Source organism: Halorientalis sp. LT38 (genome assembly GCF_037031225.1).
GTDB lineage: Archaea > Halobacteriota > Halobacteria > Halobacteriales > Haloarculaceae > Halorientalis > Halorientalis halophila.
In genome coordinates this window covers 2,826,951-2,880,770 of the sequence record NZ_JAYEZN010000001.1, presented here as the reverse complement: position 1 = coordinate 2,880,770, position 53,820 = coordinate 2,826,951, and the positions used below count along the sequence as shown (strand labels likewise).

62 protein-coding genes and 1 tRNA gene (2 of these 63 running past the window's edge) are annotated in these 53,820 nt (G+C 68.5%); 35 read left to right on the top strand and 28 right to left on the bottom strand.

The window, feature by feature from the left end:
• The 3 genes in view from U5918_RS14855 to U5918_RS14845 are tightly spaced (at most 24 nt apart) and all read right to left on the bottom strand, a layout consistent with a single transcriptional unit that may run on beyond the window.
• On the bottom strand, positions 1 to 466 hold the 5' portion of the coding sequence (locus tag U5918_RS14855) for a double winged helix-containing putative transcriptional regulator (protein WP_336002282.1). Its footprint begins 17 nt before the window's first position; the window shows 466 of its 483 coding nt (coding positions 1–466); it begins with the start codon at positions 464 to 466; the stop codon falls past the left edge of the window.
• Positions 466 to 1,398, bottom strand: a complete 933-nt coding sequence (gene mch, locus U5918_RS14850) for a methenyltetrahydromethanopterin cyclohydrolase (protein WP_336002281.1) — start codon at positions 1,396 to 1,398, stop codon at positions 466 to 468. The genes U5918_RS14855 and mch overlap by 1 nt, the downstream gene beginning before the upstream one ends.
• Before the next feature lie 24 nt (positions 1,399 to 1,422).
• Positions 1,423 to 1,743, bottom strand: coding sequence for a thiamine-binding protein (locus U5918_RS14845; RefSeq protein WP_336002280.1), 321 nt, complete (start codon positions 1,741 to 1,743; stop codon positions 1,423 to 1,425).
• A 101-nt stretch (positions 1,744 to 1,844) separates the two neighbouring features.
• Here U5918_RS14845 and U5918_RS14840 point away from each other — a divergent pair, with 101 nt between their 5' ends.
• Positions 1,845 to 2,762, top strand: coding sequence for a hypothetical protein (locus U5918_RS14840; RefSeq protein WP_336002279.1), 918 nt, complete (start codon positions 1,845 to 1,847; stop codon positions 2,760 to 2,762).
• Positions 2,763 to 2,890: 128 nt separating this feature from the next.
• A complete protein-coding gene (locus U5918_RS14835; RefSeq protein WP_336002278.1) occupies positions 2,891 to 3,766 on the top strand; it encodes a homoserine kinase in 876 nt (291 codons plus the stop codon).
• Between the two features lie 8 nt (positions 3,767 to 3,774).
• On the opposite strand, the gene U5918_RS14830 is transcribed toward U5918_RS14835, so the two are convergent.
• Together U5918_RS14830 and pdxS are read right to left on the bottom strand one after the other, a co-directional pair.
• Positions 3,775 to 5,769, bottom strand: coding sequence for a DUF6114 domain-containing protein (locus tag U5918_RS14830; RefSeq protein WP_336002277.1), 1,995 nt, complete (start codon positions 5,767 to 5,769; stop codon positions 3,775 to 3,777).
• 198 nt (positions 5,770 to 5,967) lie between these two features.
• Positions 5,968 to 6,876, bottom strand: coding sequence for a pyridoxal 5'-phosphate synthase lyase subunit PdxS (gene pdxS / locus U5918_RS14825; RefSeq protein WP_336002276.1), 909 nt, complete (start codon positions 6,874 to 6,876; stop codon positions 5,968 to 5,970).
• A gap of 107 nt (positions 6,877 to 6,983) precedes the next feature.
• Here pdxS and U5918_RS14820 point away from each other — a divergent pair, with 107 nt between their 5' ends.
• On the top strand, positions 6,984 to 7,748 hold the full coding sequence (locus U5918_RS14820; RefSeq protein WP_336002274.1) for a DUF1405 domain-containing protein: 765 nt from the start codon (positions 6,984 to 6,986) through the stop codon (positions 7,746 to 7,748).
• A gap of 74 nt (positions 7,749 to 7,822) precedes the next feature.
• Here U5918_RS14820 and U5918_RS14815 read toward each other — a convergent pair whose 3' ends face one another.
• Positions 7,823 to 8,764, bottom strand: coding sequence for an HFX_2341 family transcriptional regulator (locus U5918_RS14815; RefSeq protein WP_336002272.1), 942 nt, complete (start codon positions 8,762 to 8,764; stop codon positions 7,823 to 7,825).
• 168 nt (positions 8,765 to 8,932) lie between these two features.
• On the opposite strand from U5918_RS14815, the gene U5918_RS14810 reads away from it, so the two are divergent.
• Genes U5918_RS14810 through U5918_RS14800 form a run of 3 tightly spaced genes read left to right on the top strand, consistent with a single transcriptional unit; the run spans position 8,933 to position 13,518 of the window.
• Positions 8,933 to 11,686 carry a S8 family serine peptidase gene (locus U5918_RS14810; RefSeq protein WP_336002270.1) on the top strand — a complete coding sequence of 918 codons (2,754 nt, stop codon included), beginning with the start codon at positions 8,933 to 8,935 and terminating at the stop codon, positions 11,684 to 11,686.
• Between the two features lie 4 nt (positions 11,687 to 11,690).
• Positions 11,691 to 12,608 (top strand): ABC transporter ATP-binding protein, encoded by a 918-nt coding sequence (locus tag U5918_RS14805; RefSeq protein ID WP_336002268.1) that lies wholly within the window; start codon positions 11,691 to 11,693, stop codon positions 12,606 to 12,608.
• A 1-nt stretch (position 12,609) separates the two neighbouring features.
• Positions 12,610 to 13,518, top strand: coding sequence for an ABC transporter permease (locus U5918_RS14800; protein ID WP_336002266.1), 909 nt, complete (start codon positions 12,610 to 12,612; stop codon positions 13,516 to 13,518).
• Positions 13,519 to 13,555: 37 nt separating this feature from the next.
• On the opposite strand, the gene U5918_RS14795 is transcribed toward U5918_RS14800, so the two are convergent.
• Positions 13,556 to 13,861 carry a hypothetical protein gene (locus tag U5918_RS14795; RefSeq protein ID WP_336002265.1) on the bottom strand — a complete coding sequence of 102 codons (306 nt, stop codon included), beginning with the start codon at positions 13,859 to 13,861 and terminating at the stop codon, positions 13,556 to 13,558.
• Between the two features lie 317 nt (positions 13,862 to 14,178).
• The gene (locus U5918_RS14790; RefSeq protein ID WP_336002263.1) at positions 14,179 to 14,526 is read right to left on the bottom strand and encodes a tRNA-binding protein; all 348 of its coding nucleotides are present in this window, start codon (positions 14,524 to 14,526) and stop codon (positions 14,179 to 14,181) included.
• 188 nt (positions 14,527 to 14,714) lie between these two features.
• Here U5918_RS14790 and dnaG point away from each other — a divergent pair, with 188 nt between their 5' ends.
• The gene (dnaG, locus tag U5918_RS14785; RefSeq protein ID WP_336002261.1) at positions 14,715 to 16,040 is read left to right on the top strand and encodes a DNA primase DnaG; all 1,326 of its coding nucleotides are present in this window, start codon (positions 14,715 to 14,717) and stop codon (positions 16,038 to 16,040) included.
• Here dnaG and U5918_RS14780 read toward each other — a convergent pair.
• On the bottom strand, positions 16,037 to 16,462 hold the full coding sequence (locus U5918_RS14780) for a GNAT family N-acetyltransferase (protein ID WP_336002260.1): 426 nt from the start codon (positions 16,460 to 16,462) through the stop codon (positions 16,037 to 16,039). The genes dnaG and U5918_RS14780 overlap by 4 nt on opposite strands.
• The gene (locus U5918_RS14775) at positions 16,459 to 17,796 is read right to left on the bottom strand and encodes a DUF92 domain-containing protein (RefSeq protein WP_336002259.1); all 1,338 of its coding nucleotides are present in this window, start codon (positions 17,794 to 17,796) and stop codon (positions 16,459 to 16,461) included. Before U5918_RS14775 ends, U5918_RS14780 begins: the two co-directional genes overlap by 4 nt.
• 312 nt (positions 17,797 to 18,108) lie before the next feature.
• Between U5918_RS14775 and U5918_RS14770 the strand changes: the two genes are divergently transcribed.
• On the top strand, positions 18,109 to 18,717 hold the full coding sequence (locus tag U5918_RS14770; protein WP_336002257.1) for an undecaprenyl diphosphate synthase family protein: 609 nt from the start codon (positions 18,109 to 18,111) through the stop codon (positions 18,715 to 18,717).
• Positions 18,718 to 18,751: 34 nt separating this feature from the next.
• Here the strand turns inward: U5918_RS14770 and uppS are convergent, their stop codons facing one another.
• Complete coding sequence (gene uppS, locus U5918_RS14765) at positions 18,752 to 19,684, bottom strand: polyprenyl diphosphate synthase (protein WP_336002256.1); 933 nt, start codon at positions 19,682 to 19,684, stop codon at positions 18,752 to 18,754.
• 102 nt (positions 19,685 to 19,786) lie between these two features.
• On the opposite strand from uppS, the gene U5918_RS14760 reads away from it, so the two are divergent.
• The 6 genes from U5918_RS14760 to hemA all read left to right on the top strand — a co-directional run bounded on the left by U5918_RS14760 (position 19,787) and on the right by hemA (position 23,946).
• Positions 19,787 to 19,981 carry a cold-shock protein gene (locus U5918_RS14760; protein WP_092691914.1) on the top strand — a complete coding sequence of 65 codons (195 nt, stop codon included), beginning with the start codon at positions 19,787 to 19,789 and terminating at the stop codon, positions 19,979 to 19,981.
• A gap of 2 nt (positions 19,982 to 19,983) precedes the next feature.
• Entirely contained in the window at positions 19,984 to 20,178 is a 195-nt protein-coding gene (locus tag U5918_RS14755) for a cold-shock protein (RefSeq protein WP_336002253.1), read from the top strand.
• A 120-nt stretch (positions 20,179 to 20,298) separates the two neighbouring features.
• The gene (locus U5918_RS14750) at positions 20,299 to 20,712 is read left to right on the top strand and encodes a DUF5778 family protein (protein WP_336002252.1); all 414 of its coding nucleotides are present in this window, start codon (positions 20,299 to 20,301) and stop codon (positions 20,710 to 20,712) included.
• A 51-nt stretch (positions 20,713 to 20,763) separates the two neighbouring features.
• Positions 20,764 to 21,837 carry a siroheme decarboxylase subunit beta gene (ahbB, locus tag U5918_RS14745; protein ID WP_336002250.1) on the top strand — a complete coding sequence of 358 codons (1,074 nt, stop codon included), beginning with the start codon at positions 20,764 to 20,766 and terminating at the stop codon, positions 21,835 to 21,837.
• A gap of 133 nt (positions 21,838 to 21,970) precedes the next feature.
• On the top strand, positions 21,971 to 22,618 hold the full coding sequence (locus U5918_RS14740) for a precorrin-2 dehydrogenase/sirohydrochlorin ferrochelatase family protein (protein WP_336002249.1): 648 nt from the start codon (positions 21,971 to 21,973) through the stop codon (positions 22,616 to 22,618).
• Positions 22,618 to 23,946: a glutamyl-tRNA reductase gene (gene hemA, locus U5918_RS14735; RefSeq protein WP_418771370.1), complete on the top strand. Its 1,329-nt coding sequence runs from the start codon at positions 22,618 to 22,620 to the stop codon at positions 23,944 to 23,946. The genes U5918_RS14740 and hemA overlap by 1 nt, the downstream gene beginning before the upstream one ends.
• Positions 23,947 to 23,955: 9 nt before the next feature.
• Here the strand turns inward: hemA and U5918_RS14730 are convergent, their stop codons facing one another.
• On the bottom strand, positions 23,956 to 25,149 hold the full coding sequence (locus U5918_RS14730; RefSeq protein ID WP_336002247.1) for an MFS transporter: 1,194 nt from the start codon (positions 25,147 to 25,149) through the stop codon (positions 23,956 to 23,958).
• 85 nt (positions 25,150 to 25,234) lie between these two features.
• Between U5918_RS14730 and U5918_RS14725 the strand changes: the two genes are divergently transcribed.
• The 12 genes from U5918_RS14725 to U5918_RS14670 all read left to right on the top strand — a co-directional run bounded on the left by U5918_RS14725 (position 25,235) and on the right by U5918_RS14670 (position 33,130).
• Positions 25,235 to 25,513: a 4a-hydroxytetrahydrobiopterin dehydratase gene (locus U5918_RS14725; RefSeq protein ID WP_336002245.1), complete on the top strand. Its 279-nt coding sequence runs from the start codon at positions 25,235 to 25,237 to the stop codon at positions 25,511 to 25,513.
• The gene (gene lwrS / locus U5918_RS14720; protein WP_336002243.1) at positions 25,510 to 25,941 is read left to right on the top strand and encodes an LWR-salt protein; all 432 of its coding nucleotides are present in this window, start codon (positions 25,510 to 25,512) and stop codon (positions 25,939 to 25,941) included. Before U5918_RS14725 ends, lwrS begins: the two co-directional genes overlap by 4 nt.
• A 52-nt stretch (positions 25,942 to 25,993) precedes the next feature.
• A complete protein-coding gene (locus U5918_RS14715; protein WP_336002242.1) occupies positions 25,994 to 26,245 on the top strand; it encodes a ribbon-helix-helix domain-containing protein in 252 nt (83 codons plus the stop codon).
• Positions 26,246 to 26,420: 175 nt separating this feature from the next.
• Complete coding sequence (locus tag U5918_RS14710; protein ID WP_336002241.1) at positions 26,421 to 27,176, top strand: acetoacetate decarboxylase family protein; 756 nt, start codon at positions 26,421 to 26,423, stop codon at positions 27,174 to 27,176.
• A gap of 73 nt (positions 27,177 to 27,249) precedes the next feature.
• Positions 27,250 to 27,639, top strand: coding sequence for a cupin domain-containing protein (locus U5918_RS14705; RefSeq protein WP_336002240.1), 390 nt, complete (start codon positions 27,250 to 27,252; stop codon positions 27,637 to 27,639).
• A 108-nt stretch (positions 27,640 to 27,747) separates the two neighbouring features.
• Complete coding sequence (locus U5918_RS14700) at positions 27,748 to 28,320, top strand: NUDIX hydrolase (protein ID WP_336002238.1); 573 nt, start codon at positions 27,748 to 27,750, stop codon at positions 28,318 to 28,320.
• 60 nt (positions 28,321 to 28,380) lie between these two features.
• Entirely contained in the window at positions 28,381 to 29,895 is a 1,515-nt protein-coding gene (tgtA, locus tag U5918_RS14695; protein WP_336002237.1) for a tRNA guanosine(15) transglycosylase TgtA, read from the top strand.
• 66 nt (positions 29,896 to 29,961) lie between these two features.
• Entirely contained in the window at positions 29,962 to 31,713 is a 1,752-nt protein-coding gene (gene arcS / locus U5918_RS14690; protein ID WP_336002235.1) for an archaeosine synthase subunit alpha, read from the top strand.
• Between the two features lie 67 nt (positions 31,714 to 31,780).
• A complete protein-coding gene (locus tag U5918_RS14685; protein ID WP_336002234.1) occupies positions 31,781 to 32,164 on the top strand; it encodes a DUF7971 family protein in 384 nt (127 codons plus the stop codon).
• A 41-nt stretch (positions 32,165 to 32,205) separates the two neighbouring features.
• Entirely contained in the window at positions 32,206 to 32,502 is a 297-nt protein-coding gene (locus tag U5918_RS14680) for a ubiquitin-like small modifier protein 1 (protein ID WP_336002232.1), read from the top strand.
• Complete coding sequence (locus tag U5918_RS14675) at positions 32,502 to 32,777, top strand: MoaD-like domain-containing protein (protein ID WP_336002230.1); 276 nt, start codon at positions 32,502 to 32,504, stop codon at positions 32,775 to 32,777. Before U5918_RS14680 ends, U5918_RS14675 begins: the two co-directional genes overlap by 1 nt.
• Positions 32,777 to 33,130, top strand: coding sequence for a DUF8048 family protein (locus tag U5918_RS14670; protein ID WP_336002228.1), 354 nt, complete (start codon positions 32,777 to 32,779; stop codon positions 33,128 to 33,130). Before U5918_RS14675 ends, U5918_RS14670 begins: the two co-directional genes overlap by 1 nt.
• On the opposite strand, the gene U5918_RS14665 is transcribed toward U5918_RS14670, so the two are convergent.
• Entirely contained in the window at positions 33,127 to 34,047 is a 921-nt protein-coding gene (locus U5918_RS14665) for an alpha/beta fold hydrolase (RefSeq protein ID WP_336002227.1), read from the bottom strand. The genes U5918_RS14670 and U5918_RS14665 overlap by 4 nt on opposite strands.
• Before the next feature lie 120 nt (positions 34,048 to 34,167).
• On the opposite strand from U5918_RS14665, the gene U5918_RS14660 reads away from it, so the two are divergent.
• Positions 34,168 to 34,737, top strand: a complete 570-nt coding sequence (locus U5918_RS14660) for a DoxX family membrane protein (protein ID WP_336002226.1) — start codon at positions 34,168 to 34,170, stop codon at positions 34,735 to 34,737.
• 137 nt (positions 34,738 to 34,874) lie between these two features.
• Here U5918_RS14660 and U5918_RS14655 read toward each other — a convergent pair whose 3' ends face one another.
• Positions 34,875 to 36,821, bottom strand: a complete 1,947-nt coding sequence (locus tag U5918_RS14655; protein WP_336002224.1) for an aldehyde ferredoxin oxidoreductase family protein — start codon at positions 36,819 to 36,821, stop codon at positions 34,875 to 34,877.
• Positions 36,822 to 36,987: 166 nt separating this feature from the next.
• On the opposite strand from U5918_RS14655, the gene U5918_RS14650 reads away from it, so the two are divergent.
• Both U5918_RS14650 and U5918_RS14645 read left to right on the top strand, forming a co-directional pair.
• Entirely contained in the window at positions 36,988 to 37,422 is a 435-nt protein-coding gene (locus tag U5918_RS14650; protein ID WP_336002223.1) for a VanZ family protein, read from the top strand.
• Between the two features lie 37 nt (positions 37,423 to 37,459).
• Positions 37,460 to 38,536, top strand: coding sequence for an archaeosine biosynthesis radical SAM protein RaSEA (locus U5918_RS14645; RefSeq protein ID WP_336002222.1), 1,077 nt, complete (start codon positions 37,460 to 37,462; stop codon positions 38,534 to 38,536).
• A 1-nt stretch (position 38,537) separates the two neighbouring features.
• On the opposite strand, the gene U5918_RS14640 is transcribed toward U5918_RS14645, so the two are convergent.
• The 4 genes from U5918_RS14640 to purS form a co-directional block, all read right to left on the bottom strand.
• Positions 38,538 to 39,176 (bottom strand): hypothetical protein, encoded by a 639-nt coding sequence (locus U5918_RS14640; protein ID WP_336002220.1) that lies wholly within the window; start codon positions 39,174 to 39,176, stop codon positions 38,538 to 38,540.
• Between the two features lie 269 nt (positions 39,177 to 39,445).
• Entirely contained in the window at positions 39,446 to 39,748 is a 303-nt protein-coding gene (locus U5918_RS14635) for a DUF7967 family protein (protein WP_336002218.1), read from the bottom strand.
• Positions 39,749 to 39,838: 90 nt separating this feature from the next.
• Entirely contained in the window at positions 39,839 to 40,516 is a 678-nt protein-coding gene (gene purQ, locus U5918_RS14630; RefSeq protein ID WP_336002217.1) for a phosphoribosylformylglycinamidine synthase I, read from the bottom strand.
• Complete coding sequence (gene purS, locus U5918_RS14625; RefSeq protein ID WP_336002215.1) at positions 40,513 to 40,770, bottom strand: phosphoribosylformylglycinamidine synthase subunit PurS; 258 nt, start codon at positions 40,768 to 40,770, stop codon at positions 40,513 to 40,515. Before purS ends, purQ begins: the two co-directional genes overlap by 4 nt.
• A 157-nt stretch (positions 40,771 to 40,927) precedes the next feature.
• On the opposite strand from purS, the gene U5918_RS14620 reads away from it, so the two are divergent.
• Entirely contained in the window at positions 40,928 to 41,881 is a 954-nt protein-coding gene (locus tag U5918_RS14620; protein ID WP_336002214.1) for a ferritin family protein, read from the top strand.
• Here the strand turns inward: U5918_RS14620 and U5918_RS14615 are convergent.
• Both U5918_RS14615 and U5918_RS14610 read right to left on the bottom strand, forming a co-directional pair.
• Positions 41,878 to 42,543, bottom strand: a complete 666-nt coding sequence (locus tag U5918_RS14615; RefSeq protein WP_336002213.1) for a DUF7504 family protein — start codon at positions 42,541 to 42,543, stop codon at positions 41,878 to 41,880. The two genes, U5918_RS14620 and U5918_RS14615, sit on opposite strands and share 4 nt — an antisense overlap.
• Entirely contained in the window at positions 42,540 to 43,427 is an 888-nt protein-coding gene (locus U5918_RS14610; RefSeq protein WP_336002211.1) for a GAF domain-containing protein, read from the bottom strand. The genes U5918_RS14615 and U5918_RS14610 overlap by 4 nt, the downstream gene beginning before the upstream one ends.
• Before the next feature lie 179 nt (positions 43,428 to 43,606).
• Here U5918_RS14610 and U5918_RS14605 point away from each other — a divergent pair, with 179 nt between their 5' ends.
• Positions 43,607 to 44,590 (top strand): formyltetrahydrofolate deformylase, encoded by a 984-nt coding sequence (locus tag U5918_RS14605; RefSeq protein WP_336002209.1) that lies wholly within the window; start codon positions 43,607 to 43,609, stop codon positions 44,588 to 44,590.
• A gap of 185 nt (positions 44,591 to 44,775) precedes the next feature.
• Positions 44,776 to 45,117, top strand: a complete 342-nt coding sequence (locus U5918_RS14600) for a hypothetical protein (protein WP_336002208.1) — start codon at positions 44,776 to 44,778, stop codon at positions 45,115 to 45,117.
• On the opposite strand, the gene U5918_RS14595 is transcribed toward U5918_RS14600, so the two are convergent.
• Positions 45,114 to 46,136 carry a phosphoribosylaminoimidazolesuccinocarboxamide synthase gene (locus U5918_RS14595; RefSeq protein WP_336002206.1) on the bottom strand — a complete coding sequence of 341 codons (1,023 nt, stop codon included), beginning with the start codon at positions 46,134 to 46,136 and terminating at the stop codon, positions 45,114 to 45,116. The two genes, U5918_RS14600 and U5918_RS14595, sit on opposite strands and share 4 nt — an antisense overlap.
• A 161-nt stretch (positions 46,137 to 46,297) precedes the next feature.
• Between U5918_RS14595 and U5918_RS14590 the strand changes: the two genes are divergently transcribed.
• The gene (locus U5918_RS14590; protein WP_336002204.1) at positions 46,298 to 48,097 is read left to right on the top strand and encodes a sensor histidine kinase; all 1,800 of its coding nucleotides are present in this window, start codon (positions 46,298 to 46,300) and stop codon (positions 48,095 to 48,097) included.
• Positions 48,098 to 48,116: 19 nt separating this feature from the next.
• Here the strand turns inward: U5918_RS14590 and U5918_RS14585 are convergent, their stop codons facing one another.
• From U5918_RS14585 to U5918_RS14575, 3 genes are all read right to left on the bottom strand, one after another.
• A complete protein-coding gene (locus U5918_RS14585) occupies positions 48,117 to 48,638 on the bottom strand; it encodes a DUF5813 family protein (protein ID WP_336002202.1) in 522 nt (173 codons plus the stop codon).
• Positions 48,639 to 48,678: 40 nt separating this feature from the next.
• Positions 48,679 to 50,517 (bottom strand): ArnT family glycosyltransferase, encoded by a 1,839-nt coding sequence (locus U5918_RS14580; RefSeq protein WP_336002201.1) that lies wholly within the window; start codon positions 50,515 to 50,517, stop codon positions 48,679 to 48,681.
• Between the two features lie 212 nt (positions 50,518 to 50,729).
• Positions 50,730 to 50,813 (bottom strand) — tRNA-Leu (locus U5918_RS14575).
• A gap of 157 nt (positions 50,814 to 50,970) precedes the next feature.
• Here U5918_RS14575 and U5918_RS14570 point away from each other — a divergent pair.
• Positions 50,971 to 51,585 carry a hypothetical protein gene (locus tag U5918_RS14570; protein ID WP_336002199.1) on the top strand — a complete coding sequence of 205 codons (615 nt, stop codon included), beginning with the start codon at positions 50,971 to 50,973 and terminating at the stop codon, positions 51,583 to 51,585.
• Between the two features lie 3 nt (positions 51,586 to 51,588).
• Here U5918_RS14570 and U5918_RS14565 read toward each other — a convergent pair whose 3' ends face one another.
• From U5918_RS14565 to U5918_RS14555, 3 genes are all read right to left on the bottom strand, one after another.
• On the bottom strand, positions 51,589 to 51,930 hold the full coding sequence (locus U5918_RS14565) for a ferredoxin (RefSeq protein WP_336002197.1): 342 nt from the start codon (positions 51,928 to 51,930) through the stop codon (positions 51,589 to 51,591).
• A gap of 85 nt (positions 51,931 to 52,015) precedes the next feature.
• Entirely contained in the window at positions 52,016 to 52,561 is a 546-nt protein-coding gene (locus U5918_RS14560; protein WP_336002196.1) for a peptidylprolyl isomerase, read from the bottom strand.
• Positions 52,562 to 52,598: 37 nt separating this feature from the next.
• The gene (locus U5918_RS14555; RefSeq protein ID WP_336002195.1) at positions 52,599 to 53,246 is read right to left on the bottom strand and encodes an RAD55 family ATPase; all 648 of its coding nucleotides are present in this window, start codon (positions 53,244 to 53,246) and stop codon (positions 52,599 to 52,601) included.
• A gap of 150 nt (positions 53,247 to 53,396) precedes the next feature.
• Between U5918_RS14555 and U5918_RS14550 the strand changes: the two genes are divergently transcribed.
• Positions 53,397 to 53,777, top strand: coding sequence for a hypothetical protein (locus U5918_RS14550; RefSeq protein ID WP_336002194.1), 381 nt, complete (start codon positions 53,397 to 53,399; stop codon positions 53,775 to 53,777).
• Position 53,778: 1 nt separating this feature from the next.
• Here U5918_RS14550 and U5918_RS14545 read toward each other — a convergent pair whose 3' ends face one another.
• Positions 53,779 to 53,820: the final stretch of an anthranilate phosphoribosyltransferase gene (locus U5918_RS14545; RefSeq protein WP_336002192.1), read on the bottom strand. The gene runs 1,026 nt beyond the window's last position; the window shows 42 of its 1,068 coding nt (coding positions 1,027–1,068); its start codon lies off the right edge, out of view; its stop codon occupies positions 53,779 to 53,781.

The window sequence follows — 53,820 nt, the reverse complement described above, 5'->3', positions numbered from 1 at the left end:
CGCCGTCGGCGCGCTCCACCCGGCCGAACAGGACGGCCCAGTCGAGCAGACGGCGGGTCCGCTCGGTCCAGACGCGCTCCCAGTCGGCGTGGCGGTTGCGCTCCCAGTTCGGGACCTCGTCGCGGATCGCCTGGAACGCCGCGTCGACACTCACTGGCTCGTCGGCGGCGTCGAGGGCGGCCAGCAGTTCTCGAACGCCGAACACGCGTTCGACGAACGCGTCGGCGACCGCCGGGTCCGTCGGGTCGCGCCGCCGTCGCTCGTACCCCCGATCGGTCTCGGTCGCCAGTTCGACGGCCCGGCAGAAGGTGAGCCACGACTCGGCCGCCTCCCGGTTCGAGATATCGGTCCGGTTCTGGATCCGGGCGCAACAGTCGTCGGTCGACCCGGGGACGAGGGGGATCGCGCCGTGGACGGCCGCGAGCAGGTCGGCGTCGACCGGGTCGGGCGCGACCTTGAACCGCATCAGAGGGAAAAGGAGTCGGCCAGCAGGTCGTGGTTCGGTTCGCCGAGGACGTGCGTCTCGCCGCCGACCACGTCGATCGTGACCTGCGCGGGGGCGAAGACGGACTCGGGAACCTCGTAGAAGTCCCAGTCGGCGTCCTCGAAGATCTCGGCGAAGGGGCGCCCGTACTCCTCGGTCGCGCTGGAGGGGACCTCCTGGAAGCGGTCGAAGGGGCTGTCGACGACCAGGTGGACGCGACCGCCGTAGGCGAGCGCGTCGTTGGTCCGGGCGATGGCGGTCTCCTCGTCGTCGGCGACCGGGGCGACCGGTGCGGTGCCCGACACCGAGAGCACGTCCAGCGGGTCGTAGCCCAGTTCCGAGAGGCGGAAGACGGCGAGTTCGGCCGCGCGGGCGGCCATCGACACGCTGCCGGTGACGCTCGCCGTCGAGAACGCCGGCAGGAAGACCCCGCTCTCGGGGACGCCCGCCACGTCGGCGACGTGCTCGGTGACGGCGAGGCCCGGAACCGTGTCACTCTCGACTGTCAGGACGGCGAAGTCGAACTCGTCGCGGTAGCCGACCCGCTGGAAGACGTCTTCCTCTGCGACGAGGGCTCTCGCGGGGCCACCGCCCAGCCCCTCGAAGCCGTCGACGGATAGCTCCCAGCCGGCCTTCTGCCCGCAGAGCAGCGCCAGGGCGGGGTGGTCGGTCGACAGTTCGACGTGCGTCAGCGGCGCGCCGGCGACGGAATCCATCGTCGTGCTGACGGACGTGAGGCCGGCGGTGGCGATCTCGGTCAGCAACAGGCCGGCCTCGAGCCCGCCGGGGATCTCGACGCCGAAGTCGAGCACCGTCGCGTCGTTCTCGAGGCGGGAGACGGCGACGTTCAGCTCGTCGGCGAAGTCGATGGCCTCGTCGACGAGGTCCGTCGCCATGCGATTCAGACTCTCCATACCCCCGCTTCGGCCGGCCGCCCTTTAGGCGTCCGGGTCCCGGTCGCTGCGCGCCGGGCGGCCCAGTTCCCGCTCGACGCCCTCGACTTTCTCCCGGGCCGACCCGCGGCCGCGTTTGTCGTCGATCTTCAGCACCGTACTCACCCGGTCGGCGTCGACGGCTTCGTGGGCGGCCTGGGCGGCGGCGAACAGCTCCCCGATCTCATCGGCCTCGATGGTCGTCCCCATCGGCGTCGTCTCGTAGGCGACGTCGAACTCGTCCAGGGCCGCGACGGCCTTCGCCACCTCGCCGGCCATGCTCCCCTCGATCACGGGCGCGACGCTCAGGAATCCGACGACTGTCATGGCCCCACGTTGGGGCCGAAGGCGGTAAAATCCCCCGCCGATCGGTGCTCCCTGCCGATCTCGACCGAAGCTATTAGACGTATCGCCGTGCGAATGTGTTCGTGAGCAGAGACATCACGCGGCGGGAGACGCTTCGGGTGAGTGCAGCGACGGTCGGCGTCGCCGGGTTGGCGGGCTGTAGCGCGGTCACGGACGCGATTCCGTTCGTCGGTGGCAGCTACACGGACTGGGTGTTCGAGCCGGGAGCTGTCGGGGACGACGATCACCAGATCGTGTCGTTCACCGACTACCGGACGATCGTGGACAACGAAGACGCGTTCGACAGCGACTACTACGACGAGAGCTTCGAGAGCAACGAGGACTCGTTCCCGCTCGAAACGGTCGACCTGGACGTCGAGGACGTGCAGTCGAGGGTCACGATCGGCGGGTTCGGCGGGCGGATCGCGGCCGAGTACGAACGGGAGGCCGTCGCCACGGAACTCGAAGACGAGGACTACGACGACGACACCGAGTACGAGGGCTACACCGTCTACCTCGGACCGAACGAGCGTCGGGCCGTCGGGATCGACGGCAGCAACGTCCTGTACTCCAGGACCACCTTCACCTCGGACGCGGACCCCGTCGAGATCGTCGAGGCGCTGATCGACGCCAAAAACGGCGAGGAAGACCGCTACGTCGACGAGAGCGAGGGATTCAAGGGCGTATCCGACGAGTTGGGCTCGCCGACGTTCGCGTTCTTGCGGACGCAGGATCCGCCCGAGGAGACGAACGCTGAAAACGGTCGCTTCGAGGAAAACGTCGCCGGCGGGTTCGGGGCGACCGTCAACGGTGAGACGACCAATTTGGGGACCGTCCTGGTGTTCGACAGCGAGGACGACGTGGACATGGACGGCGTCGAGGAGTACGCCGACACCGAGCAGTTCGACGAGTGGGACGACCTGTCCACGACGCAGGCCGGGACCGCCGTGCTGATCGAGGGCCAGGTCGACACCGACGACCTGCAGGACGTGCTGAACTGAGGGGGCCAGACGGTTTTCGGTCGGTGGCGTGCGGGCCCGCGACGAGGGGCTTTGCGACAGGGAGTGGTGACGGGGCGAAAAACCGGCAGTCCGCTACCTTTTTGCCGACCCTGGGGGAAGCGTTGTGCATGCTCACCGTCCGGGCGCCAGCCACGAGCGCGAACCTCGGGAGCGGCTTCGACGTGTTCGGGGTCGCGCTCGACCGCCCGGCGGACGTCGTTCGCGTCGAGAAGGCAGAGGAAATCAGCATCGAGGTCACCGGCGTCGGCAGCCAGTACATCCCTGAAGACCCCGACAAGAACACCGTCGGCGCCGTCGCCGAGGCGCTGGAGGCGCCCGCCCGCATCGTCATCGACAAGGGGGTCCGCCCGGCCTCGGGCCTTGGCTCCTCCGCAGCCAGCGCGGCCGCGGCCGCCGTCGGCCTGAACGAACTCTACGATCGGGGCTACTCCCGCGAGGAACTGGTCCCCATCGCCGCGAAGGGAGAGGCCGTCGTCTCGGGCGACGCCCACGACGACAACGTCGCCCCCTCGATCATGGGCGGGTTCACCATCGCGACCGACGACGGCGTCACGAAGGTCGACGCCGACATCCCGCTCGTGGCCTGCCTCCCCGACATCGTCGTCTCCACGCGGGACGCGCGGGCGGTCGTCCCCGAATCGGCGCAGGTCGACCAGCTGATCGAGACGGTCGGCTGGGCGGCGACGCTCACCACGGGAATGCACCGCGACGACCCCCACCTCGTCGGCGAAGGGATGAACGACACCGTCGTCACGCCCGCCCGTGCGAAGCTGATCGACGGCTACTCGCAGGTCCGCGACGCCGCGCTGGACGCCGGCGCGACCGGCGTCACCATCAGCGGGGCCGGCCCGACCGTCATCGCGGCCTGCGAGGAACGGGATCGGCGACGCGTCGGCACGGCGATGATCGACCGGTTCGAGTCGGTCGGCGTCGACGCCCGCGTCTACCAGACGGAGATCGGCGACGGCGCGACCGTTTTCTGAGAACTGGGTTACCAGCGCTGGCGTTCGCTCTCGTTGATCCAGCGGAAGCGCTCCTCGCCGGTGGCGGTCTCCTCGGAGCCGGGTTCCTGCCAGGCGACGCAGAGGCTGCCGCCGACGATGCCGACGAGCATGCCGATGACGAGGCCGCCGAACGCACCGATCAACGAGAGGATCGACATCGTCGTGCCGGTCACGCCGATCAGGGTCGAAAGCTGCGGTTTGACGAGGGCGAACACGCCGCAGGCGACGACCATGGCCGCGAAGACGATCCCCAGCGCGGAGTAGGAGGGCCCCTGCGTCGCGGAGATCATCTGCAGTCGGATCGGGATGGCGGCGATGATCATCCCGGCGAGGATCAGCAGGACGCCGCCGGCGAAGGGGCGCCCGGCCCGCCACCGCGCAAAGGCGCCCGGTCGACCCGGCACCGACGCCGGTTCCTCGCGGGTCGGACTCTCGCCGGACCCGCCGAAGAGCCCGAGCGAGACGTCCTCGAGGAGCAGGCCGTAGCCGCTGCCGAGCACCTGGCCGTACACCAGGAAGGCGACGACGATCAGCGGGCCCGTCGCGGGGAGGAGGCCGGCGACCGAGCCGGCGAAGAAGAGGAGGCCGACGACGAGCCCGAATGCGAGGCCCATGCTCCCGGCGGTGACCGTCAGGGCCGCGCGGGTGAGCAGCGGGACGAGGAGTTTCTGGGTCGTCTTCGACCGCCGCGAGAACATGATGACCGTGTTCGTGAAGTCGTTGATCGTCCGGGAGACGTACGCGACGAAGGCGAATCCGAGCAGGACCGACAGCCCCATCCAGACGCCGAAGCCGGTCGAGACGCCAGTCAGGCCGACCGTCTCGGCCAGGCCGGAAAACAGCGAGAGGCCGACCGCGAGGGCGGCGACGCCCCCGCCGACGAGCCCGGCGCCGACCGACGCCGCGACGCCCGCCCGGACTTCCTCGCCGGGGACGAGCATCGACCCGTCGAACTTCTCCAGCACGAGTCCGTAGCCGTTCCCGAGGACCTGCCCGTAGACCGCCAGCGCGACGAGGCCGGCCAGACCGAGGTTCGGGATCACCCCGGCCGCACCGAGGGCCAGCACTGCGACGCCGAGGGCGATCCCGTAGCCCAGGCCCATGCTCCCGGCGGTGACCGTCAGGGCCGCGCGGGAGAGCAGCGGAACGAGCAGTTTCTGGGTCGTCTTCGACCGCCGCGAGAACATGATGACCGTGTTCGTGAAGTCGTTGATCGTCCGGGCCAGCACGACGGCGAAGACCAGGCCCATAATCAACCCGGCGAGGACGAACACCGTGGCGCCGGCGAGCGGCGACGGCGCGCCGATCAGACCGCCGATCTCGGCGAGCATCGAACTGCCGCCGAGGACGGAGAGGACGGCCACGCCGGCGACGCCGCCGCCGACGGCGCCCACCACGGCCGCGTTCTGCTCGTCGGCGGTCTCGGCCGGCGCGTACCAGTTCTGTTCGAGCAGGATCCCGTACGCGGTCCCCATGATCTGCCCGAAGACGAGGTAGCCGAAGATGACCGAGAAGTCGGCCAGCGGCGGGATCCCGGTCGGGGCGCCGAGGGCCCACAGCGCGACCGGGAACCCGTAGGCGAAGACGCCGTACCCGAGGATGTGGCCGTAGAGCAGTCCCATGCTCCCGGCCGTGAGTCCGAGCGCCGACCGCCGCAGGAGCGGCACCAGGATCTTCTGTGTGAGGTGGCTCTTCCGGGAGATCATGATGATCGTGTTCGTGAACTCGTTGACCGTCCGTGACATGAACACGCCGAACACGAGCGCGAACAGCACGCAGGATCCGATCCAGACCAGCCAGCCGGTGGTGAGACCGCTCCCACCGACCAGCGTAGCGAAGTACTCGAATCCCTGGGTCTTGCTCCCGCCCGGCCCGGGAAGGAGCTGGATCACCAGCCCCGCCGGAATCGCCCCCAGTATCGCCCCGATCACCGCTGCTACTTGCTCGTCCCGCCCGAACGTCGAGTTCATTCTCGTACTCATGGTCCCATCTGCCCCGCACGCCCCCCAGCGACGTGGCTCTCTGGGCACAACTTCCGAAGTCGTCTTAAAAAGTATTCTGCGCCTATTGACCGGGCGTTTAAACGTGCCGTCGTGAGGGTCCGAATCGTACCTGCCTTCGAGGGAATGTGAACGTGTCAGTCGATAAAACAGTCGAGAGAGTGGGTTCCGAGTGTCTGCTCAGACGCCCCGGCCCTGCAGTTTCTCCTCCTCGGGGAGGTCCGCGCTGGCGTCGCCCTTCATCCCCGAGCCGATGTTCGAGGAGATCTCGGCCAGTTTCTCGGGGTCGTCCCAGTTGTTGACGGCCTCGACGACGGCGGTGCCCATCGCCTCGGGGTCTTCCGCGCCGAAGATACCGGAGCCGACGAAGATGCCGTCGCAGCCGTGGTGCATCATCAGCGCCGCGTCGGCGGGCGTCGCGATGCCGCCCGCGGCGAAGTTCACGACCGGCAGCCGGCCCATCTCCGCGGTCTCGTGAACCAGGTCGATCGGCGCGTCGTTCTCGCGGGCCCACGCCTCTCGCTCCTCGTGACTCGCCCCTTCGAGTTCGCGGATCGCGCCCTTGATGTTGCGCTGGTGGTGGACGGCCTGGTTGACGTCGCCCGTCCCGGCTTCGCCCTTGGTCCGGATCATCGCCGCGCCCTCGTGGATCCGGCGCAGGGCCTCACCGAGGTTCCGCGCGCCGCAGACGAACGGGGACGTGAACTCGCGCTTGTCGATGTGGAAGCGGTCGTCGGCGGGGGTGAGTACCTCGCTTTCGTCGATCATGTCGACGCCCGTCGCCTCGAGGATCTGGGCCTCCTTCGTGTGGCCGATGCGGGACTTGCCCATCACCGGGATCGACACCTCGTCGATGATCTCCTCGACGTCGGCGGGGTCGGCCATCCGGGCGACGCCCCCGCGCTTGCGGATGTCCGCGGGGACGGCCTCCAGTGACATGACCGCCACGGCCCCCACGTCCTCGGCGATGCGGGCCTGCTCGGGGTCGACGACGTCCATGATGACGCCGCCCTTCTGCATCTTCGCGAACCCGCGCTTGACCAGATCGGTCCCGCGACGGAGTTCCTCCAGATCGGTCGGCTCTGACATACCATCGAGTTGGGCCGTCACGCACTTAACGCGTGTCCTTTCCGGAAGGACGCGAGCCCCCGACCCGCTCCGGTATCGTTTTGCCCCAGTCGGCCGTCGATCCCGCCATGTCGGTCGTCACCAGGCTCGGTCGTCGGCTCGAAGGCTTCATCGCCCGCTACTTCGACGCCGCGCTGCCCGAGCGCGAGCCCCTGCCCCGCTACCTCGCGCCCCTGCCCGCCTGGCTCGAGGACGCCGCCCTCCGCCTGGCCTGGCCCATCGCCATCGTCAACCTGCTCGGCACCGCCTTCGGATTCTGGTACTACGGCTTCCACCCCTGGCCCTTCACCGACCCCCTCTTCGCCGGCCAGTTCGCACTGACGCCCCCGGAGATGTGGCTCTTCGTCCCCGACAGCCCCGTCGCCACCGGATTCATCGGCCTCTCGCTGATCGCCTGGCGGCTCGACTGGCAGGCCGAGTGGCTCCACGTCCTGGCCTTCTTCGGCTGCATCAAACTCGGCCTCTGGACCCCGTTCGTCCAGTTGCTCGTCAACGGCCTGGGCGACCTGAACCCGCTGATGTACCACTTCCTGATCTGGAGCCACGCCCTGATGGCCGTCGAAGCCTTCCTGATCCATCGCTACAGCGACTTCCCCATCTGGGCCATCGCCCTCGCAACCGCCTGGTACACGCTCAACGACGTCGTCGACTACTTCGTCCCCATCGTCGGCGACCCCCACCACACCCTCCTGCGCGCGGAACAGGTCGTCGGCGGCTTCGACCACTCGCTGGCCGCCCACGACCAGGCCGCCGCCGGCGCCGTCGTGTTGACCGTCCTCGCCGTCTTCCTCGCGACCGCCACGCGCGCGAAGAAAGCCGAGCTTACCGGGTGATCAGGACTGTTCGCTATAACCAGGACTCGCTTCGCTCGTCCTCGCTGCTCACGGCTCCCTGCGGTCGCCGTTCGCTAGAACGAGCCCTCACTTCGTTCGGGCTCGCTATCCGCATGCGCCCTGACCCACAACTCCCCGATGCGTGACAACCGCGTCCGATACGACTTCCCGTGCTCCTCCTGCTCGATGTACCCTTTCCCACCCGGCCCCAGCCGATCCACGTTGTAGATCACCTTCGACCGGAAACTGTCCGAGTACTCCTCGCCCAGCTCACGCGCCAGTTCCTGCGCCAGCTCCGACACCGACTCGAACTCGCCGTGCTCTCCCAGCGTGAAGAGGATGATCTCCTCGAAGGGCTTGACGTTCGAGAAGGAAGCCACTGGGAGCTCGACGACGTGACTGCCGTCGATCTCCTTCGCACCGATGGTCGTCCCACGCTCGTCGAACTCGTCGAGCAGGTTCCGGGCGCTCTCCAGCCGCTCGGTGACCCTGTCGTCGTCGACGTCCTCGCCCAGATCCGAGAGCAGGTCGATCTGGCAGCGCAGTTCCTCGGCGAGTTCGGTCTCGAGGTACTTCTCCGGGACCGTGTAGTAGGTGTGGATGCGGTCGCGGTCCTCCTGGCGCTCGACCATGATCGAGTGGGCCGCGGTGGCAAAGGCGAAGGAGACGGTGCGGGGCATCGCGGAGATGTTGACCCAGATCTCGCTGCCGCCGGCGTCGTCGGCCCCGTCCTCGCGACCCCGGTCGAGTTCGCTCATGATCAGGCTGTAGGCCTGCTCGAAGGCCGTGTCGTAGTCGTAGACGTCCTCGACGACGACCCGTTCGGTCTCGGCCCCCAGCAGGTTCCGGAAGTCCTTCTCCAGTTTCTCCGCGAGGTTGCGCGAGTACTCGACGTTGGCCTCGCTCCCCACGGCCCCCTCCAGCAGGACGACCCGGTCCACGTCCAGCCGCTCGCGGACCAGCGGCGCGATCAGCCGGTCGTAGTCGAACCCGACCGGGACGATGTGGGTCTGCATACGGAGACGTGGGGACCGGCGGCCATATAAACTGCCAGTCCTCGGTTCCGTCGCGAAGCGGTACCGATCTGCGCTCGCGCCTGCCGGGCGTCGTCCGACGCGGGCTGCCGTATTATCGATTCGTAACAGGATCAATATTTATCATTTAGACTACCCACGGCCAGAGGTATGGACGAGGCCACCGCTGTCGGCAGACGCGACTTTCTGGCCGCTGCGGGCGGAACGGCAGCCGCGGTCGGTGCAACCGGGACGGGCGGGGCGACCGTCGACCCGGATCTGGCCGCGAAGTCCGGACGGGTCGACGCCGTCGTTCGCCTCGAAGCCGTGTCAGACACTGACTCTCGGGGCGAGCGAGGCGAGGTCGTACGGACGCTCAGGGACCGTGCCAGTCGCACACAGCAGCGGGTCGTCGACTACGTCCGGGACACGCCCGGGATGGAGCTCCGGCGACGGTTCTGGCTTGCGAACGCCGTCCTGGTCAGGGTCGACACGGATCGGGCCGCGTTCGCGGATCTGGCCGCAATCGACGGCGTCGATCGAGTGCACCGGACCGGTGCCGGGGGCGGATCGCGTCCCGCGCCGAAATCGACTGCCGCCAACGGCCCGGTCTCGGAGTCGAGACAGGCCGACGACGGGATCAGTTACGGACTGGAGATGATGAACGTCCCGGCGGTCTGGGACCGGTTCGAGACGCGAGGCGAAGGGGCCCGGGTCGCCGTCATCGACACGGGCGTCGACGCCGCCCATCCCGACATCGACCTGGCCGCGTGGGCCGAATTCGACGCCGAGGGCGAGCGCGTGGACAGCGATCCGCACGATCCGCACGGCCACGGGACGGGCATGAGCAGTCTCGCCGTCGGCGGGGACGCGAGCGGGACGCAGATCGGCGTCGCCCCGGACGCCGAACTGATCGTCGCCCGGCAGAGTCAGGATGGTATCTTCGCCTCGACGATCGCCGCACTCGAGTGGGCCGTCGAGAAGGACGCCGACGTGGTCTCGATGAGCTTCGAGTTCGGCCCGCTCGAACACGAGGCGATCGAACCGATCGCGAACGCCATCGCGGCCGGAACAGTGGTCGTCCCAGCGACGGTCGGCTCCGACTATTTCTTCGCGCCGGGGAGTTTCTACCACGCGCTCAGCGTCGGGGCCGTCGATCGGGACCGCGACCCGTTCCGGGACGGCAACGGCGGCGAGATCCTGACCGAGCGGCACTGGCGAAGCGATCTGATCCCGGAAAACTGGCCCGACCGCTACACCGTCCCGGACGTGGTGACCGCGGGTTACGACGTACTCACAGCGGTCCCGGACAACGAGGAGTTCGACGGGGGGCACCAGCGCACGAACGGGTACAGCAACGGCCCCCCACACGTCGCCGGCGTGGTCGCCCTGCTTCGCTCGCTCGATCCCGATCTCGCACCCGCCGAGATCCAGCGACTCCTCACCGAGACCGCCGAACAACCCGGCGACCCGTACGAGTACCCGGAGACGAACGGCGACTTCGGTCACGGGGTGGTCAACGCGGCCGCCGCCGCTGCCGAACTCGTGGGTCGGAACCGGGAGGTGACCGGCACGGTGACCGACCCCGGGGGCGAACCGGTCGCGAATGCGGCCGTCACCGCGGTGACCGGGGACGCGACCCGGACCGACGGCCAGGGGAGATATTCCCTGTCGGTTCCGCCCGGTGACGCAGCCGTCACCGCCTCGGCCGTCGGGTACGAGTCGGTCAGGCGGCGGGTCGCGCCCGGTGCGGGGCGCGACCTCGCCTTCGAGACCGAGCGCCGTCCGGACGTCCAGCGGACGGCTCGACCGCCGACCGTGTTCGAGCCCGGGGACACGATCTCGATGGCGTTCCAGGTCGAGCACGCAGACAATGCCGGCGTCTTCGTCCGCGAGTCGCCGGTGGCCCTCGATGCGTCGGCGGTGTCGGTGACGATAGACGGGGAATCGGCCGAACTCGGCCGGCCGGTGCGTCTCGCCGACGGGACGCGGACGCTCAGGATCGAAATCGCCGTGGCGGACGGGACGCGCGGTGTCCTCCCGCTGACCGTCGGCGTCGCGGCGGAGAGCGAGCGTCCCGGTGAGCCGGTCACGACCAGGATCGAACTCGACACGATCCACGTCCACGAGCGGCCGATGCTGGTCGCCGAGGGGGAGGACCTCCAGGCGGCCCTCGACAGCGCCGCCCCCGGGACGTTCGTGAAACTGGCCGGTGATCGCTGGGAGCGTCAGATCGAGGCCGTCGACGCGTCGTTCCCGGCGTCGCGCTACGACGTCCCCATCTTCGAGGAGAGCCGCGACGACGAGGCGGCGCTCGTTCTCGACCGGCCAATCACGGTCGCGGCCGAAGAGGGATCCGATCCGACGCTCGTCGCCAGCGGCGGGTCCGGGGAGCGGCGCTTCGGGGTGCAAATAACCAGCCACTACGTCAGGTTCCAGGGTATCGAGGTCGTCGCCGACGGCGCGACCGCCGCGGTGAGCGTCCTCGACGGCGACGGCGTCCACCTCCAGGACCTGGATCTCTCGGGTGCCGACCACGGGATCTTCGCGCAGTTCACGAAGAGCCTCACCGTCCAGTACAACCGGATCGCCGCCGCTGCGACCGGCGTCACGCTGCGGGATTTCAGCGTCAACGCACTGGTCCGGGAAAACGAGATCCGGGACGCAGAGCGAGGCGTGGTCCTCAGCGGGCGCGTCGGCGACCGACTCCTCGACGTCGACGCGGACGTCTTCGGGAACAGTTTCGAGAACGTCGCGACGGAGCTCGACGTCGAGGGCACGACGACGGTCAGGGGCGAGGACGGTGAGGAGCGAGGGATCGGCAGCCCACCCGGGGATTCGACGGCCGACCTCCTGTTGTACGCCGCGACGGCGGCAGCCCTCGGTGTGCTGTTGTACCCCTACGGGAGGCGGCGATTCAGGTGAGACCATGAGCATGATAGAGACGACCGATCTGACGAAGGAGTACGACGACGTGACGGCCGTCGACGGGATCGACCTGGCGGTCGAACGCGGTGAGATTCACGGCTTCGTCGGGCACAACGGGGCCGGCAAGACCACCACGATGCAGATGCTCGTGGGGCTGGTCACACCGACGAGCGGGGAGGCCACCATCGACGGCGAGCCGGCCGGAACGCTCGCGGCCAGGCGAAACGTCGGGTACGCCCCGCAGAATCCGGAGTTCTACGAGTCGATGACCGGCCGGGACTACCTCGTCTACATGAGCGAGCTCTCGGGCGTCGACGGCTCGGCGCGCGAGCGGGCCGACGAACTCCTCGAGTGGCTCGACCTCGACGACGCGGCGGACCAAGCCGTCGGCGGGTACAGCGGCGGGATGCTGCGGAAACTGGCCGTCGGGCAGGCGATGCTCGCCGATCCGGAGCTGCTGATTCTCGACGAACCGACGGCGGCGCTGGACCCGGAGGGCCGCGCGATGATCATCGACGCCCTCGAGAGCCTGACCGACGAGGGGACGACGGTCTTCGTGAGCAGCCACGTCCTCACCGAACTCGAGCAGTTCATCGACACCGTCACCGTCCTCAAGGAGGGACGGGTCGTGACCTCGGGACCCCTCGAAGAGGTGCTCTCCGCGACGGCGGCCGATCGGTACGTCGTCGACGCCTCGGACAACGATCGCCTGGCTGATCTGCTCGCGGCTCGGGACTGCGTCGAGCGAGTCGACCGCGACGGCGGGGGAGCCGTCGTGGTCACGGTCGCCGACCCCGCGGCCTTCACCGTCTCTCTCCCGGAGGTACTCAGTGACGCCGCCCTCGGGTTGCACTCGATGGCCCGCCAGGGCGGTCTCGAAGAGCGGTTCCTCGATATCCTCGAGGAGGGGGAGGCCTGACGTGTTCCTCGCCGTCTTCCGGAAGACGATCGGTGACCTCTCGAACCCGAAGCTCCTGCTGGCGTACCTGCTGGCTTTCTCCACGGTGCTCTGGTTCCTCGCGCTCGGGTTCACGGGCGAGATGCCCGACGCCATCAACACGTTGTCACTCGGCGAACAGGAGGTGGAACTGCTCTCCGTCTACACCAGCCTGGCCTGGTTCTGGGGCGTCGGCATCGCGTTGCTCGCTGCCGGCACCCTCTTCGTCGCGCTCACGCTCGCCACGGAGGCCGAGCGCGGGACGCTCGATCTGCTCTTGAGCAAACCGGTCCGGCGATGGGAGGTGCTGATTGCGACTTTCGTCGCCAACGTCGCCTACCTGTTCGCCATCGGCGTCGCGAGTCTACTCCTCGTGGCAGTCGCGGTCTTCCGGATGGGCGGGTTCAGCGCCGCGGCGATCCACGGCGGCGTCTTCGCCGTGCTTCCCGGAACCGCCCTGTACGCGCTTCTGGTCTGTGCGCTGGTCAGTGCCGCCGGCATCGCGGCCGGCGTGTTCACTCGCAAACGGCTCCAGACCGCCGCGCTGACCGCGATCTTTCCCGCGCTCTTCTTCGCGCTGTTCGTCGCCCGTGTCTTCCCCGGCGACATCTACGAGGACTACTCACTGTACGCCATCGACCTCGGCTATCACCTCGGGAACGTCTACACCCTGCTCCTCGATGCGACAGGAGAACCGATGCCCGTCGAGGTACAGGCCCAACTCGGGTTCTGGACGGGCGTTTACGAGGTCCCCGAGGAGCAGGGGTCCCTCGAGGGCTCGCTCGAACTGGTGGGCCACGTCGACCCGAGCGTGTCGCTCGCACTCTGTCTGTTCCTGACGTTCGGGTTACTCGGCGTCGCTCTCGTGCAGTTCCAGCGAATGGACATCTGACCCGCGGACGCGTCGCCTGCGCTCGACCGACCCGAATTCAGTCCGCGTTCTGCGGCCCGCGATGCGTGGCCGACTCGCGCACCTGCGCGCTCAACTGGTCCCGGTAGGGGTGCGGCGAACGCAGCGCGGCGATCAAGCTCCACATTACGCCGGTCGTGAGTGACCCGACCGCCGACATCGTCATCCCCATGGTGAAGAAGGTCACGCCGTAGACGATCCCCAGGGACGCGGAGGGGATGGACGTGCCTAACGGGACGTTGGCCATCCGGTCTTTCAGGGTCGGCACCAGTACGACCAGCGAGAAGACGCTGCCACCGAGGAAGACGATATCTTGCCACATCATCGTCGATCACCGCTGTCCGAAGCAGACTGGAAGAGAACCATATCCGACCCGAGCGGAGTAACGTGTATAAGCCTTACTTACTATCGAGTAAAAACTTCCATTAACGACCGGTATGGGACGAAATAGCACCACATAACGTCGATTCGGTACAGGTCGGCGAACACGCATCTCGGCGTCCGCGTAAGCACGTCCATAGGCGGTCGAACGCGGGTGATAAGGTCGACTTATGCCGCCGTACGCACGTCCGGCTGTGTGGACACGTTCGAAGCGAACGAATTGCGAGTCCCTACCAGCGTCGGCTTCCAGACAGGTCGGCGTCAGTACACGCGAGTGCCGTCTGGGACCTCCCGCTCGGGCTGGAGGTGGACGACGTCGCCCTCGGCGTCGTCGACGCCGGTCACCAGACACTCGCTCTCGAAGCCCGCGATGGAGACGGTGCCCAGGTTGACGACGGCGAGGACCTGCTGGCCCTCCAGATCGGCCTTGGCGTAGTTGTCGGTCAGGCCCGCCGCCGACTGGCGGACCTCCTCGCCGAAGTCGACTTCGAGCTTGTACACGTCCTTTCTGGCCTCGGGGAAGTCCGCGACCGAGACCACCGTCCCGACCCGCATCTCGACGTCTTCCAGGAACTCTTCGGGTGCCACGTCCGGCTCGTCCATTCCCATATCGGCCGGCTGCCCCGCCAGCGGCAAGTCGGTTTCGTCGGCCGAGTAGACATATCAATATCCATACCGGAACGGTAGGTATATGACGGCAAAGGCGCTACGTCCACGTGTATCCATGGGTGCGTTCATGGACGCGTCATCCACACGCGGTTCACAGCATCGCCCCCAGCAGGGGCAGTTCATCACCAATGCACGATTCAGCGAAATACCTGATCCACGCGGACGTCGTCGCCGACGGGGTGGTAGAGCGGAGTGACGTCGTCGGCGCGGTGTTCGGCCAGACCGAGGGGCTTCTCGGCGACGAACTCGATCTGCGGGCCCTGCAGGAGTCCTCGAAGGTGGGCCGGATCGACGTCGAGATCGACTCCGAGGGCGGTCGCTCCTACGGCGAGGTGACCATCGCCAGCGGCCTCGACAAGGTCGAGACGGCCATCCTCGCGGCCGCCCTGGAGACGATCGAACGAGTCGGCCCCTGCCGCGCGGACCTCGAAGTGACGAAGATCGAGGACGTGCGCGCCGCCAAGCGCCGCGCCATCGTCGAGCGGGCCACCGACCTGCTCGCCTCGTTCGAGGGCGAGGTCACCCGCAGCGCGGACCTGATCGAGGAGGTCCGCCAGGCGGTCCGGGTCGAGGACGTCACCGAGTACGAGGGGCTGCCCGCCGGCCCGCGCGTCGGCGACAGCGACGCGATCATCGTCGTCGAGGGCCGCGCCGACGTGCTCCAGTTGCTCAAGTACGGGATCAAGAACGCCGTCGCCGTCGAAGGGACCGACGTCCCCGAGCCGGTCGCCGACCTCACTCGCGAGCGGACCGTGACCGCCTTCCTCGACGGCGACCGCGGCGGCGACCTGATCCTGAAGGAGCTCCAGCAGGTCGGCGCGGTGGACTACGCCGCCTTCGCGCCCGAGAACCGGTCGGTCGAGGACCTCTCGCGCGACGAGGTCATGGCGGCGCTCCGGGAGAAGGTGTCCGCCGACGCCGTCGCCGGCGCGACCTCGCCCCACGAGACCGTCGCCGCGACCGACGGGAGCGCCAGACCCGCCCCGCCCGGGACGAGCGAGTCGCCGGCGACCACGGAGTCACCGGCCGAGACCGACGCGTCGCGGGACGCCGACGAGGCGACCGAGACCGACGAACGGACGCCGGAGTCGGGGGCCAGTGCCGAGAGCGACGACTCCGGAGACGCTGAAGCGGACCCGGAACCCGCGGAGGCCCCGAGCGTTCCGGAGACGCTGGCCGGCCACGTCGAGGCCGTCGTCGGGACGGACAGCGAGGAGGTAGTCCTGCTGGACCGGGAGTTCGGGGTCCTGTCCTCGGCCCCCGCGACGGAGGCGTTCGAGGCCGTCGCCGAGGCGGAGCCGGCGCCGACGACGGTGGTGCTGGACGGCGAACTCGACCAGCGGTTGCTGGACGTGGCCGCCCAGCGCGGCGTCGAACAGATCGTCCCGCGCTCGACCGGCGAGTTCGTCAAACAGCCCACCGGCGTCCGGATCCGGACGGCCGACCAGTTCTAACTGTCTCGGGCCATCACCAGCCCGTCGTCGTCTTCGTAGTGCTCCGGGAGCCTCGACTGTACCGAGAACCCGTGGTCCGCGTAGAACGACCGCGCCCGCTCGTCGCCCTCGCGGACCGTCAACCGGACGGTCTCGAACCCCTCGACTGCGAGTCGGTCGCAGAGGGCCTCGAGCAATCGCGACCCGTTCCCCTCGCCACGGTGGTCCGGGGCGACCGCGATCTCCGCGAGATAGGCCCCGTCGTCGTCGGGGATGGCGACGGCGTAGCCGACCGGTTCTGACGTCGCGTGATCGGTCACGACCAGGACGACTGGCGGGCCGACGACTGCCGGTTCGAGCAACCCGTCCCACGGCTCTGCGAGCGAGACGCGCTGGATCGCGCGGAGGTGCGGCAGGTCCGACTCGGCGGCCGGGCGGATCATAGCACGCCGATGCCGAGCGCGAGCGCCCCGCCCGCGACGGCGGCGACCACCGTCGCGAGGAAGTTGACGGCCTGATTGCCGACGTAGCGACCCTCGACCGTCGCGCCGAGGAGGCTGTCGGCCGTCATGCCGAGGACGCCGGCCGCGACGATCACCACCGCACCGACCGGCGCGACGGACTCGAAGAGGACCGCGATGGCGGCGATCAGCGCCGCGCCGACGATCCCGGCCACCTCCCCCTGCCAGGTGACGGCCCCGTCGGTCCCGGGCGCGACCCGTTCGAGCGTCGTGATCAGCCGCGGATTATCGAAGAGCCCGCCGATTTCGCTGGAGAGGGTGTCGCTCATCGCCGCGGCGACGGCCCCCGCGAAGGCGAACAGGAAGAGGCTCGGGGCGACGGGGACGTGGGAGGGACTCGCCGCGAAGCCGATGACCGCCACGAGCGCCGTCAGCGAGTTCGCCAGCACGTTCCCGCTCCCGCGGACCCCCTCGTTCTCCTGGGCGATACCGCGGGCGAGTTTGTCGTCGTACCGGAACTTCGTCGAGAGCGCGCCGACGCCGAAGAAGGTGATGAGCATGGCGAACCAGCCGTAGTCGCCGAGGACGATCGTGAGGAGTCCGAGCAACACGCCGGTGACCATCCCCGGGATCGAGGCCGCCTCCAGCCAGTAGGAGACGTAGCCGAAGACGCCGGTGACCGCGAGCGCGATCCCGACCCTGGTCGGCGAGACCGCGACGCCGAGGTCGGCGAACAGCCACAGCAGGAGTGCCACGGTGACCAGCACCAGCGGATCGTCGCGAGCGAACAGGACCGCCCGCAACAGCGACGCCAGGAGCGCCCCCGTGACCGCGAAGAAGGCCAGCGTCGGCGGCAGGAACGCCTCCGGCGTCAGCGCCACCGTCGCCAGCCCCGCGCCGAAGCCCAGCAGCGACCCGCCGGCGACGAACCCCGCCGTCGCCGCGACGGGATCGGCGCGCCACATCCCGACCAGGTTCTGCGTGAGGTTCCCGTACGAGAGGATGAACACCACCGCCGCGAACACCGAGAGCGGGAGGCCGAACTGGAGGGCGAGCAGCGCCAATCCCGCAATGGCCAGCGAGAAGCCCGCGAGCCCGTAGAGCCGTCCGTCCTCGCGGTCGCCCGGCCGGGCGAACAGCTCGAACAGCGGCCCCGAATCGACGACGTAGAGGGCGAGCACGGCGATCGCGATGAACGGCAGCGTCCCGGCCACCGTCGCGACCGCCTGCGAGACCGTCCGGCTGGCGGCCGGCACGAGCAACGCACCCGTCCCCACCAACGCGAACGCTCCAGCCCGCCGAACTGTCGCCGTCACGGTCCGTCCGTTTTTGCGATACGCACTTAACAACCACCTTTTTTCGCGGGGGGTTCGGCGCGAGTCCGCAGGCTCGCGCCTCAACCCCCGTCTGCTCACGGGCGGCTTCGCCGCCCGTTCGCACGGGCCGAGGGAGCTCCGCTCCCTCGCGGCCAAAAAATCTGGACCAAAAAAGGCGCGCCCTCGCTTCGCTCGGGCGCGAGAACCGGCGGCCAGAGGCCGCCGGATGCTGGTTCCGCCCCGCTCCGAGACGGCCCACGCTCGATCTCTTGGAGCCGTGACATTGATAGCGGCCCGTGTGGAACTCCGTGCGTGGGCATCTACGACCAGTACCTCGCGGTCCGCACCCAGTGGGCCGAGGAGGCGACGCCCGACAACGTCGCCGTCGTCATCACGGAGCGGGACCTCCTGGAGCAGGGCGCCTACGAGACCCTGGAGGCCTTCTTCGACTGGGCCGTCGAGTACGGCGCCGAGCGGATCATGATCTACGTCAGCGTCCTCGACGAGGCCGCGGTGCCGACCCTCCGCCGCGCGCTCGAAGACGTCGACGCGCCGCGGGAGATGGCCGTCCGGGGCCCCGACGACGACCGCCGGGCCGACGCCCCGATCCAGGTGAGCATCGGCCTCGGCGGGAAACACGAGTTCGCCGCCGCCGTCCAGGGCGTCGCCGACGAGGTCGAAGCCGGCGCCCTCAATCCGGGCCAGATCGACGAGGCCGACATCGAGGACCGGCTGGTCTTCCCGACCGATCCCGACCTCGTGATCAAGACCGGGGCCGAACGGCTCTCCGATTTCATGATCTGGCAGTCGGTCTACTCGGAACTGTACTTCACCGACGTGAACTGGCGGGACTTCCGGAAACGGGACTACCTCCGGGCGATCCGGGACTTTCAGGATCGGCAGCGCAGGTTCGGAGAGTGACCGTAGGGAGGAATCGCAGAGGCCGAACCAGTTCTCAGTCCGCCGCGGGGTCCGGTTCGGGGTCGATCTCCTCTTCCTCCAGGCGTTTCCGTTCGCGGCTGGGGAGGGTGTCGCGGAACCGGCGGAGGATCGACCGGGCTTCGTCGAGTTCGGCGCTCCCCATGGCACGAACCAGTGCGAGCGCGCGCTTCGCCCGAGCGGTCCGCCAGGACTCCTCGCGTGACTCGTAGGTGCGGATGGCACGGAGGAAGTCGACCTTCCGGAACTCGGGCCAGTAGGGCGTACAGAAGAAGACGGCGGCCTCGTTGCCGTTGGCGTGCCAGGGCAGGAAGTTGCTCGTGCGCTCGTCGCCGCCGGTCCGGATGATGAGGTCCACGTCCCGGGAGGGCCCCTCGTAGAGGCGGCGCTCGATCGTCTCGACGTCGATGGCGGCCGGCTCGAGGTCGCCGTAGGCCACGTCGCGGGCCACGTCGCGGGCGGCCCCGAGCAGTTCCGCGCGGCCGCCGTAGGCCAGCGCGATGTTCAGCTGGAGGCTGTCGTACTCGCGGGTTCGCCCCTCGGCGTACTGTGCGGCGGTTCGAACCCGACCGGGGAGGTCCTGCGTCTCGCCGATGGCGCGGATCTTGACCTCGCCCTCGTGGACGCGGTCGGCGTCGGCGAACTCGTAGAGCTTCTCCTCGATGAGGTCGAAGAGGGCCTCGCGCTGGTTCACCGGGCGGTCGAAGTTCTCCGTCGAGAAGGTATAGAGCGTCAGCTCCTGCACGCCGAGTTCGTCACACCAGTTGAGCAGCGCCTCGGTGGTCTGGGCGCCCGCCCGGTGGCCGTCGGTCGTCTTCTCGCCCTCCTTGCGGGCGTACCGGCGGTTCCCGTCCTGGATCACCGCGACGTGGTCCGGCGTCCCCGACAGCTCCCACCGCAACAGCCGTTCGTACCCCGAAAGAGCCTGCTGGCGCACCCACGAGAGCATTATATAAATGTTCTTCGCCCGTGATAAGAATCTTGTCCCTGGGGGCCTTCGAGGGGGTGACCCGCAGGCTTTTAATACGGTGACGTCCTCTACGTAGGTGCAATGGCGACCGGTACGGTTGATTTCTTCAACGACACTGGCGGTTACGGATTCATCGACACAGAAGACGCGGACGAAGACGTGTTCTTCCACATGGAAGACGTCGGCGGCCCGGACCTAGAGGAAGGTCAGGAAGTCGAGTTCGACATCGTCCAGGCCGACAAAGGCCCCCGCGCGGAGAACCTGGAGCGACTGTAACCATGGCGACGGGAACAGTCGACTTCTTCAACGACACGGGCGGGTACGGCTTCATCGACACCGAGGACGCGGACGAAGACGTCTTCTTCCACATGGAAGACGTCGGCGGCCCGGACCTCGAAGAGGGGCAGGAAGTGGAGTTCGACATCGTGCAGGCCGACAAGGGCCCGCGCGCCGAGAACCTCACCCGCCTGTAAGGTGAACCCGCGGTACCGTGCGGGGCCGCTGGCCCCGAAACGCGACCTGGGAGAGCGGCCGCGCCGGAAAGCCGCCGGAGACCGTGAGAGGTATGGGGCAGCGCGGACCAGGATCGAGTAATGAACGCGCAGGACCCGATCGATCCCGACCTGTACCAGCGGGCCGAGGCGCTGCTCGAACCCGGCGAGATCGAACTCGCGGGGCTGATCGTCCACACCGAACTGGGCAGCGACGACGAGGCGTCGCTCCACGAGACGACGATCGAGATCGGCGAGCACATCGCGGAACACGCTGGCGTCGACCCGAAGGACACCTACGTCTACTCCGGCAACGACGACCCCGACTTCGGCCTGAACCAGCACCAGGGACTCACCCTCGACGGCGACGAGTTCGTCTGGGAGTGCCAGCAGCTCCTCCGCGAGGAGCGGTTCAAGATCGTCTTCTACTACGAGGCCGACGCCGATCAGGACTCCCTCGTCGCAGCCGTTCGCGAGGACGGATACACCGTGGAGAGCGTGGAAGAGCCGGCCTGATCGCGGGCCGACAAGCGCGGATTTATCCCCGCCCGGTCCCGAGAACCGGGTATGAGCGAGGATCTCGCGCGGGTCGACCGGGCGATCGTCAACGCCTTCCAGGGCGGGTTCCCCGTCGTGGAGCGACCCTTCGAGCCGGCGGCCGACGCGCTCCGGGACCGCGGCGTCGAGGTCGACGCGGACGAACTGTTCGCGCACGTCCGGGACCTGGACGAGGACGGCGTCCTGACCCGGTTCGGCGCGCTGATCAACGCCGAAGAGATCGGTGGTGCGGCCACGCTGGTGGCCATGCACGCGCCCGAGGACCGCTTCGACGAGGTCGCCGACCTGGTCAACGACTACGACGCGGTGGCGCACAACTACGAGCGCGAACACCCCCACCTCAACATGTGGTTCGTCGTCAGCGTCGCGGACGCCGACGCGGTCGCGGACGTGCTCGCGGCGATCGAGGCGGATACGGGACAGGAGACGTACAATCTCCCCAAACAGCAGGAGTTCCGCGTCGAGGCGAAGTTCCTCCTCGACGGCCCGATTCCCGAGGGCGACGTCGACCTCTCGGCTCTCGGGCCCGAGGTCACCCCGACCGAGCGTTCGTCCCTGACACCGCGGGAACTCGATCTCGTCCTGGAGATTCAGGACGGGTTGCCGATCTCGCCGACGCCCTATCGGGACGTGGCCGACGCGCTCGACGAGGACGTCGACTGGGTGCTTTCGACGATCAAACGGTTCGACGCGGAGGGGAAGGTCCGCCGTGTCGGCGTGATCCCCAACCACTACGCGCTGGGGTACACCGAGAACGGCATGACCGTCTGGGACGTGCCCGACGAGGTCGTCGACGAGGTCGGCCCGGCGATCGCGTCGCTCGACTTCGTCACGCACTGTTACGAGCGGCCCCGCCACGAGGGCGTCTGGCCGTACAACTTCTTCGCGATGACCCACGGCCGGACCGAGGAAGAGAGCGAGCGCCGCGTCGCGCAGGTCCGGGACCGGATGGCCGAGTTCTGGGACGTGACCGACGACGACTGGGACACGCTGTTCTCGACCCGGATCCTCAAGAAGACCGGTATCCGGATCGACGAGCGCGCGGCGGCCAATACCGCGAGCCCGGAGGAAGCCGACGACTGATGGTAGGGAGTCGTCACGGTCACCAAGCACAGCACCCGGGCGCCCCCCCCCCCCCCCCCCGGCTTTGCCCCCCTGTTTTGTCGGGGGGTGGTCCGCCCGGGCGGCCCCACCCCGACGATGAAAAAGGTGGCATATGATTCCGCTGCTGCACGACTTTTCGGGCGCGACGGTGCTGGTCTTCGGTGGCGGCTCTGTCGGCGCACGGAAAGCCAGACGATTCGCTCGCGAAGCCGAGGTGCTCGTGGTCAGTCCTTCCTTTTCGGACGCGGACTTCGGCGGAGCGGAGCGAATCAGGGCGACGCCGGACGCCGACGACGTCGCGGACTGGATCGCCGACGCGGAGCCGGCGCTGGTGGTGGCCGCGACGGACGACGGCGACCTGAACGCGGCGATCGACCGGGCCGCCCGGGACGCGGGCGCGCTGGTCAACCGGACGGACGAACACGGCGAGCGCGACCCGGGGAGCGTGGTCGTGCCGGCGACGGTCCGGGACGGGCCGGTGACGGTCGCGGTCTCGACGGGCGGGACGAGTCCGGCGCTGAGCCGGTATCTCCGCCAGCGGATCGAAGCCGAGATCGAGGGCAGCGGCGAGATGGCGGCGCTGTCGGGGGAGTTGCGGGCGGCACTACAAGACGAGGGGATGGAACCGGCGGTGCGGCGGGACGCGATTCGGGCGGTCGTGCGATCCGGGGACGTTTGGAAGCATTTAGATAGTGGCAGGACCAAAGCACGGCAAGTGGCAGAGGACGTGATTGCCGACGTGGCGGGTGATCGAGAGTGATACACGGAGCCGGCGTGATCTCTGGCGTCAGCGTGGCGCACGGGACCGCGAGCGTCGACGACATCGAAGCGGCCTGTACAGAGTCCCAGCGCCGGGCCGTCGAGTCGCTGCTCTCGCGCTCGGGCGTCGAGGAGGCCTACGTCCTCCAGACGTGCAACCGCGCGGAGGCCTACGTCGTGACCGCCGAGCGCTCGGTGGGCCGGGCGGCCCTCGAGCGCTACCGGGCGGACGTGGCCGACGACGCGGTCGTCGAGATGGGGCACGAAGAGAGCCTGCGCCACCTCCTGCGGGTGGCGGCGGGCCTCGAGTCGCTCGTGCTCGGCGAGGACCAGATTCTCGGACAGATCAGAGACGCCTACGAGGACGCCCGCGGCGTGGGTGCGATCGGGCCGGTGCTGGAAAACGGCGTGACGAAGGCCATCCACACCGGCGAGCGCGCCCGGACGGAGACGGCGATCAACGAGGGGACGGTGTCGCTGGGCAGCGCCGCCGTCAACCTCGCGGACCGGGAGCGCGACCTCGAATCGGCGACGGCGCTGGTCGTCGGCGCCGGCGAGATGGGGTCGCTCGTCGCGAAGGCCCTCGACGGGACGGTCGAGGAGGTCCTCGTGGCGAATCGGACCGTTCCCCACGCCGAGCACCTCGTGGAACGGCTGGACGTGGACGGCGAGGCGCTGGGGCTCAACGGCGTCACGACGGCCATCGAGCGCGCGGATCTGGTCATCACGGCGACCGGCAGTCCCGAGCACGTGGTCGGCGTCGACGAACTCGACCGCGCGGGGGACACCTTCGTGATCGACCTCGCGCAGCCCCGGGACGTCCCGCCGGCGGCCGACGAGGCCGACGACGTCACCGTGCAGGACATGGACGCCCTGGAGTCGGTGACGACGGCCTCGCGCAAGCAGCGTGAGGCAGCCGCCGAGGTCGTCGAGGGGATGGTCGACGAGGAGTTCGAGCACCTGCTCACCCAGTACAAGCGCAAGCGGGCCGATCAGGTCATCGCGGGCATGTACGAGAGCGCAGAGCGGATGAAGGCCCGCGAGGTGTCGACCGCCCTCGAGAAACTGGACCTGGACGACGAAGAACGCCAGGTCGTCGAATCGATGGCCGATGCCCTGGTCGGGCAGTTGCTCGCCCCGCCGACCCAGAGCCTGCGCGACGCCGCGGAGGAGGACGACTGGACGACCATCAACACCGCCCTCCAGCTGTTCGACCCCGAGTTCGGGTCGGGCGTCCCCGAGTTCGTCTCCAGCATGGACGCCGACGAGATCCCCGAGGACGTGCGCGCCCAGATGTCCCAGGCGGTCCAGAACCAGCTCGACGACTGACGCGACTTCTCACTCCGGCACACGTGAATCCAGATCGGTGAGCCCCAGCCGCAGGAAGGCCGGGATCGCGAGCGTCGCGACCGCGACCTCCAGCCCGCCGACGGTGAGGAAGGCGGCGAGATAGCCGACTTCGTCGGCGACGGTGCCGCCGACGAGCACGCCGGCCAGGAAGCCGAGGCTCCCGAAGGCGTTGAACGCGGCCATCGCGACGCCGCGCTCTGCGTCGGGCGCCAGGTCGGTCACGAGCGCCATCGTCGCGGGCGCCATCAGCGCGCCGATGACGCCGACGCCGACCATCGCCGCACCCGCCATGAGTACCGTCGGCGCGAAGCCGACGCCGATCACGGCCAGCCCGTAAAGCGTCGACCCCGCCAGCACCGGAATCGTCCGACCGATCCGATCCGAGAGCACGCCGAAGGGGTACTGGAAGAGCGCGAACGGGGCGAAAAACAGCGCGAGCATCAGCCCGGTCTGGCCGGGCGACAGCGCGAACGCTTGCCTGAAGTACAGGGTTCCTACGAGGGCGAAAAAGCCCGCAGTCAGGCGGTCGACGAAACCGAAGGCGCAGGGGACCACGATCTCGGGGGTCCCCCTGATCGTGTCGCGGACGGCTCCGAGGCGGCCTCCACGGTCGCTCGGTGCGCGGTCCTCGACCAGCGCGGCCAGCGCCCCGACGACGACCAGCAGGGCCGCGGCGGCGAACAGCGGCGCGAAGGGATCGAGTTCGTAGAGTTGTCCGCCCAGCGGCGCGCCCAGCGCGGTTCCGCCGCCGATGGCGATGCCCGCCGCGCCCATGTTCCGGCCGTGGCCCCCGTCGAGATCCATCAGCATCGTGATCGAGAGGGAGAAGGCGCCGATGGTCGCGGCGCCCTGGAGCGCGCGCAGTCCGAGGACCGCTACGAACGGGAGCCGGAGGGCCTGCGGGAGCACGGCGAGCAGGACGTAGCCCACAGCGCCGGCGAGCGCGCCCGCGACGATGAACGGGACCCGGCGGCCCGCGGCGTCGCTGAGGGCGCCCCACACGCCGGCGAACAGCACGAACGCAGCGAACTCGGTGGCCAGGAACCACATGCTGGCGTTGAGGGCGGTCTCGGCGCCCAGCGCCGCGACGAGCGTGTCGATCCCGGGATAGAGCAACACCTGGGCCAGCAAGACGGCGAACACGACGGTGGCCAGGGCGAAGCGGGCCGAGCGGATCCTCACAGGTCGGCTTGAACCTCGGTGACGGAAGGAATTTCGGACCGCGACGGACCCGGATTTTTTGACCACGGCGCCCGACCGTACGAACATGGCAGACCTGCTCTCCGACGAGGAGATCGAGGCACAGCTCCCCGACGACTGGGACCGCGAGGGCGACGAGATCGTCCGCACCTACGAGTTCGACTCGTACCTCCCCGGCGTCGGCTTCGCGGCGGGCATCGGCGGCATCGCCGAGGACGCCTGGCACCACCCCGAGATCACGATCACCTGGGGCGAGGTCGAGGTCCGGCTGACCACCCACGACGAGGGCGGCATCACCGAGAAGGACATCGGCCTCGCAGATCGGTTCGACGACGTCTACGAGTGACGCCCGGCGAGAGCGACGGCGGGGACGAAGACAGGGAGTATTCGGCGGGGGAGGCCGAGTACGTCCTCGGCTGTCGGTTCCGCCTCGATCCCGAACCCGCAGACTTGCGGGCCGAGCCTACGGAGTTCGAGACGAAGCTCTATCGCGCGGCCGACCCGCCCGGAGAGGACGGCTGGTTGTTCTTCCGCGATAACTGCTGGCGCGGGGAACTGAACGACCCCGCGTACTTCCGCGAGTTGACCGAGGACGCCCTCGGCGTGACGGTGCTGTCGGTCGACTTCCGGGAACTCCGTGCCGACGAAGCCTACCTCGAGGCCCTGGACCGTGCGATCGCGGCGGATCTCGACCTGTTCAACGCAGACGGTGTCTCCGAGGTTCGGTCGAAGTATCTGGGATCCTCGATCCGCGTGGTCAGCGGCGACGAGTGACCCCGGGACCGATTTCGGTGCTACTTTGTTCCGTTCGTCTAAACGTGTAACTATGGGCGAGTACGACGATACGGTCGAGGTGGAACTGGACGTGCCGACGCGGCTGCTGGCCGCGGTCGACGAGGCGGGGCAGGCCCGCGGGCACGGCTCCCGGGAGGAAGCGGTCCAGGCCGCGCTCCTGGCGTGGGTCGACGCCGTCGGCGAGGAGAGCGAGAGCGGCGGTGGCGGACTCGGCGGATTCACGGACGGGCTGAGCGACGTGGACGTCGACGTCGGTGTGGATGTCGGTGTAGACGAGGGGTAGCGAGGCTCGAACGAAGTGAGAGCCTCGAAACATGCGAACGGCGAGCGCAGTGAGCCGTGAGCAGCGAGACTCGAGCGAAGCGAGAGTCTCGATACTGCGAGCGGTCTAACCGCGACCACCGAACCGGGCAGGACGGGCGACAGGAATTTCCGGGCGGGCGGAGTCACCCACGGACATGGGGACGACGCCACAGTCAACGGGGGCGGTGCGGGAATCGGTCACGCTGTCGACGGGCGAGGAGGTCTCGGTGCCGCTGTCGACCGAGGCGACGGTCTTCGGCGCGATGTTCTCGGCCAACCGGGCGGCCGTCGCGGAGTTGCTGCCGGATGGGCTCGAGCCCATTCGGGCCACGCCGCAGCGGGCGGCGGTCACCTTCCTGGCCGTCGAGTACCACCGGATCGGCGACCACGCGATGGCGCCCTACGACGAGTTCAGCGTCATGCTCCCGGCCGTCGAGAGCGGGGAGCGGTCGTGGCCCTTCGCCTCGCTGCTCAGGAACGGCGCATCGGGGTACGTCTGGTATCTCCCGGTGACGACCGAGTCGGCGAAAGCGCTGGGGGTCGACATCTGGGGCTACCCGAAGGCGGTCGCGGAGATCACGCACGACGACCACGTGGCCGGCCGGCGGACGACCGTCACCGCGGACGGCGAGGAAGTGATCACTCTGGACGTCGAGGGCACGCCGAAGGTGGACCGGACGCAGGAATCGGTATCCTACACGGTCAAGGACGGCCAGCTACTCCGGGAGCCGCTGACGCTGTCCGGGAAACTCGGCGCGTGGCCGTACTCGGGGCAGGTCGACGTCAGCCTCGGGTCTCACCCCCGCGCCGACCGCCTCCGGGAACTCGACCTGGGATCGCGAGCGCTCGCGAGACTTTCCTTCGAAGGCGAGTTCGTCATCGGGGCCGGCGAGCGCGTCGGCTCGGTCTGAGCAGTCTGGGGTGTAGATGGGGCAGACCGGACGCGGACGGAAGGCACTTGGACTGGCGAGACGCCGTTGTCCCATGGGCTATCATCACCTCGATCCGGCGGACCTCGAACCGTCGCCAGATCACCCCTGCGACCGTCGGTCACTGGCGGAGGCGGCCGAACTCGCCCAGCTAGCGGCGGCGGTCTACGAGCTCGCCCCGGGCGAGGACCTCGCGACGAGCTACCACTATCACGAGCAGCGGGAGGAACTGTTCTACGTCCGATCCGGCGACCTCCACGTCGAGACGCCAGAGGAGGAGTTCGTGATCGGTCCCGACGAGACGTTCGTGGTGGAACCGGAGAGTCCGCTCCGGCCGTACAACCCGGAATCGGCGGACGAGCCGGTCCGGGTGCTCGGCGTCGGCGCGCCGAAGTTCGACATCGGGCGACCGTACGACCCGGACGAGACCGACAACGAATCCTAGTCGTCGGCGACGGCGCGCGGGCGTCGAAAACTGTCCCGGGATACAAACGGAACGCGGATTGTCCGGTGTTTTACGGGTGCTTTTGCGCCCGGGGCTGCTGGCGTTGGTATGACCGATGAACCCACCCACGCAGGCGGACCTGCGGAGTCACTGTCCTGGGAGACGCTGTACGGCGAGACGGCGTACATCTGCCCGGGCTTCGACGTCCAGCGCGAGCGGGTCCGCCTGCCCGACGGCACGGAGAGCGACTTCGACTACCTCTCCGACAGCGAGAGCGTCGTGATCGTTCCCTTCACCGCCGACGGCGACGCGGTCGTCATCGACGAGTGGCGACAGGCCGTGAAACGGGTCAACCGCGGGTTCCCCGCCGGCGGCGTCGAGGGCGAGGACGCCGACCTCGCCGCGACGGCCCGGCGCGAACTCGAAGAGGAGACCGGCTACGTCGCCGACGAGGTCGAACACCTCACGACGATGGAACCGGCCAACGGCGTGGCCGACGCCGTCTTCCACTACTTCGTCGCCACCGGCTGCGAGCCGACCGGCGACCGGGAACTCGATCACAACGAGTCCATCAGCGTCGAGACGACGGCCTTCGAGGACCTGCTCGCGGCGGCCGAAGCGGGCGAGTTGCGGGACGGCCGGACCGCCTTCGGCGTCTGTTACTACGAGCTGTTCGGGTAGCGGCGACGCGGTTTCCGCGGAACGCAACCCTTAGGCGCGCGCACCCGAAATCCCGGGCCAATGGGCGACTGGTTCGAGGTTCGCGACTACGACGCCGCCGGCCGGATCGGCGAGTTGACGGTGCCCCGCGCGGACGTGACCGTCGAGACGCCGGCGCTGTTACCTGTCGTCAACCCGCACGTCAAGACGATCGAACCGGCCCGCATGGAATCGGAGTTCGGCGCCGAGATCCTCATCACGAACGGCTACATCCTCTACGGCTCCGAGGACGCCCGCGAGCAGGCGCTCTCCGATGGCCTGCACGACCTCTACGACTTCTCCGGGGCCATCATGACCGACTCGGGCTCCTTCCAGCTCTCCGAATACGGCGAGATCGACGTCGACACCCGGGAGATCCTCGAGTTCCAGCGCGACGTCGGCTCGGACATCGGGACGCCGGTCGACATCCCGACACCCCCGGACGTGAGCCGCGAGCAGGCGGCCGAGGAGCGCGAGACGACGCAGGAACGCCTCGAACTCGCCGCGACCGTGGAGACCGGCGAGATGCTCGTCAACGCCCCGGTTCAGGGATCGACCTACCCCGACCTGCGCGAGACGGCGGCCCGGGAGGCCTACGCCACGAACCTGGACGTCTACCCGGTCGGCGCGATGGTGCCCCTGCTGAACAACTACCGCTTCGACGACGTGGTGGACCTGGTCGCGGCGGCCAAGCGCGGCCTCGGCGCCGACGCGCCGGTCCACCTGTTCGGCGCGGGCCACCCCATGATGTTCGCACTCGCTGTCGCGATGGGCTGTGACCTGTTCGACTCCGCCGCCTACGCGCTCTACGCCCGCGACGGTCGCTATCTCACGGTCAGAGGGACCGAACACCTCGAAGATCTCGACTACTTCCCCTGCGAGTGTCCGATCTGTGCCGCACACACGCCCGAGGAACTGGAGCGCTGTGACGCCACCGAGCGCGAGCGCCTCCTCGCCGAGCACAACCTCCACGTCACCTACGGCGAGATCCGGCGGATCAAGCAGGCGATCCGGCGGGGGAACCTGCTGGAACTCGTCGAGGCCCGTGCTCGGGGCCACCCGACGATGCTCGACGGCTACCGGGCGCTGGGCGACCACGCCGCGCAACTCGAACGAACGGATCCCGCCTCGAAGGACGCCTTCTTCTACCTCTCCGGCGAGAGCGCGGCCCGGCCCGAGGTCCTGCGTCACCACGACCGCCTCTCGCGACTCGACGTCGAGGGCGACGTGCTCCTGACCGAGGGCGACACGAACGAGGCCTACGACGAGAGCTGGCGGGTCGTCCCCCCGTTCGGACCGTTCCCACGCGATCTCTCGGAGGTGTACCCGCTGAACGCCGAAGTCCCGGCACGGCTCGATCGCCGGGCCTACGAACGGGCGGCCGAGGGCGTGGCGCAACTGGCCGCCGACAATCCAGACGCAGAATTCACGCTGGGCCACACCGGCTGGCCGGACACGGCGCTAAATCGGTTACCCGAACGGGTCGACGCCTTCGAACTCGGGGTCGACGACGGCCCGGGTGACGAGATGGGGCCCTCGATCGACGACGAGAGCTGAGCAGTCGGCCGGGTCGCCCCTCGCGCGAAGGAAAGATAGTTGCCCACGCCACCCCGACGGAGTGCCATGACCGACTACTTCGAGGTCCACGACCGGGACGGGGCGGCCCGGCTCGGGGAACTGCGGCTCGCCGATTCGCTCACGACGCCCGCCCTGGCCGACGAGGTGGTCAGGGACGCCGGCAGTCTCTGGCCCGAGGACCGCGAGGTTCCCGAGGGCGACGAGTCCGCCCTGACCGTACTCCCTCATCGCGGCCTCCCCGCCGGGACGCCCGACGAGGTGCAGGACGCGTTCGCCGTCGACTATCCAGACGTGGACTACCCGAGCGCCGCCGTCGTCTCGCCCGACACCGCCGCGAATCACGGCTCGGACGCCTACGTGCTCGCGAACGCCCGGGGCTACGTCGGCCACGCGGCCGCGTTCGTCGACGCCGTGCTCGCCGTCCGCGAGGCCACGCCCGCCGATACCGCGCTCTATCTGCCCGGCGTCGCGACCCCCGAGAACGTCGCCACGCTGGTCTACGCCGGCGTCGACCTCGTGGACGCGGATCGCGCAGTCCTGCGGGGCACGCAGGGATTCTACCTCGCGACCGACGGCGAGTACTTCCTCGAGGACCTGGACGAACTCCCCTGTGCCTGTCCGGCCTGCCAGCAGCCGGCCGACGAGTTCGACCGCGAGGACTGCGCCGAGCACAACCAGCGGGCGCTCGCCGCCGAACTCGCGCGGGTCCGCCGCCGGGTCCGGGACGGGTCCCTCCGGGACTACATCGAGGGGCAGGCCCGCCACGAGCAGTGGCTCACCGCCACCTTTCGACGGCTCGACCAGCAGTACGGCTATCTGGAGGAGCGGACGCCGATCGTCCGGCGCAACGAGATCACGGCCGCGAGCGACGACAGCATCAGGCGCGTGGAGATCCAGCGCTTCGCCGAGCGCGTCACCACCAGATATCGCAGCCGGTTCTCGAACCCCCTCGTGCTGGTGCCCTGCTCGGCCAAGAAGCCCTACAGCGAGTCCCAGAGCCACGGCCAGTACCACGACGTGATCCAGTGGCGCGCCCACACCGTCTCGATGACCTCGCCCATCGGCGTCGTCCCGCAGGAACTCGAACTCACCTACCCCGCTCAGCACTACGACTCCGTGGTGACCGGCGAGTGGACCGCCACCGAGATCGAGTTCGCCGCCGACGTGCTCTCCGCGTATCTCCAGCGCAACGACTACCCGAAGGTGATCGCCCACGTCCCGCCGGAGGGCTATCGCGAGATCGTCGAGCGCGCGACTGCGGACCTCGACGTCGACCCGGTCTTCACCGTCCCGGATCACCCGACGACGAGCGAGTCCCTCTCGAACCTCGCGGCGGAACTGGAGGGCGAACTGACGTATCCGAAACGTGAGCGCGAACACAATACGATCCGGGCCATCGCGGACTACCAGTTCGGAGACGGAGCGGGCGACGCCCTCTTTTCGGAGTTGCGCACCGAGTCGCGCTACCCCAAACTCAGAGTGACCGACGACGACGGCGAGCAACTGGCCGCGATGGTCCCGGAGTACGGCGTCCTGTCGCTGACGCTCGCGGGCGGGCGCCGCTGGGTCGAGAGCGAGGCGCCGGTCAAACGGGTCGAGATCGACGCGTTCGTGCCCCACGGGAGCGTCCTCGCCCCGGGCGTCGTCGACGCGAGCGAGGACATCCGACCGGGCGACGAGGTCGTGATCGAGGGCCCGTCTGCGTTCGGCGTCGGTCGCGCGGCCATGAGCGGCCCGGAGATGGTGCAGTCGACGCGGGGGATCGCCAGCGAGGTCCGCCACGTCGAGGAGCGCTGACGGAGCCAGGCGGGACGGGCGGTCCGCCTCCCGGGAGACTTTAGGCCGCGCCGGCCTACCGGGCCCCATGGACGAGATCACTCTCGCGGTGCCCGAGCCCATCCTCGACTCGCTGCCGGAGGACGAGGGCGCGGCCGAGAAGGACATGAAACGAGCCGTGGAAGGCTGGCAGCGACGGATCAACCGCGCGATCACAGACGAGGACGACGAGGGGGCGGCCGGCTACGTCCTCGACGCCATCGAACTGTTCGAAGAGCGCATGGACACCTACGACGCGTTCGTGCCCGAACTGCGGGCCTGGGGCCAGTCGCCGATCTACGCCATTTGCTGGCGCAACCTCATGGCCGACCTGATCGGGCAGCTGTACGAACACGAGGACCTGGCGGCCAGGCTCGACCGGGAACGCAACCAGCGCGTCGTCGAGGACGGCATCCGGCTGAACGACCTCTGACGCGGCGGGGATTTATGCCCGCGCCGCGCCTGACGGGTGGTATGCACCTCGAACTGCGATTTTTCGCCACCTACCGGGCCGCCGTCGGGCAGAAGACCGTCGAGCGGGAGTTCGACGACGGGGCGACCGTCGCCGAGGTCCTCTCGACGCTCGAATCGGAGTACCGGGACCTGGAGCGCCAGCTCCTCGACGAGGACGGCGAGATCCGCCCGCAGCTCTCCATCCTCAAGAACGGCAGGGACGTGACCCACATGGACGGCGGCGCCACACTTCTGGAGGACGGCGACTCGCTCTCGGTCTTCCCGCCGGTCGCGGGCGGCGCGAGTGAGGTGCGCTGATGCGCCGCGAGAAGGCCTTCCGCGGCATCTCCAAGCGCCTCGCCGTCCACTACCTCGAGAACCTCGGGGGCGAACTCGTCGCCGGCGAGCGCGAGGACGACGCCGAGGCCCGCGTCGCCGGAGAGGACTGGACCGTCACGCTGTCGGCCGAGAAGGTCTCTGTCGGCGGGTCGATGCAACTGACGGAGGTCTCGGTCGCCTTCGAGGGCGAGGCCGACGCGGTCGAGGAACTGGTCGAGAAGTTCTCGCAGAAAGCCATGCGCGCGGGCGGGTGATGGCGGGCGACCCGATCGAGGGGGACGTGCTCGTCCTCGTCGCGGCGAAAGCCAGCGTCGGTCCCCAGCGACTGCCCGAACTGGTCGACAGCGTGGCCACCGACCTCGAGTCCCGCCGCGAGGCCTACGCCCGCGAGTACGAACGAGCCTACGAACGCGACGGCCGAACGGCCTACTTCGTCGAGGACGGCCACTGGGAGACGATCCGGGAGCGCCTGGAGCTCGGAACCCGAGAGATCGACGCCGTCCGGCGATCCCACGAGGAGCAACTGACTCGCGACGGCCGGAAACTCGATCGGACCGACGAGTTCGAGACCGCGCTGGAGATCAGGGACTGCGTCGTGTTCGGTTAGAGAAACGCGAGCAGTTCCTCGGTCACCTGGTCGGGGACGTCGCACTGCACCCAGTGACTGGCCTCGGGGAAGCGCTGAACCCGGAGGTCCGGAATCCACTCGTCGAGGCCGCGGGAGATGTCCACACCCAGCGCGGGATCCTGTTCTCCCCACAGCACCAGCGTCGGGACCGAGATCTCGGTGTTCCCTGGCGGGTCGGCGAAGCGCCGGAGGCCGGGCAGGGTGGCCTTCGCCATCGGCTTCCAGATGCCCCGGACGTAGGCCCGGTAGTAATCGACCGCGGCGCGGGCGGCTCCCGGCCGGGCGAAGGCCTCGCGGTAGCGCTCGATATCCGCGGCGTCGAAGGCGTCGGGATTCGCGGGCTGGTCGCGGAACAGGTCGCCGATAGGCCAGGCGTTCCGGAGCGTGAGCAGGCGTTCGGGGAGCCAGGGGACCTGGAACCACAGGACGTACCAGGAGCGTTTCAACTGCTGGAGGTCGAACTCCCTCGCGAACGCCGCCGGGTGCGGTGCGTTCATGACGGTCAGGCTGTCGAGGACGTCGGGGCGTCCCATCCCGACGGCCCACGAGATCGCGCCGCCCCAGTCGTGGCCGACGAGGTGGGCGGTATCTCGTCCTTCCGCCCGGATCAGCCCCACCACGTCGCCGACGAGGTGCTCGATGGCGTAGCTGTCGACGCCGTGGGGTTTCTCCGAGCGGTTGTACCCGCGGAGGTCGGGCGCGACGACGCGATACCCCGCCTCGGCGAGCGCGGGGATCTGGTACCGCCAGGAGTACCAGAACTCCGGGAAGCCGTGGAGCAAGAGGACGAGATCGCCGTCCTCCGGGCCGGCGGCGACGGTGTGGAGTCGCACGTCGTCGACGACGGCGTTATCGTGTTCGAGGTCGACTCCGGCCTCGGCGAGCGGATCGGGCATTACGCATCCACGGGGCGCCGGGGACAAATCCCCATCGACCGGCAGCAATTATCAGTAATCGAGAACTGTCGTATGTCTATATATGATTGTCCCGAATATATTCAGTGGAGGCGAGCCACTATGTCAATACGCACCCTCGAAACGGAACTGTTCGGCCGTGAAACACGATTCGAGTACTCAGAGCACTGGATCGGCTACGCCCTGGTCGGCCTGCGGGTCGTGATGGGCTGGACGCTGTTCCAGGGCGGGATTACGAAGCTGATCACGTACCTGGACGGCAATCCCGAGACCAACTGGACCGCTGCCGGCTACCTCGCCAACGCGATCCCCGAAGGAAATCCCCTCATGGGGATGTGGGGGTCGATGGCGGGCAGTCCCCTGATCGACCAACTCGTGATGTGGGGGCTGACGCTGACCGGGCTCGGTCTCATCCTCGGCGCGCTGGTCCGCTGGAATGCCTTCTGGGGCGCCGTGATGATGATGTTCTTCTGGGCAGCCAGCCTGCAGGGCGGCCTGCTCCAGGGACTGCCGCTGGCCCACGGCTGGGTCATCGACGACCACGTCGTGTATGCCATGTTGCTGTTCGGCCTGGGCGCCATCGGTGCCGGTCGGATCCTCGGGCTGGACGCGAAGATCGAGGAGATGGGGTTCGTCAAGTCGAACCCGTGGCTCCGCGCGCTGCTCGGCTGAAGCGAAGGAACTGCGATCACACGGTCGCAGTCGGGGGTTCGCGACCGGGGCGAATTCCGTTTTTTCGAAAGCGAGTTCGACGGGAGAGCGATCGCTGACGCGAACGAGACCGCCCGTCGAAAAAAGGTGCAATTGTGCTAGTCGTCCGAGGGAGCCGCACCAGCGGAGTCGCCCATCGAGACGCCCGTGCCGGGGCCGACGTCGATGCCGAGTTCGTCGAGTTTCTCGTCGGGGACGACGCCGTCGACCCAGTCGCGGACCTCGTAGTACTCGGCCTTGAGCTGGTCGAGTTCGGCGAGTTCGCCCTCGCTGGCGCCCTGGGCGGGGATGGCGTCCTCGTGGCCCTCGACGAAGCGGCCCGGCAGGTCGTCGTCCGCGCCGTCGAAGCCGACGAGGTTGTTGTAGTAGCGCTCGAGGTTGTAGATGCGCTCGCCGGCCGCCATGAGTTCCTCCTCGCTGACGTCCAGGCCGGTCATGCCGTTGTACTGGAGGACGTACTCCTCGATGCCCTCCGCGAAGGCGTTGAACTTGCAGATGTCGAACGAGTCGGAGATGGCGTGCATGTTCTGGAAGGTGGCGCAGAGCTCACCTTTCCCCTCGGGGTCGTAGGGATCGACCTTCTCCGGGATGCCGAGGATCTCGGCGGCGGGCGTGTACCCGCGCAGGTGGCAGGCGCCCCGGTTCGAGGTGGCGTAGCCGATGGCCATCCCCTTCATGCAGCGGGGGTCGTAGGCGGCCATGGTCTGGCCCTTGACGGCCAGGGAGTTGTCGTGGGCGTCGAACTCCTCGGCGAGGTGGTTCGGGCCCTCGGCGAGGTGGTCGGCGAACTCCGTCTCGCGGTGGCCGATCCGCTCGATGAGGTCGATCATCTCGTCGGAGTCGCCCCACTCGATGGAGTCGTCGAGGTCGAGTTTCCCCTCGTCGATCATCTCCATGGCCATGGCGATGGTGTTGCCGGTGTCGATGGTGTCCATCCCGAGGTCGTTGCAGATGTCGAGCATCACGGCGATCCGGTCGCGGTCGTCGTGGCCGGAGTTGGGGCCGAGCGCCCACGCCGACTCGTACTCGTAGGACTCCATCCGGACGTTCATCTCCTCGCCCTTGTGCATCGCCGTCACCTCGACTTCCTTCTTGCAGGCGACCGGGCAGGAGTGACAGGTCGGCTCGTCGACGAGGATGTTCTCCCGGACGTTCTCGCCGGAGACCTTCTCGGAGTCGATGATGCGCTCGCCGTCGCCCTCGGCGTCGGACATCGCCTTCGTCGAGGAGTACTGGCCGTTCTTGGTGGGAAGGCCGTCCATCTCCTCGGTGACGTTCATCAGGACGTTCGTGCCGTACATCGAGAGGCCGCCCTCGTTGGGCGCCGTGACCTCGGACTCCCGGATGACCTGCATGGCCTGTTTGTGGCCTTTCTTGAACGTCTCCGGGTCTTCCGGCTGTGGCATCTTCGTCGAGGACTTGACGACGACGGCCTTGAGATTCTTGTTGCCCATCACGCAGCCGGTGCCGCCCCGGCCCGACGCCCGGTCGTCCTCGTTGATGATGCAGGCGTACTTGATCTCGTTCTCGCCCGCCTGCCCGATGGCCATGATCGAGAGGTTCTTGCCGTAGGACCCCTCGACCTCCTCTTCGATCGTGTCGCGAGTCTCGTGGACGCCCGTCCCCCAGAGGTGGGAGGCGTCCCGGAGTTCTACTTCACCGTCCTCGACGACGGCGTAGACCGGGTCCGCAGCCCGGCCCTCGAACAGCAGGCCGTCGAAGCCGGCCCACTTCAGGCGGGCCCCCGACCAGCCACCGTGGTGGGAGTCGGTCACCTGACCGGCGATCGGCGACTTCGTACAGATCGCGATCCGGCCGCTCATGGTGGTCTGGGTACCCGTGAGCGGACCGTTCATGAATGCGAGCAGGTTCTCCTCCCCGAGGGGGTCGACCTCGGGGCCCTGATCGAAGACGTACTTGACGCCGAGGCCGCGCGCACCGATGTACTTCTGTGCGTCCTCGTCGTCGATGCCCTCGTACTGCACGTCCCCCGCACTCAGATCGACGCGTGCCACGTTGTCGTGGAAACCTCCGAGGTCTGTCATGAATTAACGTACCAACCTAGAGTACGGGCCGAAACGTGTTATTCGTTGTTCGGGGTTGGTAACCGAAATCAGTTACCCGGCCACGGCCGGTACGACACGGGCCAACGGACGACTGCGTTGGGTCTCGATGAGTAGACATAGGTGACTCCGGGTTCGCCCGACGGGTATGGGGTCGCTCCGCGTCCCGCTGCTGCCGAGCTGGGTGCGCTGGCTGGCGGTCGCGCTCGTCGCCGCGGTCGTCGTCTGGTCGTCGGTGACGCGACCGCCGACGGGCGGTCCCGGACCCGCGTTTCCCGGACCCATCGGCTTCGACAAGTACCTGCACATTGCGGCCTACCTGACACTGACCGGAGCGCTCGGCTACGCGCTCGTGGACGGTCGCGTCGAGCGAATCGCGGCCCTGGCCTTCGCCGTCGCGGTGTCCTTCGGCTTCGGCGTCGAACTCCTCCAGCTCGCGAGTCCGTACCGATCCTTCAGTTTCGGGGACGCCGTCGCCAACGCCGTCGGCGCGTCGGTCGTCGCCGCACTCTGGGGACCACTGACCGACCGCGTGCGATTCCGACCGCTCGATAAGTGGCGAGGGTCGCGGGCGGATCGGTGACGAGAGGATTTTACCCTTCGGACCGGTAGGGAGGGCAATGAGTCAGCCGAGCCCCGAAGTCTACGAGCAGGGGAAGGGGATGGACGCCCACAACCAGGCGATGCGGGAGATCCGCTCGCGCAAGGACGAGACCTACGACCCACGCGAGCCGACGCGCGTCTGGATCGACGAGGACAACACGCCCGACGGCGTCTACCAGTCGCTGACGATCATCCTCAACACCGGCGGGTGCCGGTGGGCCCGCGCCGGCGGCTGCACCATGTGCGGCTACGTCGCCGAATCCGTCGAGGGTGGCTCGGTCGCCCACGAGGACCTGATGGCCCAGATCGACGTCTGTCTGGAACACGAAGCGGAGAACGCCGACGACCCCTCCGGCCTCATCAAGATCTACACCTCCGGCTCCTTCCTCGACGAGCGCGAGGTCCCTGCAGAAACCCGGCAGGCCATCGCCGAGACCTTCGCGGACCGGGACCGCATCGTCGTCGAGTCCCTCCCCGACTTCGTCGAGCGCGAGAAGATCGAGGACTTCACCGACCAGGGCCTGGAGACCGACGTCGCGGTGGGGCTGGAGACCGCGACCGATCGGGTCCGCCGCGACTGCGTGAACAAGTACTTCGAGTTCGCGGAGTTCGAGCGCGCCGCCGCCGACGCGCAGGACGTCGGCGCGGGGATCAAGGCCTACCTCCTGATGAAGCCGCCCTTCCTCTCGGAACCGGAAGCGCTCGAGGACATGAAGCGCTCGGTGCGGAAGTGCGCCGCCGTCGACGGCTGTCACACCGTCTCGATGAACCCCACGAACGTCCAGCGCCACACGATGGTCGAGGACCTGTACCACGACGGGGGCTACCGACCGCCGTGGCTCTGGTCGGTCGCCGACGTGCTGGAGTCCACAGCTGAGGAGGACGTCATCGTCGTCTCCGACCCCGTCGGCCACGGCAGCGACCGCGGCGCCCACAACTGCGGGGAATGTGACGATCGGGTGCAGAAAGCGATCAAGGACTTCGACCTCCGGCAGGATCCCTCCGTGTTCGAGCAGGTCTCCTGTGAGTGCGAGCGCACCTGGGAGATCGTTCTCGATCGGGAAACCGGCTACAACCAGCCGCTCACGCGGTAGCTCAGATCCCGCCTTCGGGCTGCCCGCCGCCGGAGCCGCGACCGAACAGCCCGCTCACCTTCGCTTTCAGTTCGTCGTCGTCGTAGTGTCGCAACAGCGCCCAGGTGACGATCTGGACGGCGACGCCACCGGCGATCACGGCGGCGATCCAGGTCGGCGGGGTCGGCACCGAGAGGGCGGCGAGCGGGGCGACGATCGCGCTCGCATCCAGGCCGGCCCAGATCAGGACTGCCCCCCAGGCCGCGCTGACGAACACGACGACGACCTTCTGGAGCAAGACTGCGAGGACCGCGCCGATGACTGGCCCCGCGAGGATCACGGGATCCAGCAGGTTCGTCAGCGGGTCCATCGACGTCCCCGTGTAGGCGAGCGCCGCCCCGAAACCCGTGACCGCGCCGGGGACGACGAGCATGATGAGATAGATCTTGTTCGCGATCGCGAGGCCGACGAAGCCAAGCAGGAGGATCACCGCGATGGTCGGAATCGGGCCCAGACTCATCGTGCTGGCCGCGAAGAAACCGCCACCGCCGCCGAGCAGGAAGCCGAACAGTTTGAGTCCAGTGCGGTAGAAGAACACGCCACCGACGGTCAGGGCGATACCGACGAGCAGGAGGACGGCCGTCAGTACGAGGTTCGACACGAGTAGGTCACCTACCCGCGTGTCGGAGAGTCGAGGGATAAGGTTGCTGGCCGGGCGATCCGAACGGAGTGAGGATCGCCGAACGAGCGAGCGGCGAACGAAGTGAGCCGTGAGCAGCGGGAGGGCGACCATCGGGAGCCCTCCGAACGGGCGAGCGGGGAGTGCGAGGTCTTCGACCTCGACTCGAACGGGCGAAGCCCGTGAGAGTGCCGCGAGCCGGGCGGCCGACCGGAGGGAGGCCGTCGGATCGACACGATGGGGCTGGAGAACTACAGCGTGTCGTCGGGGTCGTGGGTCTCCCGCATCCGCTCGACTTCCGCTTCGTAGCGCTGTCGGGTCTCCTCGTCGTCGACGGTTCCCAGATTGGCCGCTTCCATCTCCAGGGAGACGGACGTGGCGCGTCCCGGCCCGGTGAAACTGGTGAGGGCGCGCTCCTTCCGGTAGTCGCGGCGGCCGTCCGGCGTCGCGTAGGTCAGGATGATCATGTTCTGCTCGTCGTCGCCGTAGGTGCGTTCGACCAGCCAGACGCGCTCCGTCTCGTCGGCCTCGTCGGCCTCGTCAGTCGTCGCCATAGCTACAGGTAGGGGTCGACGGAATTTGAGTCCCCGGGCCGATTCCGGAGCGGAGAGAACGAGCGACGGACTTGCAGCGGTCGAGTTCGCCTACTCCGCGAAGCCCTGCAGCACGCCCTGGCCGTCCGTGGGGCCGATGTCGGGCAGCGCGGCGCGTTCCGGGTGGGGCATCAGCACGGCCACGGAGTCGCGGGTGCCCAGCACGCCCGCGACGTTGCCCTTCGAGCCGTTGGGGTTGGCGTCGTCGGTGACGTTGCCGTCCGCGTCGCAGTAGCGAAAGAGGACGCGGTCCTCGCGTTCGAGTTCCGCGAGACGGTCGTCTTCGATCTCGAAGCGGCCCTCGCCGTGGGCGATCGGGAGTTCGATCACGTCGCCCTCCTCGTAGGCGGCGGTCCACGGGGTGTCGGCGTTCTCGACGCGCAGGTGGACGTGCTCGCACTGGAAGCGAGCGCTCCGGTTGGTCGTGAACGCGCCAGGAGTGAGACTCGACTCGGAGCCGATCTGGGCGCCGTTGCAGACGCCGAGGACCGGCGTTCCTTCCTCCGCGACTTCGCGGACCTCCTCGACGATCGGCGAGCGGGCGGCCATCGCGCCGGCGCGGAGGTAGTCGCCGTAGGAGAACCCGCCGGGGAAGACGACGCCGCTGGCGTCCGCGGGGAGGCCGTCCTCGTGCCAGACGAGTTCGGCGTCGACGCCGATCTCCGCGAGCGCCCGGACGGCGTCGCGGTCGCAGTTGGAGCCGCCGAACTGGATGACCGATACCGTCATGCGTCCCGTTCGTCGACCGCGACGGTGTAGTCGTGGATCGTCGGGTTGGCGAGCAGGCGCTCGGCCATCTCGTCGGCGCGCTCGGCGGCCGCGTCGGCGTCGGCCGCGTCGACGTCGATCTCGAACTGGTCGGCCGACCGGAGGTCCGCGAGGTCGAACCCGAGCCGTTCGAGCTGGCGCTGGGTCGTCTCGGCCTCGGGATCGAGCACCCCGCGTTTCAGCCGGACCGTCACGGTCGCGGTGTACGCTGTCATTGTCGGCAGTGGGGCGACCGCCGACGTAACGCTTGTTATCTCGGCCGGCACCGGGCCCCCGACCCTAATCAACTCCCACATCGTCGGTTTGTTTAAATGACCCTCGCCACTGGGGCGCCACGGTTAACCCCGAGAGACGTGTGGACACGTAGCACCCATGACGCAGATCAGGGACACCAGCCGCGACATGCGCATCGATCCGGACTCCTTCGCCGGGGGCTACTTCCGCAACGCCGTCTATCGACACTGGGACCCATACGAGGACATTCCCCAGGAACTGCTGGAACAGGACCGCGAGCGACTGCTCGAGTTCGACGGCGACGAGGAGGGCTTCGAGGCGCTACGGACGACACTCGCGCTCTTCGGCGCGGGCGAGGAAGCAGTGACGGAGGACCTGATGCCGCTGGGGATGGTCCTCGAGGACATCGACGACCAGATGTTCCTCTCGACGCAGATCTACGAGGAGGCAAAGCACACGCAGTTCTTCGATCGCTACTGGCGCGAGGTCATCAATCCGGTCGCCGAGGCCGAGGACGCCGAGGTCACCCAGCCGACCGACCAGCGCTACTTCCCCGAGGGCTACGTCGAACTGTTCGACCGGACCGAGGAAGCGATGGAGCGGCTGCTGACCGACGACACGCCCGAGAACCGCGCGAAGGCGTACTGTCACTACCACCTGACGGTCGAGTCGGTGCTGGCACAGACGGGCTACTACGGCATCTCCGCCCGGTTCAGCGAGGACGGCCCGGACGTCTACGACGACGGCGTCGACACGCCGGAACTGGAGGGGCTGGTCGAGGGAATCAACTACATCCGCAGCGACGAGGGCCGCCACGTCGGCTTCGGGATGCACAAGGTCCGTGGCCTGATCCACGAGCAGGGCGTCGACGAGGCGGTGGTGCAGGACACGCTGATGGACCTCCTGCCGTTCGTCTCCGAAGCGGTGGAGGCGACGCGGACCGAGGAAGTCGACCCGACGCCGCTCGTCGAGTACGCGACAGACAAGGTTCGGCGACGCATCGACGTCCTGACGACCGAGGACGCCGACCTGCCGCCGGTCGAGGAACTCGTGACGCTCGAAGAAGACCGCGGCGACGCGAGCGCGGACTAGTCGGTGCCGAAGCGTTGCCAGCCCTCCGGCTGATCGGATAGTCCCCGGACCCGGAGCTGGTATTCGTCGTCGGTCCGCCGGACGTCGACGCGCCCGTCGAACGTCTGGGCGACCGAACTCACCGTCTGCTCGTCTTGCGCCGTCGGATCGACGACCGCGACGCCGAGCCCCTCGGCCGAGCGGACCCGGCCGGTTATCGTGTGGAGGAAGCGGTAGACCGGTTGCAGTTCGTCGGCGTACATCAACAGGGTGGTGACGGAGAACAGGCCGATCCGCACCCGCTCGATCCCCTCCGCGTACAGTCCCTCGTACAGCGAGGAGAACTCGATCCCGATGCCAGTGAGATCTCCGGGCGATCGGACGGTGCGGACGTTCTCGTCTTCGGGCCCCTCGCTCGGCTCGATGCACTCGATGACGGCCATCCGCCGGCGGTCGAAGGTCCCGCCGACGTCGGCGTAGTCGTCGATCAGCGTCGCGGCCGGGTCGTCGGTGGACACGAGGATCAGCCCCTCTCCGGCCGCCTCGCCGGCCGCCGCCATCCGGAGCGCAACATCCCGGGTGCCGGCGAACGGCGGCCCCGCGACGAGCAGGTTGGTCCCCGGCGTCACGGGGTCGATCGGCAGGCCGTCGAACCGGTAGCCGCCCCTGGCGTCCTGGCTCATGATTCCGTCTCCGTGGCGGCCCGCAGCCGCAGCCTGATGTTCAGTTGTTCGGCCGCCTCGTCGGCCAGCAGCCGCAGATACTCGATCTCGTCGTCCGAGAACGGGCGCGGTTCGTCGTGGGTCAGACAGAAACTCCCGATGGCGGCACCGCTGGGGCTGCGCAGCGGGGCGCCGGCGTAGGCCCGGATCTCCAGTCGGTCCAGCGCGTCGTTGTGCTCGAAGCGCGGGTCCTCGTTCGTGTCCTCGACGACCATGACGTCGGGTTCGAGGATGGCGTGGGTGCACATCGTCTGCTCCCGTTCGAGCGGATCGAGGTCGGGGCCGTGGCAGGAGAGAAAGCGCTCCTCGTGATCGTCGACGACGCCGACGAACGCGCGGTAGACCTCGAAGTGGCGCCGCGCCAGGTCGGTCAGCCGGTCGAGCGTCTCCTGGGCTGCGCTGTCCTCGAGTTCGTACTGTTCGAGCGCGGCCAGCCGCGCGTCCTCGTCGTCGGGCAGCGGGTAGCCGACCTGGCTCCGCCGGGTGACGAGTTCGTCGATCAGTCGGCGCAACCTGTGGTGGGCGCGGTCCGTCCCGCTGGGGAGGTACTCCGCAACGAGGCCCTCGAAGGCCGTCGTGTCGACGTCGCTCGTCGGCACGTCGGTAAAGAGGATACAGGGCGTGTCCGGCCGCGTCTCGCGAACGGTGGCGAACAGCTCCAGCCCGTTCCCGTCCGGGAGGTCGTAGGCGGTGACGACGCAGTCGAGCGGGGTCGAGGCGACGACCTCCCTGGCCGATTCGAGGGTCGCCGCGCTCCGGACGTCCATCCCGGCCTCGGTGAGCGCGGCGGCAACCGCCGCGCGGTCGTCGTCGTCCCCGTCCGCGTACACCACCGTGACAGACATGCGATACTAACCGATCGTAACTGCCCCAGGTACAAATGCCTGTGGCAGGGGTCGGGACCTGATACGACGTGTCAACGCGATTGCAGGGACGGCGTGTCGAAAAACAACTTTTTTCGCCGGGCGTGGCAGAGGGCCACCATGACTGCAGTCGCCGCAGGCTCCAGCCGCTGGTGGTCACCGTGAAACGACACAAACTCACAGAGCTGACGGTCGTCGGCGAGGACGACACCGGACTCATCGCGAACGTCACCTCCCTGCTGTTCGAGCGGGGCATCAACATCGAGGACCTGGACCAGGCCGTCCGGGAGGGCGTCTTCCGGATGACGATGCACGTCGACACCTCCGAGATGGTTTGCACGGAGGAGAAACTCCGCGAGGACCTCGACGACCTCGGCGCGGAACTCGGCGTCGACGTGCAGGTCCGGTTCCCCGCCGAACGCGAGACCCAGGCGATGGCCGTGCTCGTCACCAAGGAGTCCCACTGCCTGGAGGCCATCTTCGAGTCCTGGGCCAACGGCGACCTCGGCGCGGACGTCAGCGTCGTCATCGGGAACCACCCGGACCTGCGGCCGCTGGCCGAGAAGTACGACGTCCCGTTCCACGACATCGGCGACGAGAAGGGCAACCCCGACGAGCAGCACCTGCTCGACCTGCTCTCCGAATACGACGTCGACCTCGTCGTGCTGGCCCGCTACATGCGCATCCTCAGCCCGGACGTGGTCTTTCGGTACGAGAACAGGATCATCAACGTCCACCCGTCGCTGCTGCCCGCCTTCCCCGGCGCGTCGGCGTACATGCAGGCCATCGAGGAGGGCGTCCGGATCGCCGGCGTCACCGCCCACTACGTGACGACCGACCTCGATCAGGGGCCGATCATCACCCAGCGGGCCTTCAACGTGCCCGACGACGCGGACGAGGAGGAACTGCAAAAGCTGGGCCAGCCGCTGGAGGCCGAGGCGCTCATCGAGGGGATCAAACTCCACCTCACCGACGCCGTCTCGGTCCACCGCGGCCGGACGAAGCTCCGGGACGATCTGGACGACGACGAGGTCCAGCTCGGGTCGCCGGAGGTGCTGGACGAGGCGAATCCGGACCGGCCGATCGACGGGCTCGGCGAGATTGTCGCGAATCAGGGGGCGGAGGGTAGCGAGGCCGACGATTGAACGTAGTGAAAGAGGAGGCCTCGTAGTGGAACGGCGAGCGCGGGGTCTACGACCCCGGACGTAGTCCGTGAGCCGCGCGAGCCGACCGAATAGATTCCTTCGAGGGCACGAGCCGAAACCGCACCCATTAATGCCCGACCATTTTCGGGTAGATTTATTAGAGGCAATCGTTAACTACAGGACCGATGGTATCGAACAAATTGACCGAGATCGGGGGTGTGGTGCTCATCGTCGCCGGGATCGTGACGGTGGGGTACCTGACGCAGAACGACCGGTTCGGGTTCATCGTGCCGATCCTGTTCGTGATGAACATGGGGATCGGGATCTCGGGCGCGGGGCTGCTAGCGCTGTCGAAGCCGAAGCTCGCACCGGTCGCGGGCGTCGTCGCGATCGGGCTGGCGCTGACGACCTTCTACGTCATCTGGAGCGCGCCGCTGTGGGCGATTCCGACCGTGGTGGGCGGCGTCCTCTGCATCATCGGGTCGATCTCAGCGCGGCTGTTCGAACCGCGGCCGTCGGCCCCTTAGAGGTCCCGGACGGTCTCGACGGCGTCTGCGAGCGAGGGCGCGTCGAACAGATCGCGGCCGACGTAGGCGTTCGTCCCGGCCGTGTAGAGGTCGCGGGCGGCGTCGATCACGTGGTCGGGGAGCGGCTCGGGGTCGCGCTCGCAGAGTGACTTCCAGTCGGCGACGTCTTCGGACTTCGCGCGGTCTTTGGCCGCCGAGACGGCCTCGACCCACTCGGACTGGGTGCGCTTGTGGTACTGGCGGATGACCTCCTTGGAGACCTCCTGGTCGTCGTAGGAGAAGCGGTTCTCGTCGAAGGTGCCGACGACGTCGGCCACCAGGACCTCGCCGTCGTGGTAGAACGTCTCGATCTTGCCGTCCTCGTGGACCAGGTCCACTTCGGCGGCGCGGTCGGTGACGACCTCGTTCACGGCGAGGGCGAGGTCCTCGAGGCGGTCGACGTCGACGTCACCGGCGATCCGGTCGGCCTCGCCCCGGTCGAGGTAGCGATCCGACTCCTCCAGTTTCGTCGAGAACTCGACGACGGGTTCGGGGAGGTCCACGACCTCTTCGGGCCACGCGTCGTAGCCGAGGTCGAAGTCCGCGGGGTCGGCCCGCGAGCGCAGGCTGGACCCGACGGGGACGGTGTTGCGGAAGACGATCTCGAGGGGGATCAGGTAGTTCTGGCCCGCGGACTCGAAGTAGGCGTCGTAGTCGTACTCCCGGCCGTCGTGGGGCAGGTCCGGGACCTGCGTGAGGTCGATGGCCATCTCGCGCGGCGGATGGGCGACTTCGTCGAGCGGGACCGGCTCGCCGCTCCCGCCGACGACGCCCTCGTAGTGGGTGGCGATCCCGGCGTCTTCGAGCAACTCGAAGTTGTACGCGCCCATGGCACAGAGGCTGGCGCCCTTGTTCGGGATGGCGTCGGGCATCTTCCCCCAGTCGAACACCGAGTAGTCGTCGGTGAACACGAACGCACCCCGGCCCAGATCCGTCGGCGTCGCCGCCCGCTCGACGCGGAACTCCTTGACGCTCGTCATTGTCTGGTGGTCCCCGCCGCGTCACTAAGGGGTTACTATCCGACCGCCCGACGCCGGATTCGGCCGCCCGGCCGCGGTTCCAGGCGTTCGGACGTGGAATCACATTCGAAAATCCGGGGCGAACCTACAAGGCGGGGTGTCGGCGATAGTCGAGGCGACGGATGCTGACGAATGCGTTGTGGGGGAGCAGGTACCTGTTCGCGACGGTGTTGCTCGCGACCTTCGCGTACGTGTACTGGACGAGCCGGAACGTCCGTGGAGTCGAGTACCTGCTCGCCGCGGCGATTCTTGGGAGCGTCCAGTCGCTCGTCTACCTGTGCTCGCTCGCCGCACCGACCCTCGCGACGAAGGTCATCTTCTGGAAACTGTCCGCGATCCTCTCCGCAGGGGTCGTCTTCCTGTGGTACCTCTTCGCCGTCGCCTGGACCGGGCGGTCGCGGCTGGCCCGCCCGTCGGCGCTCGCGCTGGCCGGGGCGCCGCTGGCGGCCAGCGCGGCGTTGCAGGCGACCAACGCGTCTCCCTCGTTGCCGGGCCTGCACTGGCTGAACTGGACGTCGGTCACGGTCGCGACCCCTGACGCGCTGCTCTCGCCGCTCGTCTTTACGAACGGTCCGGCCGCGCTCGCCCAGGACGTCTACTCGCTCGGACTGGTTCTGGGGACCGTCGCGCTGCTCGCCTCGTTCGCGCTCCGGTCGGACCAGCGGCTCTATCGGTGGCGCAACGCGATGGTCGTGCTCGGCGGCGTGACGGCGACGGTCTTCGCCGTGGGGTTCACCCTTCTCGGGCTCCCCTACGAACCGCATCCGCTGGTGTACGTGCTGGCACAGGGGTTCGTCGCGCTCGGCGTCGTTCGCTTCGGCGACTACGACGTGGTCTCCCTGCCGGAGAACAGCCTCATCGAGGCCATCGACGGGGCCGTACTGGTCTACAGCGTCGACGGGACCGTCATCGAGATGAACGAGGCGGCCAAACTCGTGCTGGACCTGACCGACGAGGCGGTCGGCCGCGGCGTCGTCGGCGTGGTCGAGCTCTCGGAGTTGCTCCCGGGCGTCCGCGGCGGTGCGGACGGCGACACGGCCGCGTCCCCGGCGGCCATCGCCGACCTGCTGGACGGGCACGAGTTCACCACGACCGTCAACGGCGTCTCGCACACCTTCCGCGTCCGGGTGTCGCGACTCGAGGACGGCGGCGACCACCTCGGCTGGACGGTGCTGTGCTACGACGTGACCGACCTCCGGCAGAAACAGCGAGAGCTCGACCTGCTCAAGCAGGTGCTCTCCCGGGTCCTCAGACACAACGTCCGCAACGACCTCTCGGTCGTCAAGGCCAACGCGAGGCTGCTGGCGGAGAACACGTCCGGACTCGACGCCGAGCGCCTCCAGACGATCCTGGACAAGAGCGACAACCTGCTGGACGCGAGCGAGAAGGCCCGCACCGTCGAGAAGCTCCTCTCCGGCGAGCGCACCCGCGGCGAGTTCGACGTCACCGAGATGGCCGCCGACGCCGTCGAGAGCGTCCGACGGGAGTTCCCTGGCGTCGACTTCGAGACCGACTTGCCAGACGCCTGTCCCGTCCACGCCCACTGGGCGCTCGCCCACGCCGTCGAGAACGTGGTCGAGAACGCGGCGATGCACAACGACGCGCCCGATCCGACGGTCGCCGTGACTGCCGAGTGCGACGGCGAGAGCGCCGTCCTCCGGGTCGCAGACAACGGCCCCGGCATCCCCTACAAGGAACTGGAGGTGCTCGACCGCCGCGAGGAGACCCAGCTCGAACACGGCAGCAGCGTCGGCCTCTGGCTCGTCGACTGGATCGTCGACCTCTCGGGCGGCGACGTCACGTTCGAGAACACAGACCGCGGCTGTACGGTGACCGTCGAACTGGACGCGGCGGTTAGCGAGCCCGACGCCGAGGAGGAGGCGACCGATCTGAACCTCGGAATCGGCGCCGACGACGACTGATCCGGACCTGGCGACCCGGTCAGAGCGGCGTCCCGCCGCGCTCGCCGTCGCTCCCGCCGGCCGAGGCCGCGGACCCCATCAGGTCGGCGACCACGCCCTCGTAGTCGTAGCCCGGGACCACACCCTCGACGTAGGTGCCCTCGACGTACTCGGCGAAGGCCTTCGCCAGGTCTGGGACCCGGTCGGCGTTCCCGAAGGTGAAAGCGAACTCGGCGACCGCCTCGCCGTCGACTTCGGTGAGCGTCAGGTCGTCCAGTTCCACGTCGGTCCGGGTGACCGTCGGGGCGTCTTCGAGGCGCCGCTCGAATGTGTCGAACCAGCCGGCCTCGACGGCGTCGCCGACCTCGCCGTCGACGGCCGACGAGAGCATCGGCGCACGGACGACGAGGGTGTAGGCGAGCGCCCAGTCGTCGGTTTCGTCGGCGGTCACGACGGCGTCGAAGGCGACGGTCGTCAGTTCGTACCCGTCGTCCGCCTGCTCGAAGGCGTCGTGGGCGTCGAAGGCCCGCGCGGCGCGTTCCGGGACTGCGTCGTCGGTCATTGACGGCACCAACGGGCGAGGTCCTGAAAAGCCCGTCGCGCTAGAACGGCGGGTCGCGGCTGGGGTCGCAGGGTCCGACCCGCTCGTATATGGCGGTGTACTGGTTGGTCGCGAGTTCCTGCTCGTCGGAGTACTGGTCGGTCTGCGGTCGGAGTCCGAGCGGCAGGATCTCGACGAGCGACCCCGGCGTCGGGCGGTCCGGCGCGTACTTCCCGGGCTGAGGTCCGAACGCGGCCACCATCACGTACCCGTACTCGCCCTCGATGACCCTCCTGAGGTACTCGCGCTGCGCGTCTGTGGTCCCGTAATGTTCACCGGTCTTGAACACCAGTCGATCGCGATAGGTCAGCTGGATGTACCGCGGGCAGTCCTCGGCTTCGGTCCCGCCGGCGAACTCGTAGCGGATCCGCTGCTCGTGGGGGACCACCGCGTCCTGGAGGTCGCCGCGGTAGACCTCCATCGTCTCCTCGTCGTCCACGTGCGTGTCGATCCAGTCGTTGGCCTGGTCCCGGGGCATAAAGGCGTAGCCGACGTCACCCGCGACGGCGTAGGTGCCGGTCGTCACGAGGAGGACGGCTAGCAGCGGAGTCGCGACGCGCGGCCGGGACGCACGGAGCGACGCGAAGCCACGCGCGACGAGCAGGGCCAGCAGCGGGAACGTCGGCAGCAGGTGGTGGACCCGAAAGTCCTGCCACTGCGAGAAGACGACCAGATAGGTCACGAGCAGGGCAAGGACGAACGCGAGCCCTTCGCGCTCTCGTGCCTCCGTCCGACTTCGCAGTGCTGCGACGCCCGCCAGTACGCCACCCACGGCGGCGACGAACAGCGGCAGTGAGAGCGCGCTGAAGTACCCGCGGAGGAACCACCACCAGATCGGCGCGGGCGGGCCGGTCGCCGAACTGGCCCGCCCGATCGAGTCGCCGAAGACCCGCTCGACGAACGGTTCCGGACCGGCGACGAGGAACGTCGGGAAGCCGAGCACGACGGTCACCAGCCCCAGTAGGGCGCCCGTCGCGACCAGCCGCGGCCGTAGCAGTGCGTCGCGCCAGTCCGTTCCCGCCCGGCTCGCGGCTTCGTCGCTCGCACATTCGGCGGGCTCTCGATGGTCGCCCGCCCGGCGAGACCGGAGCAGGTGCGCAAGCCCCACGAGGAGCACGACGGGTGCCGCGGTGAGCTTGAACGCGATGGCGACGCCACCGGCGACGCTCGCCCCGTAAAACCGACCCCCATCGCCGGTCTGGACGTACCGCAACGCAAGGTACAGCGTCAGCAGGACGAAAAACAGCGCCGGCATGTCCTCGCCGCCCTCGTGGGCGATGGTGAGGAAGCCGAAAGTCAGCGTCAGCAGGACGGCCGAGAGCCGGCCCGTCCAGCGGTCCCGCATCGCCGTCCCGAACCGGTAGGTCAGATACACCGACCCGACGGCGAAGGCCACGTTCGCCAACCGCACGACGGTCAGACTCGACACCCAGATCCACTCCGGCACCGCCTGCCAGGCCGGGTAGTAGCCGAAGACGTCCGCGGGGAAGCCCAGCCCCGTGATCGCCCCGAGGTCCCCGAGGACTGCCGCGGCGATCACGACCGGCAGCAGACAGAGCCCGAACAGGTAGAAGGTCGCCCCGAAGGGGACCCGACCCCAGGCGACGCCCTCCCGCAGCGACTCGAATCCGGGATCCGCCAGGACCCGGCCGTACGCGACCAGCGGATCGAGCAGTCGCTCTTTCTCGTCCCGCGTCGCGAAGTTGGGGATCCGGTGCCAGAACCAGAACCCGGCCAGCAGGAGCGCGCCGAGCAGGATGTACGGGAGGTACGGATCCGCGCGCAGGTCGTCCCGGACCCGCCCCGCCACCCGCCCGACGAGTTGTCTCGGTGATACCACGGCCTCGCCTCCGACCACTCGATACGCCGGCGTGAAACTAACGGAATCCCGCGACAGTGACAGGGTCGAGAAGTGGAGTGCGCCGCGCCGTCATGCGAGGGAGGGGATTTGAACCGAGTGGAGACGGTCTCTCCCGTTGGTCGAGCGTGCGACTCCCCGGGTTCAAATATCTCAACGATTCGGTGCGCCCCCGAGTTGGGGGCGCACACTCATGCGAGGGAGGGGATTTGAACCCCTGGACCCCTACGGGAGCGGATCTTAAGTCCGCCGCCGTTTCCAGGCTTGGCTACCCTCGCGCGTTTCCCTCTCCATCGGTGAGAGGTTTGTCGGTTTCGGTCCACCGCCGGCCAGCGGGCGGATTCACGTCCACTGGACTCCACTCCCTTCCCGCCTCGTTGCCACTCGACCCCCACTCTCCGGTCGCTTTTCCGGCGGGTCGCCGTACCCGCCCCCATGACCGACCTCTCCGACGCGGTCCTCGCCGAGATCAAGCAGGAAGGCGAGACGATGACCACCATCGACCTGCTGGCGCTCGTCGAACGCCACGAGTCCGAGAGCCAGGGCCTCGAGTGGGACCGGCTGGAGGCGTACGCCCACCGGCTGACCGAGGAGCGCGACTACGCCTTCGACGCCGACGCCTTCCTCGAGGACGTCGAGAGCGCCCTGACTGGGGCCAGCGACTGGGCCGGCTCCGGATCGGTCTACCGGCTCGGCGACGACCGCATCAGCGTCTATCCCCCGTCCTGGCACGACGCGCTGGGTGGGTCGACCGACGCCGAAGCATACGTCGAGTGCATCCAGCGCGAAGCCGACGGGTTCCCGCGCGCCTCGGCCGACACGGATCTGGGCGTCCCCCTCCGCGAACTCGAATCCGCGATCAGCGTCGTCGGCCGGGTCAGCAGAGACGAGGCCCAGACCGTCGTCGAACGCCAGCGCGAGGACGGACGGCTGGTCGAGGACGCCGATCAGCACCGAAACGCCGGCGTCTACCGGGCTGAAGACGCAGAAGGGCTCCGGGACACGACCGATCCGTCGCGCGAACTCAGAGGGGACGAGGCCGAGCGGTGACGCTCACCAGTCGACGCTGAGCGTGCCGTCGCCCTCGGGGTCGGGAGCGATCTCCTCGTTGGTCCGGCGGTCGACGACGTGGATGATCCCCTTGTCTTTCTTCGCCGGGCACGCTTTGGCCGCCGCCACGTTGTGCTCCAGCTCCGCCTCGTCGAAGAAGTAGGCCTCGGGCTTTGCGATGCCCGTCGAGATATCGAGCGTCCAGTTGTCGGAGAACTCGGCGCACTTCCCTGCGCCGAAGCACTTGTTCGCCTCGAAGATGATCTTGTACGGCTTTTCCTCGACCGGCGGGGCCGCCCCCTCGCCGATCTCGCTGGGGTCGACGGGCTCGTCCGCGTCGCTCATATCCTGCGGTTGGGGACCACCGGTCTTTCCGTTGTCGCTTTCCGTTCGTTCGGAGACGGCGGATGGAACTCGAAACCCGTCGGTTCTACCGGTTGATCGTCACGGACTCGATCTCGACGGTCTCGGCGGGGTTGTCCCGGCCGTCGGTCTCGAGGTTGCCGATCTCCTCGACGACGTCCATCCCGTCGATCACTTCGCCGAAGACGGCGTGTTTGTCGTCGAGGTGGGGCTGGGCGTCCAGCGTGATGAAGAACTGCGAGCCGTTGGTGTTCGGGCCGCTGTTGGCCATCGAGAGCTTGCCGGGGCCGTCGTGGCGCAGTTCGTCGTGGAACTCGTCGTCGAACTGGTAGCCGGGGCCGCCGCGGCCGGTGCCGGTCGGGTCCCCGCCCTGGATCATGAAGTCCTCGATGATGCGGTGGAACTCGACGCCGGCGTAGAGCGAGTCGCCGCGGATCTCGCCCGTCTCGGGGTCCTCCCAGGTCGTCGTCTCCGGCGCCGGTTCGTCGTCCGCGGCCGGGTCGTGTTCGGCCAGGTTGACGAAGTTCTCGACGGTGTCGGGCGCGCGCTCGTCGAACAGGTCGATCTCGATGTCGCCGTGGGTCGTGTGGAGCGTCGCCGTCAGGTCACTCATGGCTCTCACTCCGCTCGGTCGGGGGAAAAGTCTGGTGTTAGTCCCGGGCGACGGCGGCGCGCACGCCCTCCCCGTCGAAGGCCAGGTCCAGGACGCCGAGCGGCGTCCCGCCCCGGACTTTGGTGACCGCGAGGCAGGTCCGGACCTCCCGGTCGACCACGTCCATCCGCACGTCCCAGACCTGGTCGGCCCGCGCGAGGGTCATGCCCCGCCGGAGTACCGACGGGGTGTTCTCGTGGCAGTGAAAGAGCCCGACGCTGTCGGTCATCCGCAGCGCCCGTTTGCAGGTGTCCAGAAATTCGCGGTATCGGATCCGGTCGCCCTGTTCGAGTTCGGTCGTCGGGTCGAGCACCACGAGCGAGTTGGCGTCGAGGCCGCACAGGAACTCCTCGGGGTCGCCGAGCACCTCGTCGCCGTCGACGCCGCGCACGTCCACGTCGAGGTCGTCCGGCCCGACTGCCACCGTCTTCGCGAGCACGTCGCTGACCTCCTCGGCCGGTCGCAGCGTCGAGAGGTACCGCGTCGAGTTCGCGGCCGCCATCGCGTAGAGGAGGGGTTCGCTCTGCGCTCGCGGTAGCGCGGACACCGCGACGAGACTCCCCGTCGGCACGCCCCCACCGAGACCGCTGTCGAGCAGGTCGACCCCCGTCGAGAGTCGGCCGCTCGGCGTTGCTTGGTCACCCATGGCCGGACCGACGCGATTGCCACCGAAAAGCCTGCCGCCCGCGTTTTTGCGCCTCGGGGTCGCCGGAGGCGACCGGAGGCCGGTGGAGACCGATACCGATCCGACTCCGACTCTGCGTGATTTATGTACCTGTCCGTCCCGTTCCCCGACATGAGCAACTCGAAGGCTACCGCGTCCGAGCCCGGGGTGGTGACGCCGGTGCGACTCGTCTTCGCCATCGCCGCCGCGTTCGCGTTCCCGGTGGTCTACGGCCTCGTCGAGCACCTGGGTACGATCACCTATCCGGCGCTGTTCGTCGGGATCCCGGTCACCTTCCTCCCGCCCTTTTTCTATCACGCCTACTGGCCGCGGGACTACGACCTGCCGCGTGCCGCCGGCTGGGGACTCGCCGTCTCCGCGCTCGTGGCCGCGCAGCTCGTGGGTCTCGTCCTGCTCGCCGCGCCGACGCTGGGCCCCGACGGGAGCGTCTTCGCCGCGTTCGTGACCGTCGTCCTCGTCGATTACGCGGCCGTGAAAGCCGTTCTGGGCTGAGTTAGAACGCGCGCAGGTCCTCGAGCACCGCCGCGGCGTCACC

Bases quoted from the DNA above. Each gene is read 5' to 3' on its own strand.
- U5918_RS14700 (WP_336002238.1), top strand. From the start codon at position 27,748: ATGACCGATGAACCCACCCACGCAGGCGGACCTGCGGAGTCACTGTCC.
- U5918_RS14655 (WP_336002224.1), bottom strand. From the start codon at position 36,821: ATGACAGACCTCGGAGGTTTCCACGACAACGTGGCACGCGTCGATCTG.
- U5918_RS14560 (WP_336002196.1), bottom strand. From the start codon at position 52,561: ATGAGTGACCTGACGGCGACGCTCCACACGACCCACGGCGACATCGAG.
- purS (WP_336002215.1), bottom strand. From the start codon at position 40,770: ATGACAGCGTACACCGCGACCGTGACGGTCCGGCTGAAACGCGGGGTG.
- U5918_RS14710 (WP_336002241.1), top strand. From the start codon at position 26,421: ATGGGGACGACGCCACAGTCAACGGGGGCGGTGCGGGAATCGGTCACG.
- U5918_RS14740 (WP_336002249.1), top strand. From the start codon at position 21,971: ATGATTCCGCTGCTGCACGACTTTTCGGGCGCGACGGTGCTGGTCTTC.
- U5918_RS14755 (WP_336002253.1), top strand. From the start codon at position 19,984: ATGGCGACGGGAACAGTCGACTTCTTCAACGACACGGGCGGGTACGGC.
- U5918_RS14660 (WP_336002226.1), top strand. From the start codon at position 34,168: ATGTCAATACGCACCCTCGAAACGGAACTGTTCGGCCGTGAAACACGA.
- U5918_RS14790 (WP_336002263.1), bottom strand. From the start codon at position 14,526: ATGGGAATGGACGAGCCGGACGTGGCACCCGAAGAGTTCCTGGAAGAC.
- arcS (WP_336002235.1), top strand. From the start codon at position 29,962: ATGACCGACTACTTCGAGGTCCACGACCGGGACGGGGCGGCCCGGCTC.
- purQ (WP_336002217.1), bottom strand. From the start codon at position 40,516: ATGACGGTATCGGTCATCCAGTTCGGCGGCTCCAACTGCGACCGCGAC.
- U5918_RS14685 (WP_336002234.1), top strand. From the start codon at position 31,781: ATGGACGAGATCACTCTCGCGGTGCCCGAGCCCATCCTCGACTCGCTG.
- U5918_RS14805 (WP_336002268.1), top strand. From the start codon at position 11,691: ATGAGCATGATAGAGACGACCGATCTGACGAAGGAGTACGACGACGTG.
- U5918_RS14835 (WP_336002278.1), top strand. From the start codon at position 2,891: ATGCTCACCGTCCGGGCGCCAGCCACGAGCGCGAACCTCGGGAGCGGC.
- U5918_RS14570 (WP_336002199.1), top strand. From the start codon at position 50,971: ATGACCGACCTCTCCGACGCGGTCCTCGCCGAGATCAAGCAGGAAGGC.
- U5918_RS14555 (WP_336002195.1), bottom strand. From the start codon at position 53,246: ATGGGTGACCAAGCAACGCCGAGCGGCCGACTCTCGACGGGGGTCGAC.
- U5918_RS14590 (WP_336002204.1), top strand. From the start codon at position 46,298: ATGCTGACGAATGCGTTGTGGGGGAGCAGGTACCTGTTCGCGACGGTG.
- U5918_RS14610 (WP_336002211.1), bottom strand. From the start codon at position 43,427: ATGTCTGTCACGGTGGTGTACGCGGACGGGGACGACGACGACCGCGCG.
- U5918_RS14585 (WP_336002202.1), bottom strand. From the start codon at position 48,638: ATGACCGACGACGCAGTCCCGGAACGCGCCGCGCGGGCCTTCGACGCC.
- U5918_RS14795 (WP_336002265.1), bottom strand. From the start codon at position 13,861: ATGATGTGGCAAGATATCGTCTTCCTCGGTGGCAGCGTCTTCTCGCTG.
- U5918_RS14645 (WP_336002222.1), top strand. From the start codon at position 37,460: ATGAGTCAGCCGAGCCCCGAAGTCTACGAGCAGGGGAAGGGGATGGAC.
- U5918_RS14595 (WP_336002206.1), bottom strand. From the start codon at position 46,136: ATGACGAGCGTCAAGGAGTTCCGCGTCGAGCGGGCGGCGACGCCGACG.
- U5918_RS14705 (WP_336002240.1), top strand. From the start codon at position 27,250: ATGGGCTATCATCACCTCGATCCGGCGGACCTCGAACCGTCGCCAGAT.
- mch (WP_336002281.1), bottom strand. From the start codon at position 1,398: ATGGAGAGTCTGAATCGCATGGCGACGGACCTCGTCGACGAGGCCATC.
- U5918_RS14670 (WP_336002228.1), top strand. From the start codon at position 32,777: ATGGCGGGCGACCCGATCGAGGGGGACGTGCTCGTCCTCGTCGCGGCG.
- U5918_RS14815 (WP_336002272.1), bottom strand. From the start codon at position 8,764: ATGCAGACCCACATCGTCCCGGTCGGGTTCGACTACGACCGGCTGATC.
- U5918_RS14565 (WP_336002197.1), bottom strand. From the start codon at position 51,930: ATGAGCGACGCGGACGAGCCCGTCGACCCCAGCGAGATCGGCGAGGGG.
- U5918_RS14830 (WP_336002277.1), bottom strand. From the start codon at position 5,769: ATGAGTACGAGAATGAACTCGACGTTCGGGCGGGACGAGCAAGTAGCA.
- U5918_RS14750 (WP_336002252.1), top strand. From the start codon at position 20,299: ATGAACGCGCAGGACCCGATCGATCCCGACCTGTACCAGCGGGCCGAG.
- U5918_RS14635 (WP_336002218.1), bottom strand. From the start codon at position 39,748: ATGGCGACGACTGACGAGGCCGACGAGGCCGACGAGACGGAGCGCGTC.
- U5918_RS14820 (WP_336002274.1), top strand. From the start codon at position 6,984: ATGTCGGTCGTCACCAGGCTCGGTCGTCGGCTCGAAGGCTTCATCGCC.
- U5918_RS14675 (WP_336002230.1), top strand. From the start codon at position 32,502: ATGCGCCGCGAGAAGGCCTTCCGCGGCATCTCCAAGCGCCTCGCCGTC.
- U5918_RS14780 (WP_336002260.1), bottom strand. From the start codon at position 16,462: ATGATCCGCCCGGCCGCCGAGTCGGACCTGCCGCACCTCCGCGCGATC.
- dnaG (WP_336002261.1), top strand. From the start codon at position 14,715: ATGCACGATTCAGCGAAATACCTGATCCACGCGGACGTCGTCGCCGAC.
- U5918_RS14845 (WP_336002280.1), bottom strand. From the start codon at position 1,743: ATGACAGTCGTCGGATTCCTGAGCGTCGCGCCCGTGATCGAGGGGAGC.
- tgtA (WP_336002237.1), top strand. From the start codon at position 28,381: ATGGGCGACTGGTTCGAGGTTCGCGACTACGACGCCGCCGGCCGGATC.
- U5918_RS14600 (WP_336002208.1), top strand. From the start codon at position 44,776: ATGGTATCGAACAAATTGACCGAGATCGGGGGTGTGGTGCTCATCGTC.
- U5918_RS14665 (WP_336002227.1), bottom strand. From the start codon at position 34,047: ATGCCCGATCCGCTCGCCGAGGCCGGAGTCGACCTCGAACACGATAAC.
- U5918_RS14550 (WP_336002194.1), top strand. From the start codon at position 53,397: ATGAGCAACTCGAAGGCTACCGCGTCCGAGCCCGGGGTGGTGACGCCG.
- U5918_RS14650 (WP_336002223.1), top strand. From the start codon at position 36,988: ATGGGGTCGCTCCGCGTCCCGCTGCTGCCGAGCTGGGTGCGCTGGCTG.
- U5918_RS14680 (WP_336002232.1), top strand. From the start codon at position 32,206: ATGCACCTCGAACTGCGATTTTTCGCCACCTACCGGGCCGCCGTCGGG.
- U5918_RS14615 (WP_336002213.1), bottom strand. From the start codon at position 42,543: ATGAGCCAGGACGCCAGGGGCGGCTACCGGTTCGACGGCCTGCCGATC.
- U5918_RS14760 (WP_092691914.1), top strand. From the start codon at position 19,787: ATGGCGACCGGTACGGTTGATTTCTTCAACGACACTGGCGGTTACGGA.
- ahbB (WP_336002250.1), top strand. From the start codon at position 20,764: ATGAGCGAGGATCTCGCGCGGGTCGACCGGGCGATCGTCAACGCCTTC.
- uppS (WP_336002256.1), bottom strand. From the start codon at position 19,684: ATGCTCTCGTGGGTGCGCCAGCAGGCTCTTTCGGGGTACGAACGGCTG.
- U5918_RS14620 (WP_336002214.1), top strand. From the start codon at position 40,928: ATGACGCAGATCAGGGACACCAGCCGCGACATGCGCATCGATCCGGAC.
- pdxS (WP_336002276.1), bottom strand. From the start codon at position 6,876: ATGTCAGAGCCGACCGATCTGGAGGAACTCCGTCGCGGGACCGATCTG.
- U5918_RS14810 (WP_336002270.1), top strand. From the start codon at position 8,933: ATGGACGAGGCCACCGCTGTCGGCAGACGCGACTTTCTGGCCGCTGCG.
- U5918_RS14715 (WP_336002242.1), top strand. From the start codon at position 25,994: ATGGGCGAGTACGACGATACGGTCGAGGTGGAACTGGACGTGCCGACG.
- U5918_RS14725 (WP_336002245.1), top strand. From the start codon at position 25,235: ATGGCAGACCTGCTCTCCGACGAGGAGATCGAGGCACAGCTCCCCGAC.